At 67.2% G+C, this 45,543-nt stretch carries 41 protein-coding genes; 11 read left to right on the top strand and 30 right to left on the bottom strand.

The genetic code is table 11. The features are described 5' to 3' along the window. Positions 1-89: 89 nt before the first annotated feature. From VF329_15740 to istA, 3 genes are read right to left on the bottom strand one after another with little or no spacing between them, the layout of a single operon-like run. Positions 90-617: a DUF429 domain-containing protein gene (locus VF329_15740; protein ID HEX7082461.1), complete on the bottom strand. Its 528-nt coding sequence runs from the start codon at positions 615-617 to the stop codon at positions 90-92. Positions 618-658: 41 nt separating this feature from the next. Then, the gene (gene istB, locus VF329_15735; GenBank protein ID HEX7082460.1) at positions 659-1,435 is read right to left on the bottom strand and encodes an IS21-like element helper ATPase IstB; all 777 of its coding nucleotides are present in this window, start codon (positions 1,433-1,435) and stop codon (positions 659-661) included. Further along, positions 1,432-2,448 carry an IS21 family transposase gene (istA, locus tag VF329_15730; protein HEX7082459.1) on the bottom strand — a complete coding sequence of 339 codons (1,017 nt, stop codon included), beginning with the start codon at positions 2,446-2,448 and terminating at the stop codon, positions 1,432-1,434. The genes istB and istA overlap by 4 nt, the downstream gene beginning before the upstream one ends. A 485-nt stretch (positions 2,449-2,933) precedes the next feature. Between istA and VF329_15725 the strand changes: the two genes are divergently transcribed. Both VF329_15725 and VF329_15720 read left to right on the top strand, forming a co-directional pair. Then, complete coding sequence (locus VF329_15725; protein HEX7082458.1) at positions 2,934-3,635, top strand: hypothetical protein; 702 nt, start codon at positions 2,934-2,936, stop codon at positions 3,633-3,635. Positions 3,636-3,977: 342 nt separating this feature from the next. Continuing rightward, entirely contained in the window at positions 3,978-4,328 is a 351-nt protein-coding gene (locus tag VF329_15720) for a hypothetical protein (protein ID HEX7082457.1), read from the top strand. A 539-nt stretch (positions 4,329-4,867) separates the two neighbouring features. On the opposite strand, the gene VF329_15715 is transcribed toward VF329_15720, so the two are convergent. After that, entirely contained in the window at positions 4,868-6,157 is a 1,290-nt protein-coding gene (locus VF329_15715) for an integrase arm-type DNA-binding domain-containing protein (protein HEX7082456.1), read from the bottom strand. 241 nt (positions 6,158-6,398) lie between these two features. Continuing rightward, positions 6,399-7,448 carry a hypothetical protein gene (locus VF329_15710; GenBank protein HEX7082455.1) on the bottom strand — a complete coding sequence of 350 codons (1,050 nt, stop codon included), beginning with the start codon at positions 7,446-7,448 and terminating at the stop codon, positions 6,399-6,401. Between the two features lie 248 nt (positions 7,449-7,696). On the opposite strand from VF329_15710, the gene VF329_15705 reads away from it, so the two are divergent. Continuing rightward, a complete protein-coding gene (locus VF329_15705; GenBank protein ID HEX7082454.1) occupies positions 7,697-8,596 on the top strand; it encodes an oxygenase MpaB family protein in 900 nt (299 codons plus the stop codon). 15 nt (positions 8,597-8,611) lie between these two features. On the opposite strand, the gene VF329_15700 is transcribed toward VF329_15705, so the two are convergent. The 7 genes from VF329_15700 to VF329_15670 form a co-directional block, all read right to left on the bottom strand. Beyond that, on the bottom strand, positions 8,612-9,049 hold the full coding sequence (locus VF329_15700; GenBank protein ID HEX7082453.1) for a GFA family protein: 438 nt from the start codon (positions 9,047-9,049) through the stop codon (positions 8,612-8,614). A gap of 163 nt (positions 9,050-9,212) precedes the next feature. Then, the gene (locus VF329_15695) at positions 9,213-10,364 is read right to left on the bottom strand and encodes a hypothetical protein (GenBank protein HEX7082452.1); all 1,152 of its coding nucleotides are present in this window, start codon (positions 10,362-10,364) and stop codon (positions 9,213-9,215) included. Continuing rightward, positions 10,361-14,344, bottom strand: a complete 3,984-nt coding sequence (locus tag VF329_15690; GenBank protein HEX7082451.1) for a cobaltochelatase subunit CobN — start codon at positions 14,342-14,344, stop codon at positions 10,361-10,363. Before VF329_15690 ends, VF329_15695 begins: the two co-directional genes overlap by 4 nt. A gap of 6 nt (positions 14,345-14,350) precedes the next feature. After that, positions 14,351-14,698, bottom strand: a complete 348-nt coding sequence (locus tag VF329_15685; GenBank protein ID HEX7082450.1) for a DUF2149 domain-containing protein — start codon at positions 14,696-14,698, stop codon at positions 14,351-14,353. Positions 14,699-14,701: 3 nt separating this feature from the next. Continuing rightward, positions 14,702-15,337, bottom strand: coding sequence for a MotA/TolQ/ExbB proton channel family protein (locus tag VF329_15680; GenBank protein ID HEX7082449.1), 636 nt, complete (start codon positions 15,335-15,337; stop codon positions 14,702-14,704). Further along, positions 15,322-15,903 (bottom strand): hypothetical protein, encoded by a 582-nt coding sequence (locus VF329_15675; protein ID HEX7082448.1) that lies wholly within the window; start codon positions 15,901-15,903, stop codon positions 15,322-15,324. The genes VF329_15680 and VF329_15675 overlap by 16 nt, the downstream gene beginning before the upstream one ends. Before the next feature lie 6 nt (positions 15,904-15,909). After that, the gene (locus VF329_15670) at positions 15,910-17,910 is read right to left on the bottom strand and encodes a TonB-dependent receptor (GenBank protein HEX7082447.1); all 2,001 of its coding nucleotides are present in this window, start codon (positions 17,908-17,910) and stop codon (positions 15,910-15,912) included. A gap of 200 nt (positions 17,911-18,110) precedes the next feature. Between VF329_15670 and hemW the strand changes: the two genes are divergently transcribed. Beyond that, positions 18,111-19,259, top strand: coding sequence for a radical SAM family heme chaperone HemW (hemW, locus tag VF329_15665; GenBank protein ID HEX7082446.1), 1,149 nt, complete (start codon positions 18,111-18,113; stop codon positions 19,257-19,259). A gap of 8 nt (positions 19,260-19,267) precedes the next feature. On the opposite strand, the gene VF329_15660 is transcribed toward hemW, so the two are convergent. Further along, positions 19,268-19,876, bottom strand: coding sequence for a putative 2OG-Fe(II) oxygenase (locus VF329_15660; GenBank protein ID HEX7082445.1), 609 nt, complete (start codon positions 19,874-19,876; stop codon positions 19,268-19,270). A 226-nt stretch (positions 19,877-20,102) separates the two neighbouring features. On the opposite strand from VF329_15660, the gene VF329_15655 reads away from it, so the two are divergent. After that, the gene (locus tag VF329_15655) at positions 20,103-20,462 is read left to right on the top strand and encodes a DUF6491 family protein (protein ID HEX7082444.1); all 360 of its coding nucleotides are present in this window, start codon (positions 20,103-20,105) and stop codon (positions 20,460-20,462) included. Positions 20,463-20,824: 362 nt separating this feature from the next. Continuing rightward, positions 20,825-21,463 carry a hypothetical protein gene (locus VF329_15650; GenBank protein ID HEX7082443.1) on the top strand — a complete coding sequence of 213 codons (639 nt, stop codon included), beginning with the start codon at positions 20,825-20,827 and terminating at the stop codon, positions 21,461-21,463. A 138-nt stretch (positions 21,464-21,601) separates the two neighbouring features. Here VF329_15650 and VF329_15645 read toward each other — a convergent pair whose 3' ends face one another. From VF329_15645 to VF329_15610, 8 genes are all read right to left on the bottom strand, one after another. Then, positions 21,602-23,503, bottom strand: coding sequence for an ABC transporter ATP-binding protein (locus VF329_15645; GenBank protein HEX7082442.1), 1,902 nt, complete (start codon positions 23,501-23,503; stop codon positions 21,602-21,604). Positions 23,504-23,513: 10 nt separating this feature from the next. After that, on the bottom strand, positions 23,514-25,349 hold the full coding sequence (locus tag VF329_15640) for an ABC transporter ATP-binding protein (protein ID HEX7082441.1): 1,836 nt from the start codon (positions 25,347-25,349) through the stop codon (positions 23,514-23,516). A 309-nt stretch (positions 25,350-25,658) separates the two neighbouring features. Then, positions 25,659-27,455: a glutaminyl-peptide cyclotransferase gene (locus VF329_15635; GenBank protein HEX7082440.1), complete on the bottom strand. Its 1,797-nt coding sequence runs from the start codon at positions 27,453-27,455 to the stop codon at positions 25,659-25,661. Further along, positions 27,452-28,075, bottom strand: coding sequence for a cytochrome c (locus tag VF329_15630; GenBank protein ID HEX7082439.1), 624 nt, complete (start codon positions 28,073-28,075; stop codon positions 27,452-27,454). The genes VF329_15635 and VF329_15630 overlap by 4 nt, the downstream gene beginning before the upstream one ends. Before the next feature lie 2 nt (positions 28,076-28,077). Further along, positions 28,078-29,886: a methanol/ethanol family PQQ-dependent dehydrogenase gene (locus VF329_15625; protein ID HEX7082438.1), complete on the bottom strand. Its 1,809-nt coding sequence runs from the start codon at positions 29,884-29,886 to the stop codon at positions 28,078-28,080. A gap of 157 nt (positions 29,887-30,043) precedes the next feature. Further along, positions 30,044-30,364 (bottom strand): hypothetical protein, encoded by a 321-nt coding sequence (locus tag VF329_15620; protein HEX7082437.1) that lies wholly within the window; start codon positions 30,362-30,364, stop codon positions 30,044-30,046. 149 nt (positions 30,365-30,513) lie between these two features. Then, positions 30,514-31,761 carry a porin gene (locus VF329_15615; GenBank protein HEX7082436.1) on the bottom strand — a complete coding sequence of 416 codons (1,248 nt, stop codon included), beginning with the start codon at positions 31,759-31,761 and terminating at the stop codon, positions 30,514-30,516. Positions 31,762-32,026: 265 nt separating this feature from the next. Continuing rightward, positions 32,027-32,485, bottom strand: coding sequence for a carboxymuconolactone decarboxylase family protein (locus tag VF329_15610; GenBank protein ID HEX7082435.1), 459 nt, complete (start codon positions 32,483-32,485; stop codon positions 32,027-32,029). A 286-nt stretch (positions 32,486-32,771) separates the two neighbouring features. Here VF329_15610 and sigJ point away from each other — a divergent pair, with 286 nt between their 5' ends. From sigJ to VF329_15595, 3 genes are all read left to right on the top strand, one after another. After that, positions 32,772-33,665, top strand: a complete 894-nt coding sequence (gene sigJ, locus VF329_15605) for an RNA polymerase sigma factor SigJ (protein ID HEX7082434.1) — start codon at positions 32,772-32,774, stop codon at positions 33,663-33,665. Between the two features lie 43 nt (positions 33,666-33,708). Beyond that, positions 33,709-34,182 carry a cupin domain-containing protein gene (locus VF329_15600; protein HEX7082433.1) on the top strand — a complete coding sequence of 158 codons (474 nt, stop codon included), beginning with the start codon at positions 33,709-33,711 and terminating at the stop codon, positions 34,180-34,182. Between the two features lie 138 nt (positions 34,183-34,320). Further along, positions 34,321-36,279 carry an oligopeptide transporter, OPT family gene (locus tag VF329_15595; GenBank protein HEX7082432.1) on the top strand — a complete coding sequence of 653 codons (1,959 nt, stop codon included), beginning with the start codon at positions 34,321-34,323 and terminating at the stop codon, positions 36,277-36,279. Positions 36,280-36,325: 46 nt separating this feature from the next. Here VF329_15595 and VF329_15590 read toward each other — a convergent pair whose 3' ends face one another. The 8 genes from VF329_15590 to VF329_15555 all read right to left on the bottom strand — a co-directional run bounded on the left by VF329_15590 (position 36,326) and on the right by VF329_15555 (position 42,707). Further along, positions 36,326-36,865, bottom strand: coding sequence for a macro domain-containing protein (locus VF329_15590; GenBank protein ID HEX7082431.1), 540 nt, complete (start codon positions 36,863-36,865; stop codon positions 36,326-36,328). Between the two features lie 20 nt (positions 36,866-36,885). Continuing rightward, entirely contained in the window at positions 36,886-37,662 is a 777-nt protein-coding gene (djlA, locus tag VF329_15585) for a co-chaperone DjlA (GenBank protein ID HEX7082430.1), read from the bottom strand. A gap of 188 nt (positions 37,663-37,850) precedes the next feature. Continuing rightward, on the bottom strand, positions 37,851-38,207 hold the full coding sequence (locus tag VF329_15580) for a YciI family protein (GenBank protein HEX7082429.1): 357 nt from the start codon (positions 38,205-38,207) through the stop codon (positions 37,851-37,853). A 16-nt stretch (positions 38,208-38,223) separates the two neighbouring features. Continuing rightward, a complete protein-coding gene (locus tag VF329_15575) occupies positions 38,224-39,471 on the bottom strand; it encodes an RNA polymerase sigma factor (protein ID HEX7082428.1) in 1,248 nt (415 codons plus the stop codon). Between the two features lie 73 nt (positions 39,472-39,544). After that, positions 39,545-40,396 (bottom strand): aldo/keto reductase, encoded by an 852-nt coding sequence (locus VF329_15570; protein HEX7082427.1) that lies wholly within the window; start codon positions 40,394-40,396, stop codon positions 39,545-39,547. Beyond that, positions 40,389-41,405, bottom strand: a complete 1,017-nt coding sequence (locus VF329_15565) for an LLM class flavin-dependent oxidoreductase (protein HEX7082426.1) — start codon at positions 41,403-41,405, stop codon at positions 40,389-40,391. The genes VF329_15570 and VF329_15565 overlap by 8 nt, the downstream gene beginning before the upstream one ends. Before the next feature lie 102 nt (positions 41,406-41,507). Then, positions 41,508-42,266, bottom strand: a complete 759-nt coding sequence (locus tag VF329_15560; GenBank protein HEX7082425.1) for a hypothetical protein — start codon at positions 42,264-42,266, stop codon at positions 41,508-41,510. A 33-nt stretch (positions 42,267-42,299) separates the two neighbouring features. Beyond that, positions 42,300-42,707: a DUF6152 family protein gene (locus VF329_15555; GenBank protein ID HEX7082424.1), complete on the bottom strand. Its 408-nt coding sequence runs from the start codon at positions 42,705-42,707 to the stop codon at positions 42,300-42,302. Between the two features lie 114 nt (positions 42,708-42,821). Here VF329_15555 and VF329_15550 point away from each other — a divergent pair, with 114 nt between their 5' ends. Next, positions 42,822-44,066: a PQQ-dependent sugar dehydrogenase gene (locus tag VF329_15550; protein ID HEX7082423.1), complete on the top strand. Its 1,245-nt coding sequence runs from the start codon at positions 42,822-42,824 to the stop codon at positions 44,064-44,066. Positions 44,067-44,092: 26 nt separating this feature from the next. On the opposite strand, the gene alkB is transcribed toward VF329_15550, so the two are convergent. Beyond that, positions 44,093-44,755 (bottom strand): DNA oxidative demethylase AlkB, encoded by a 663-nt coding sequence (gene alkB / locus VF329_15545; protein ID HEX7082422.1) that lies wholly within the window; start codon positions 44,753-44,755, stop codon positions 44,093-44,095. A 104-nt stretch (positions 44,756-44,859) separates the two neighbouring features. On the opposite strand from alkB, the gene VF329_15540 reads away from it, so the two are divergent. Then, complete coding sequence (locus VF329_15540) at positions 44,860-45,456, top strand: PDZ domain-containing protein (GenBank protein HEX7082421.1); 597 nt, start codon at positions 44,860-44,862, stop codon at positions 45,454-45,456. Positions 45,457-45,543: the final 87 nt, after the last annotated feature.

The following is a 45,543-nucleotide window of genomic DNA, read 5'->3' as shown; positions in this document are numbered from 1 at the left end:
TATTGATGCCCCTCGTCTGAATCACGTTTAGTTGCGCCCTCTGGCTTGTCTACGGTAGCCATTTTGCCGAAGACTCCCGATATGGGTTGTTATTGGGAAAGGTTAATTGCTGGGCATTGTATGCGAAGCGCTAGGGCACCTGAACCAAATCCACCCTTCCCGCGCCGTGCGACCTCAGCATCAGCCGGACCGTCACAGGCGCCGTTTAAGAAGTCGGCGCCGGCCAGAAGACAGATGATCGCATCAAGAACGTGATCATTTGCGATGGCCACCTCCTTGATCACGTCCGGAATCATGATCCAGCTCATGAGCCGATCCAGGATGGTAGCGCGACGTTCCTGGTTCGCGAGGTCGCCGCCCTTATAGCCTCTGGAGGGCACTTCATGAGCCACCAACGTGGCGGCTGGATCGACCTCGATGCATGCTGGCTCCGTAAGTCTGTTGTGCCACGCCAGCTGGATGCGCTGGCCCGATTGTTCGCGGACCTTGTGTAGAAGGCTCAAAGCTGCCCAGGCAGCGCGTGCGATGCGATCTGCGCCAACGTCGAGCGGCTGTTTGCCGGTCACCTGACGAACGAATCGATCCGTGTTGTCAACGGACAAAAATAATTGACCCACCTGGCGGACAATATTCTTGACCCACCCCCTGGGTGTTGTCGTCAGTGTGCTTCGCTGTTGACCGTTCCTCCTATCAGTCCACTTTGCCTAGCCTGCCGAAGGCGGTAGCTGTCGCCCCGGATCTGGATGACATGAGCGTGATGCAGCAGCCGATCGAGCATGGCACTCGTGAGCGCTGCGTTGCCGTCGAAGGTCTGCTCCCAGTCGCCGAACGACAGATTCGAGGTCAGGACGACCGAGCCCTGCTCATAGCGCTTGGCGACGACCTGGAAGAAGAGGTCCGACTGATCCTTCTTCAGCGGGAGATAGCCGATCTCGTCGACGATCAGAAGGCGAGGTCCGAGGATCGCGCGCCGGAGGTACTGATCGAAGCGCCCCTCGCGTCGCGCCTTCTCGAGCTGCAGCACGAGATCGGCGGCAGTGACGAAGCGAACTTTGTAGCCGCGCTCGGCCTCTCTGACGCCGAGCGCGATCGCCAGGTGCGTCTTTCCGGTGCCGCTCGGTCCTAACAGGATCACGTTCTCGCGCCGCTCGATGAAGGCGAGGCCGGCCAGCTCCTGCAGCCGCGCCTTCGGCGCTCCCGGCGCAGCTTCGAAGTCGAACTGCTCGAGCGTCTTCACCGACGGGAACGTCGCCAGTCGGATCAGCATCTGCCGGCTCCTCTCGCCTCGCAGCGACGCCTCGGCGCCGAGCACCTGCTCCAGATACTCAACGAAGGAGCGCTTCTTCTTCGCCGCCTCGTCGGCAAGGTTCGCATACTGGCGTGCCACCGCGACGAGCGAGAGCTCCATGCACAGTTTTTCGACCTTCTCGCTCATCGCATCACCTCCTGCAGCACGACGTCGTAGTCCTTCGGGGAGCGCTGCAGCGGATAGCGCGGCCAGCAGGCGGCGGCTGGTGACTCCGGCGCGGCTCGCGGTCCGACGTACGGCTGCATCGCCCGCCGCTCCTCGACGAGACGATCGACCGGACGAGCTTTGGTCGTTGCGTGAACGCGCACGTTTGCGACGGTGGCGCACCAGAGCCTCGCCTCGGCGTTGAGCTCATCGAGCTCGGGGATGCGGCCCTCGAGCGCCAGCCGCGTGACGTACGGGTGGAAGAAGGTCTGGGCGATGTAGTCGATCGCCCGCTCGACCTTGCCCTTCGTCTGCGGTCGTGCCGGCCGACACAGCTTCGGCCGATAGCCGCAGTCGCCCGCCAGGCCCCAGGTCGCATCGTGGAACCGGTGCCGACCCCGGCCATAGGCGTCACGGTGCGTGACGACCGTCTTCATGTTGTCGTAAAGGATCTCCCGCGGCACGCCGCCGAAGTCACCCAGCATCCGCCGGTGACACTCGACCAGCACGTCGGCGCGCATCGACTCCACGTACTCCAGATACAGCCAACGGCTGTAGCCGAGCACGCCGACGAACGCATACACCTTCCGCGGACCCAGCCGATACTCGCCCCAGTCCATCTGCGCCTGCCGCCCGGGAGGCGTCTCGAGCCGCACGATCGGCTCGGGCTGCGGCGCCGGCCGCAAGCTCGCCACAAACCGCCGTACACTGCGCTCCGTACCGTCGTACCCCATCGCCGCGATCTCCCGGTGCAGAACGGTCGCCGGCAAACGGATCGGGGCTGCGCCCTCCACCCGGCGCCGGAGCCAATCCTCGTACGGCTCGAGCTTACTCGGCCGGCCCGGACCGCGATCCTCGACCGGCTTGACCGCTTCGCCGCGCAGGTACTTGCGCACCGTATTCCGCGAAATCTGAAGCTCCCGAGCGATCGACCGGATACTCATCCCTCGACGGGACAAAATCTTGATCTCCATAACCGCTTCCTTTGTCAGCATCCGGGGCTCGTCCTCCTTCCAAGACGGCCCCGATTTTCAACAAAGGTGGGTCAACAGTTTTGTCCGAAAAGGGTCAGCTTCCGATGTCCGCTCACACCGTGTCCCTTCGAAAGAGCTGATTCGGGACGGTGAACATCGGCTGCCCCGCTCGATGCGCGCAAAGTTCGTGGCCCAGCCCGACGGGCCACCCAAGTGGAGCGTCCAGTGCTAGGAGTGCTACGGCGCCTCCGTCGAGCTCGCGCACTACGCTCTCAATTACAGCAGATGATCCGGCACCGGCATGCACTACGCTGAGCCTCCCGTCTATGAGAGACCCGACGGCGATTCCGGTATTCTGCGACTGCACAGCACAGTCGATGCCGATCAGCTTCAAACTGGACACCCTTTTGTGAGGCCGCCTAGTGGCGTTCAGAAGAAACCTCCCTGAGGCGCCCCGCCCGTCTAGACTGTTGCTCGGGACAGGCACTGCGCAAGAAGGAAATCTTATGTCTGCGGAGAACGATCTGGCCACAATGCTTCAAGAGGGTCCAGTCGCTGACCTTCTCCGCGCCGAAGAGGCGCTCCAAGTCGCAACAACTATCGGCTCGCATGCTGATGCGGTTAACGCTTCAAACTTCAGAGCGATCTTAATCTCTTTGCAGAGCTATAGCGTAGAGCAGTTTGTACTTGCGGTCACTCGCCTCTATGACCGCCCGCACCCTCACTACTCCCTCAGAAGCTTGCCTGCCGTCCTGGAATTTGTCAGGACGAACGCAGGGGCGTTACAGATCAGGCAGCCTACCTGGGTTGAACGAGGCGTCGCTCGCCTTGGCATTACTATCTCGGCCAATGGAGACCAGGAGCACACAACGATCGCCGTTGCGGACGAGCTAATCAAGGTGTTGCCCACTCCGAAGAACAATGCGGCGCTTAACGCGCTAAAGGCCCTGCGCGACAAGAGGCTCGCACATCCTGAGAACATTGAAGCAGAGCAGATTCCCAGAACAACGTGGGAACCAGCCGAGGCGCTCTTGGAACCGCCGAAACAGATCGTCGGTATCCTCGGGTCATACACAAGTACCGCATATGTCGACGATGAGGGAGCGTATCTGTTGAGCTTAGACGCTCAGCGAGCGAGCACGTCCCTTAGGCGATTACTTAGGGAAATCCGTGTCGCCCCGCCCGCGTTCCCGCCGATAGGCGAATGATGCTTCTTTCCCATAAACGCTTTCCGGGAACGCGTATGGATTAAAGCGCTCGTTTCCTCCGTGCAGCGCCCGAAAGCTTGCGGCTCGAAATCGGCGTAGGCGTGATTGGGTCGATCGCCGGCACCTCGGCGAATTCTGGAAGTCGATTTCGGACCTCAGCTCCATATCGCCGCGGTGGCGCTCTAATCGCCGACACCGCCGAATGGGCTTGGCGCGGAGGAAGCCTACTTCGGCGGATCGCTAGCTATCGCACGCCGCGAATGGTATACACAGAAGCGGCGCCCGCTAGTGCCGCTAACACCAGCGGACGCCTAACCACAGTCAGCCCCAAGGAGGCTAACCATGGCTAAGCGCGATGTTACCCCGTCTGATCGAAACCTCTCTCGCCGTCCTTCCTCCGAGGCAACCGCTCTACACGATGATTCAAAGCCGGACTCCGCGCTCGAGGCTCTCGAGCGCACCGTCGAAGATGAACGGTTGCGCCTGCTCAAGGCTCATTCCATTCTCAGTTGCGCCACCCTCGCGATGGAGGTGAATGCCGAGAGCCAGAACAAGCGGTCTCCGTATTATCCGGCGGTCATCGATCTGGCGGCCGATCTCTTGAATGAAGCCATCGAGCGGCTCGACTCGGTCAACCTGCAGCCGCCCCTGAGCGACATGCAGTTATTCGGACGGCGACGCGGAAGCGCTTAGTCTGCGGCATCGCCCCAGATGACACTGATCGCTCATGAGACGAGACGCTTCGTCGTTGTGCCACGGTGCCTGAATCAACTGAAGAGCGCTACAGACGGCGTACGATAAAGCAACCACGAGTCGATCCCCTGCACACGCTCCAATACCGCACGAGTGAACCTTTACCCGATGGGATCGAGTTGCCAGTCTGAAAATACGATGTCCCCGATTGCCCAAGGTGAGCGAGAACAAACGGCGGCTCTTGATCTCTCGGTTGATCTGATAGCGCGACTTCCCTGGGAGCTTAGCGAACACCGGCACCGGCAGATTCTGCAGTGGCTCGAACGTCGCCACCATCATGGCGCGCTCGCATTGGATGCTGGTGAGAATAGGTTGATCTCGGCGTGAATCGACCCGCACTAGTGAATTCGGCACTCTCGGGTTACGTCGTGTAAGCCGCAGTCACTATGCGAGCGCGAGACAGCGTCGCTTCTGGCGTACTAGCTAGCGCAGCGACGCGCACCCCATGCACAGCCACAGGACTTCCCGGCGCCGAAGTGTTACCGCGCTTTCTTGCGGTTCAACCGAATGACCTTGCCCGATTCATCCCTCCTTACGCTACAGTAGCTCGCCCATTTCTCCATCAACTTCGCGCGCTTTATGAGTAACGTGCCGCGTTGGTACGCGGCTTCAGCCTTGTCCTTCAACTTGTGCGCGAGAGCGTGCTCGATCACCTCGCTCGGGAAGTAAGCAACTTCCGCAGCCCAGTCGCGGAATGACGAGCGGAATCCGTGTGGAGTGGCGGTCTTGTCTTGGGAAGGGTCGAGGTAGCCAATGCCGCCGCGTTTCAGATCGACTTCGTGCATGCCATCGATGACTGCCCCCAGTGCGGCATCGGAGAGCTTTCCTCCACTCGGGGCGGGGAAAACGATATCGGACGTTCCCTTGCTCGGCAGGCTTTTCAGGAGCGCCACCGCGGCAGTGGAGAGTGGCACGACATGCTCCTTTTCCCGCTTCATGCGAGACGCGGGAATCGTCCATCGCAGTGCCTTCAGGTCAATTTCGCTCCAGGTGGCGCCGCGGACTTCGCCGCTGCGAGCGGCGGTCAAGATGGCAAACTCCAGCGCACGAGGCGAGATGCCCTCATGTTTGCGTAGCTCCGCCATGAACGTGCCGACGCGCCCGTAGGGTAGGGCCGCATGGTGCTCAGTTTTCTGTACCTTGCTCGGAGCGGGCAGTTGGTGGCGAAGATTGTTTTTCCACCGCGCCGGGTTCTCGCCTTGGCGATAACCTCGAACCTTCGCCCAGTCCAAAATGGACTCCATGCGGCCTCGCAGGCGGCTCGCTGTTTCCGTCTTGGTGGTCCAGATCGGAGTCAGCACTTGGAGTACTTTTGCGGTATCGATGGCGGTGACCGGCAGCTTGCCGAGAATCGGGAAGGCGTAAGTTTCGAGCGTCGCTGTCCACTGGGCAGCGTGTTTCACGGATTTCCAACCTGCAGCGTGGGCCTCGATGTATGCACGGGCGCATTCCGCGAAAGTCTTGGTATTAGCGATGTTCGCCGCTTGCCGCGCTCGCTGCGCCCTACGTTCCTCAATCGGGTCCCGACCTTCGGCGACAGCCTTGCGCTGTTCCAGAGCCTTCTGGCGAGCCTCAGCGAGCGACAGTTCGGGGAAAGCACCGAGTCCCATGTCTCGGCGCTTGCCGGCGACCTTAATGCGTAAGACCCACGTTCGAGAGTTGCCGGCGACACGAAGATGCAAACCTGCAGCGCCCCCTACTGCGTAACGGCCTTCGGCCTTAAGCTTCGAGACGGCGAGTGCGGTCAATTCGCGAGCGCGTTTGGGCATGGGAGTTTTGTCCTTTTTCTGCCCACATATTGTCCCACATAAATTTGTAGATTTACACAGCTTTCGTTGGAATTCAAAGGATCTCTATTCCAGTAAAGCCTTTTGATACCAAAAACTTAGTGGAACACTCTAGAAAATGACAGAACCTATTCGGGCAGACACCCTCTCCGCCAATCACTCGACTACGGCAACTTTCAGCCAAAAAACGCTTGGCCAACGACCACTCACACCAAGTGGTGCCTTATTCGGCTGGACGCTTCCCGCACTGACTGCATCTCAGCCGGGAGCGGAGCTGGCCGAGAGTCGTCTTCGTACCGAACCTCTCGATCAGTTCGCGAACATCAAGCGCGACCACTCGGCGACACTCGCCGCAGGCCGCGTAGAGCTGAGATCTGCACGCGATCTCATCAAGGGTTTGCTCCAGATGGTCGTACAGCTCACCTTCGGTTGGCGCTTGGTGCCCCATCAGAGAAACAGCCAGCAAGCCCCGAGGTTTGGGATGCCGAGGCCTGCGCTTCGCCGCGTCGATGCCCTCAGTCGCAGCCATCGTGGCCGCGGTGGCTTGGTGCGCCTCGTGAGGGGCCACCGTCGGGAAATCGGCGTAGGCGCCGCCGCCATCGATGGTCGCGTCGATGCCAAGATGGTATGCAAGCCCAACACTGACGCCGGCGGTGAGCATGTGCAGCTCCTCGGAGCCTGCGCGAATCGAATCCCACAGTTGATCATGAGGGTTCGGAAGTTTGCCGTGAATGATCTTCACGAGGTCGACAACGCCTGCCACAACAACCTCAGCCAGGATGCCCGGCAGGATAGAGTGCGTCAGCAGCGACCGGTGCTCCTCGAGCAGCTCCCAATCTAGATCCGGGAGGCCGCCGTCGCCGTCCAATCCTCCCGAGGCGTAGCCGAACCCGAAGCAGAACATACCAGCCCGAATGGCTGCTTCCTTCGGATTCGCCTCTGCGTATTTCCGTAATGCCTTCCAAACCACACGACTGTTAGCAACCGCACTGCGAGCAGCCGACAGCAACTCGGCGGGCCGCTGCTTTGCGTAGCAGGCGGCCGAGTCGCTAGCGCGCAACCTGTCCATCTCGAACTTGGCTGCGCGACGTACGCCGATAGCAAGGTTCTTCAGGTTGACTCCTCGCCTTACCGTCGAAGCCGCCGCGACGCGACCGCAGCGACCCGCCCAATCAATCAGCTCCTGCGAGGTTGTCTGGTCGAGTGCACTCTTTAGCTCACCTTGAAGACTGCTCAGGCGTGATTTGGAGATTGTCAGGACAGTCTCCGCCATCACGCGACGGTACGACAAGAGAGCCTGGACTTGCGAAGACGTTCGTCGCACTCCGAGGCATTCCCTCACAGGCGCGAATGGGGATCGCTAAACTGCGGAATCCGCCGGCGGCGGAGTCGCCGTGACTCCCGTCGCCTCGCCGGCCGCCGAGACGCCCGAAACGGCTACCGCCCGGTGCGGCGGCAAACAGCCGCATCGGCTAAGATCTACGAAGGCTCTACGCCACTCAAGGACGACTGGGGCGCGACATGTCCGCGACACACGACCCGGCACGGCCACACTCGAGCCGCGATCGGAACGAGCTCCCTCTCGCCGGCGGCCTTGCGCAAAAGGCGTTCACCGTCTCCCACCGCGTCAACGCGGAGCGCCTCGTGCTGCTCGGCTGGTCGCGTGCCATCCTTCTACAGTTCGCCCATCCGCTGATCGCGGCCGGCATCGACGAGCACAGCGGCTTCCGCACGAAACCTTCCGCGGCCGTGCAGCGGCTGCGGCACACGGTGCACGCGATGCTTGCGCTCACCTTCGGGACCGAAGCGGATCACGACCGCGCGATCAAGGCGATTCTCGCGATTCACTGCCGCGTCAACGGCAAGCTGCCGGCCGACGTCGGCCCGTTCCCGGCCGGCACGCCCTACTCCGCGGAGGATCCGGATCTCGTCCTGTGGGTGCACGCCACGCTGATCGAATCGGTGCCGATGTTCTACGAGATGCTCGTCGCGCCGCTGACGCCGCGCGAGCGCGACGTCTACTGCGAGCAGGCGGCGGCCGTCGCGATCGCGCTGCATGCCCGCGAGCGCGACGTGCCGCGCTCGTGGGCGGCGCTCCAAGCGTATTTGGACGAGATGTACGCCTCCGGCCGCATCACGGTGAGCGAGCAGGCGCGCGTGCTCGCGGCCGCGATCCTGTCGCCGCCGTTCGGTCTGCTCGGCGCGCCCGGCACGGCGATGAACAGGCTGCTGACGCTCGGGACGCTACCCGAGCACGTGCGCCGGGAATACGGCTTCGAGTGGACGCCGAGGGACGAACGCGCGCTCGCGCTCGTCGTCCGCGCGCTGCGCCGGCTGCGCCGCTCGCTTCCGGACCGCGCCGCGAAGTGGAAAGCCGCCCGGCAGCTGGAGCACCGCGCGCGGTCCGCGCAAGCCGCTTGAACGAAGATTGCCCGCTCAGTCGGCCGGCATCGTCTCTCCGGAGCCGCCGAACTCGGCCGGCAGGTCTTTCATCTTCGTCAAGCCGTCCTTCATCGGCAGCACGGTCTCGCGATAGAACACGTGCAACGCCGGCTTGAACTCGAGATCGGGCAGCACGGCCGCATACACGTCCGTGACGCCGAGCGTCGGATGCTCCGTCAGCACGTGACCGCCGCACGTCTTGCACCACTTGCGGATGCTCTGCGGCGTCTTGCTGTAGCTTCCGAGCTTATCGGCGCCGCGTGTGACGGCGACGGCCTCGGGCTTCCACAAGCTGAAGGCGTTGACCGGCCCCGCGGACCAGTGCCGGCACGATTCGCAATGACAGTAGCCCATCGCCACCGGATCGCCGGTGACGGTGACTTCCACGTCGCCGCAGAAGCAGCTGCCTTTCCGAGTAGTCTGCGCGTTCATGTTGCTCCCCTTCGGGTTGCGGGCGTCACGCTCCGGTGACGATCACGACGGACGGTCGGACGCGGACGCGGACGCGCCCAGAATAGCCCGGCAATCCGTGCCGGGCCAAACGGAGAATCCAACGCGCTTCTCGGGCACGAGCCGCAGGTTCGCAAGCCTAAGCTCACGGCACGACGGCGAGCAGCACCTCCGAGCGCTGCGCGGCGCCGTGGCCCAGGCTCGCCGCCTCGATCTCGTTCCACGCGACCGCGAACCGCTCGCCGAGCGCGCCGATCGACGGAATCAGCGACTGGGCGGCGGTGCTCGATACCCGCCTGATCGAGCTCAGCGGAACGCCGGCCGCGTCGAACGCCTGGAAGAACACGTCGTAGGCGCCGGCCGTGTCGTCCGACCAGACGAGGCCGTATGTCGATCCGTTGCTCGCGACGTAGGCGCCGATCGAATCGCCCGTGGTCTGCGTCACGCGCCGCGCGGCGCGCTCGATCGCAGGGTCGGGCCCGAGCGCGCCGGCGTAGAAATACACCTCGGTGTTGCCGTCCCGCTCGTCGAACCACGTGATCGCCGCCGTGCCGTCCGCGCCGAACGCGATATCCGGGTACTTCGAGCGGTAACCGTCATCGGCCGTGAGCCGCATCAACGACGCGCCGCCGTCGTCGACGACCCGCGCGAGAAGGATCTCCTCGGCGCGAGTGCCGGCCTGCGCGTCGTAGACGACGAACGCCCGCCCCTCGGCGTCGACGGCAGCATTGAGGTTCCACGTGGTCGCGCTCGCGGGCCCGACGCGAATCGGCTCGCCGAGACGCTCGCCGGAGCGGCTCCACCACGCGGCCCAGACGGCTTCCCCGCCCTGCCCGTCGGCTTCGATCCACGCGGAGAACATGGCGTCGCCGCGCACCGCGAGGACCGGGTTGCGGCTCGGCGCGGACGAGATCGGCCGCGCCCACAGGCCGACGCCCGCATCGCTCCAGAGCCCGAGGCGCGCACCTCGCGTGCCGTCCTCCGCGGACTTCTCGTACCACGCGACCGCGAACGCGTCCCCGATGGCCGCGACGTCGGCTTCATAGGAGGCGTCCGCCGTGCGCGTCAGCCTGAGCTCGGCCGCTTCCTTCAACGTCCGGGCGTCGACGATCCGCAGGTAGATCTCGGCGTTGCCGTCGCGCGTGTCGTACCACGCGATGCCGAGGCGGCGCGGCCCGACGGCGAGGCTCGCCTCGAACGCGCCGAAACCGCTGTCGCTGATTTGTTGCGGGCCGCGTTCCGTGCAGGCGCCGGCGAGGACGGCGACGCATGCCGCGGCCGCGGCCGCGCGCGTCATGCCGATCGATGCCGCAGGCGCCACGCGAGGAGAACCGCGAGGATCGCGAACGCGGCCGCGAGCCTCGCGGCGTCGAGGCCGGCGGGCGATTCGGACGTCGCGGGCGAAGCCGGCTGCGGCTCCACCGGAGCCCTCTCGACGTTGCGCATCAGATAGCCTTCGAGCTCGGCCGTCTCGACGCTCGGCTCGGGCACCGCCTCGGGCCCGGGCACCGCCCGCGTCGCGATCTGCGCCTCGTTCCGCCGGATGAACTCGGTCATCTCGGCCGCAAGCTCGGCGATCGGAGCACCGACGGCCTCCTCGACCGCGTCGACGAAGGCTTCGACGTCGGGCGCCGGCACGCCCGCGTCGAGGGCCTGCTCCACGACGTACTCGAGGAGCAGCGGATTGCCGCACGTGAGCTCGGAGCAGCCGACGCCGTGCTCGTTGACACTCTCGACGTACTCGCGGAGGAGCGTCGCGAGCGTCTCGTCGTCCGCTTGCCAATAGCCCTTGCGGACCGTCTCGATCATCCGCGCGGTGATGTCCTGATACGCGAACGGCGACTCGGACTCGAAGAACTCCTTCATGCCGAGATCGTGCTTGTCCTCGACGTAGACCGAGAACGTCTCCTGCCACATCGCGTCGTCCACGGCGTCGGTGACCGTCGCGTCCCACCCCCACAAGTACTCGACGAACGCCCGCATCTCGCCCGCGCCCGCGTAGCCCTCCTTCTGCATGCCCCGAATCCAGTTCGGATTCACATAGCGGGAACGGAACTCGCTGCCGATGAACTCGTCGATCGAGGTCATCTCCGGATTCGCCGGGTCTCGTGTGTTCGTGATGACGATCTCCGGGTCCTCGCCGTCCAGATTGCGAATCGCGCTCGCGAGGCCGCCCGTGTACATGTAGAAGTCGTCGTTGTCGAGCGTGCCGTAGAGCATCGTGGAGCTCGAGTGCACGACCTTCTCCGTGCCGGAGAGCGCCATGCGGAACACGTCCTCCATCGGCTCGCCCCAGAAGCCGTTGCCGAAGCCGTGCCCCATCTTCTGGAGGTAGTCATCGCCGATGCCCCGGTCCGATTCCCACGTGCCGCTCGCGCCGACGATGTTCGAGGTGTTCAGGTTGTAGACGCCGGGCGGCTCGTCGAAGATGCGCACGCCGGCCCGCCGGTCGGCATCCTCCTCGCTGTAGCCTCGCTCGATCAGCGCCGCGCGCGTGGCGAGATAGTGGCGGCGCACGTAGTTGTCGGCTTCCTCGATGGCCTTGACCTTCTGCACGGCCTCGTCCATCAGCAGCGTGACGTTGTTGAACATGCCTTCCGCCGCGCTCGCGATCACGATGTCGACGCGCGGTCGCCCGAGCTCGGCGCGAGGCACGACCTCGACGTCGACCACCTTGCCGCGCTCGTCCCACACGGGCCGCGTGCCGAGCAGATGGAAGATCTGCGACTCGACGATGCCTTCGTGGCGCATCGTCTCGTCGCCCCAGATCACGAACGACACCTTCTCCGGGTAGCGGCCGTGCTTCTCGAGATGCTCGGCCAGCATCTCGTCCGCGAGCTTCACGCCGAGCTCCCAGGCCGCGGGCTTCGGAACTTTCTCGGGATCGATGCCGTAGAAGTTCTTGCCGGTGGGATACGCGTCCGGGTTGCGGATCGGCTCGCCGCCGCTCCCGACCGGGACGAACCCGCCGTCGAGCGCCGCCATGAGGTTGTCGAGCTCTCGGGACGCCGAAGCCACGATGCGCCGGTCCATGTCCTCCGCGAGCACCTTCGCGTCGTTCGGCAGGAGGCTGCGGTCGGCGCTCACGATCGCCTCAACCGTGCTCTCCCGAGCGGCCTTCTCGGGCAGCCGGCCGAATGCGTGCAGACCGTAAGGAATGTTCTGCCGCTCGAGGTCGAGCATGTAGGACTGAATGCGATGCACGGTATCGTGATCGAGGCTTCCGGGCGCCTCGAGATCGAGGCTCAAATCCTTCGCGATACCGAGCTCGATCACCTGCTCGCGAACCTGCTCCGCGTAGGCCTCGGCGAGCTGCGGGTTCTTGTGCAGGTTCGCATCGTAGTCGTTGATGCGCTCGCTGAGCACGGCGAGATCCGCGTACAGCCCGCCCTTCGTGAACGGCGGGACCATGTGGTCGATCAGCGCCGCGAGGCCGCGCCGCCGCGCGACGAGCCCTTCGCCGACGACGTCGACGTTGTAGATGTAGAGATCCGGCAAATCGCCGATCAGCGCGTCCGAGGCATCGGCGCTCGTCTGGCCCACGTCCTTGCCGTCCAGCCACTCGAGCGTGCCGTGCGTGCCGACGTGCACCACAGCGTCGGCCCCGAGCTCGCGCTTCAGCCATTCGTAAGCGGCGACGTATTGATGATGCGGCGCGAGGTCGTCGGCGTGGTAGAGCTTCTCCAGATCCTCGCCCCACCCGCGCGCCGGCTGCGGGAGCAGCACGACGTTGCCGTAGCGCACGCGCGGAATCACGAGGCTCTTGCCGCCGGGCCCGTCCACCGCCATCAGCTTCGCGTCCTCGGGCTCGCCCCAGTCCGCGACGATCTTCTCCCTGAGCTCCGGAGCCATCTCGCCGAGCCATTGCTCGTACTCGGCGATCGGGACGAGCACCGCGTCACCCGCGGCGACCATCTCCTCGAGCTCTCCCGGCGCATAGCCGCCGACGTTGCGGGCCTTCTCGAGAATGTCCTCGAGCACCGCCTCGGCCGAGAGATCCGCGCCGCCGAGGTCGTAGCCTTCGGCTGCGAGCCGCTTCAGGATGTTCGCGAGCGACTCCTCGACGTTCAGGTAGCTCGCGCCGATGTTCGCCTTGCCCGGCGGGTAGTTGTAGTAGAGCAGCGCCACGCGCTTCTCGGCATTCGGCTTGTCGCGCAGCGCCGCGTAGCGCAGCCCGCGGCGCACGGCCATGGCGATGCGCGCCACGATCGGGCGGCTCTGCACGATCGAGAGCCCCGACTCGATGTCGAGGATCTTCTCGCGGCTGCCGACGACCGTTGGCGCGATCAGCCCCGCGAGCTCGGGCACCGCCACCTGAAACGTCCCCTCGAACATCGACAGCCCCGTCTTCGACTCCCGCCACTGCTGCTCGCTCCGCCCGTACAGCGTGACGAGGTTCAGGAACGGGATGTCGAGCCGCTCGAGCGACTTGGCCGACTCGAAGTCGGCGAAGCGGAACAGGAACGTGAGCGAGACGTCGGCGCGCGGCCGGCCGGCTTCGTCGAGCAGCAGGCGCTCCGACGCGACGCTCCCGGGATACCCGAAGTACGGAACCGCTTGCCCGCCCTGGCGCTCGATCTCGGCGACGAGCGCGTCGACGACGGCCATGTCGCCCGAGTAAAAGTTCGACTTGAAGAAGCCGATCGCGACGGTCGGCGCGCCCGGACGCACTTTGCCGGCGCTGCGGCGCCACGCGTCGAATTCCTCCCACGTCGCGAATACGCGGCCGCCCTCCTCGTCGCCCGTCGGGTAGTAGTAGCCGAATTCGAGGCTCGGCTGCGGGTCGGGGATCCGCAGGCCTTCCATGCCGGCGACAGACAGCGCGTACTTCAGCAGGCCGAGCTGGTTACCGGCGCCGGAATGCTCCCAGAACGCGCGTGCGCGCTCGTCCCATACGAGCCCCTGGGCGACGTAGTTCTCCTTCGGCAGCAGGCCCTCGCCGACGGCGATCACTTCGCCGCCGTCCTGGACCTCGGCCAGCAGGTTCATGCCGTGCTCGGTATCGAAGCGGTCCAGCATCTGCTGATTCATCACGTCGAAAACGAGCACGTCGGCATCGGCGAGCTCGCGCGGATCGACGTCGTCGAATACGGATTCCGTCAGGAACGTGAGATCGATCGCACCGCGCAGGTCCGGCCGTTCCTCGAGCAGATCCTTGTACGCCCTGAGCGTCGCGGGCATCTGCCCGTCCGAGAAGAGATACGCGACGTGCACGCTCTGCGCGTGCGCTGCCGCGGACAGCGCGCAGCCCAGCACGGCCAGCATGCGGCGCGGCATCGAGAATCACTCCTCGGGGGCCGCGTCGTCGGGCACGTAGATGATCTGCCCGTTCGCGAGCCGGTAAGCCGTGCCGAGCCGCTCGCCGTTCCCGGAGAGCTTCTCGCCGGTCATCTCGTACGCCTCGATCTCGGTGCCCTTCTTCACGACGATCTCGCTTTGGCCCTGCGCGTTCGTCATGACCATCGTGACCTCCGTCTCCGGATTCATCAGGTCGTTCATCCGGTAGACGGAAAAGAGGCTGATCATGAGGCCGACGATGAAGACGACCGACACATCGAAGAGATTCGCCACGCCCGCGAGCGGATCCTCCTCGGGCTCCTCCGGCCGCGGCATTTCGAGAAAACGCGCCATGTCCTACGCCCTCGCCGCCAGCTCGGCCGCCGCTCGCTCCGCGAGGAAGCGCTGCTCCCGGATGGCCTCGTTCATCCAGTTCGTCCGCAGCATCAGGATCACGTAGGCGATCGTGCCGCAGGCGAGCCCGATGATCGTCGTCGTGAACGCCACGACCATTTGGCCGGCCATCGCCTGGAGATTTCCGGACGCAAGCGCCGCGAGCGCCGTGCCCATCGGGATCAGCGTGCCGATGAGGCCGAGGCTCGGCCCGACCTTGACCAGCATCCTGGAGCCGCTGAGCGACGCCCGCACGCGCTCCTCCTGCTCGAGGACGAGGTGCTCGAGACCGCCGTTCTCGAGGCGGGAGTCGGACAAGCCCTGCTGAATCGCGACGAGCAGGCGCCGCAGCGACGGCGGCAGCGCGCGGCGGCGATCCTCGCCGGCGCCGAGCACGTCCCCTGCGTTGAGCCAGGATTCCACGTCGAACCCCCTGCGGTCGCGGCGGCGCGCGAGAAAGTCGACGAGCGTCGAGCCGGCCATGAACAGCGCCGCGGCAACGCACACCCACAACATCGCCATGACGGGAAAGCGAAGCACCTGCCCCAGCGCGAACAGGCCGTTCTCGAGCAGGCCGAGCAAGCTCATCTGCGCTTCCATAGCGAGTAGACCCCTCCTAAGAACAAGAATGCAGCGGCCAAGAGTAGCACCGGCGCGGCGGCGCGGCCGCCGGCGCCGGCTTCGAGCGGCACGGCCTTCAGCGCCGCCGCGGACTGCCAGCCGGTGAGGATCGGCCCGGCCGCGGCGACGCAGAGGCCGAGCACCGCGATCAGTGCGAGGGCTTCGTCACGCAGGCTCGGCGGCGCGAACTGCGGCCTCCGGGCCGCGAGGAACGCGGCGACGAGGGGCGGCAGCGCCGCCACGAGGAGCGCCGCAGCGAGCGGCAGGCCTTGCGCGCGGAGCACGCTCGCCCACAGGCCCGCGCACGCGCCCCCGGCGGCGACGAGCGCGACGGACCACGACGGCCGGATGAGCGCCGCGAGCGCGACGATCGCAATCGCCGTGCCGATCCAGCCGGCGCCCGGCACTCGGTCCGGCCCGAGCAGCGCCGCGGCGGCGATGAAGCCGCCGCCGAGCAGCACGTAGCGGCTCGGATGATGCGGCACCAGGCTCGCGAGCGCGGCGGCGCCGAGAGCGCAAAGAATGCCCGGTACGAGAAACTGCAAAACGGACTAGAACCTGACTCGCACGCCGGCGGAGCCCGAAGACCCCGGCGTGTTGAAGCCGGTAACCTCCTGGTACTCCTCGTCGGTGACGTTCTGCAAGCGCGCGTACACGTCGATCCGCTCGCCGATCGTATACGCGGCGCTCAGATCGAGCACCTCGTAGTCGTCGAGCGGAACGCGGCCGATGCCGAACAGCTCGTCGACCGCGTCGCGCGACATGCGGTAATTGGCGATGAAGCGGAATCGCTCGTCCGGCGACGAGAAGCGCGCGCCGAGGTTCGCGAGCCTCTCGGGCCGGCGAACCCGCTGCTCGCCGTCGGCATCCTCCGTATCGTTGTAGGTGAAGTTCGCGAGCAGCTGCCAGCGCATACCGATCGGCACCTCGGCGGCGAGCTCGAGCCCCTGCGACCGGCTCGTCCCGAGCGATTGCAGGTAGCCGGAGAAGCCCGCGAGGTCGAAGAAGATTTCGTCCTCGATGCGCTGATCGAACCACGTCGCCTCGAGGTAAAGCCCGCTGTCCGTCGTGTACTCGACGCCGATGTCGAAGCCCTTGCTCGACTCCTCTTGGAGCGATAGGCCGGCCGCCGGCGGTAACGCGAAAGGCCCGGCATTGTACGCGAGCTCGGACGGGCTAGGCGCCCGGAAACCGGTGCCGTAGCTCGCCCGGTACTTCAGCGCGCCGGGGCCGACGTCCGTCACGTAGGCGGCCGTGGCGCGCACGCTCGTGTGCGTCCCGAAGTCGTCGTTGTCGTCGTGCCGGGCGCCCGCGGTGACGAAGACCCGGTCGTCGATCGCCTTCTGATACTCGAAATAGTAGCCGGTCTGGCGCTGATCGAGCTCGCTGCCGTCGCTCGCGACGACGTCCTCGTGCTCGAGGTCGAGGCCGTAGACGAGGGTCGTGCTCTCGGAGGGCCGGAAGCTTCCGGTGTACTCGGCACGGTCGAGCTCGCCCTCGGTAGCGAACGAGATGACGCCGGCCGCGAGATTGTCGCGGTCGACCTCCGTGCCCGAGTACGCGACGAGGTGCGTGAAGGCGCCCGCCTGATAGTCGCCGGAGAGGCGGAACGTGGTTTGATCCGTGCGGCCGATGCAATCGGCCGTCGTCGGAAATCCGCAGGTATCGAACTCGGTGGCGGCGTCGATGTCGCGCCCGACGAGCTGCAGCCGCAGCGCTTCGGTCGGCGTCCACCCGATCTTGCCGTGCAGCGTCGTGTTCTCGTAGCCGTCGTCGTCGGCGAGCACCGTATCGGATGCCTTCGTGTTGAAGCCGTCGGAGTCGAGATCCGTCATGGAGAGGAAGTAGTCGGCGGAGCCGCCGCCGCCCGACACGCTCGCCTCGGTCCGGCGCGTGTCGAAGTCGCCGAGCTCGACGGCGACCTGCCCTGCCGGCGGCCCTTCGCCTCTGCGGGTCAAGATGTTGACGACGCCGCCGGCGTCCGCACCGTAAACGAAGCCCTGCGGCCCGCGGAGGATCTCGACGCGCTCGATGTCGCTCGTCGTCAGCAGGTTGTCGAAGCTCGGGCCGACCTGCGTGCCGGTCGGATCGGACACGTCGACCCCGTCGATCATGACCAGCGTCCGGTAGCCTTCCTCTCCCCGGATCCGCAGGGACGTGGTTTTTCCCGGCCCGCCGGTGTTGCTGACGCCGATGCCCGGCTGCGTGCGCAGCACGTCGGCCATCGAGTGATAGCCGCGAATGCGTATCTCGTCGGCATCGATCACCGACACCGCGGTCCCGATCTGCCGCAACGGCGTCGGAATCCGGCTCGAGGTCACGACGACCTCGTCGATATCGTCCGGCGGCTCCGGAGCCTGCGCGAGCAGCGTCCCGGGCCCGAGCAAGCCCGCGGCGACCGCGGCCCGGAGCAGCGCCGCGCCCGGCCCTGCCGGCCCACGAGGCTCCGCCCGGCGGAGCGCGGAAATCGGCGGAACCGGCGCAGGCGCGGGCCGGGGAAGAGCGCGAGGGGTGTCGGAATCGATGAGTTTCATGAAGTCGATGAGTTCCATAAGGTCCTTCGCCTGTGCGCGGCGGCGGTGGGCCGCCGGCTGCAGGTGCGCGATCCTAGCGCCGACCAAGGCTTTTACGAAGGTTAATTACTGTTGGGGCGGGCGTTGGATTAACGGTTAAACGGCGTCGTCGCCCCCGGGCCGCCCGCCCCGGGGCCGATTCGGTAAAATCGGCCGCCCTCGTCGAGCGCGCCGTCCCGATGCCATACGACTCGCTGCCGCCGCTGTCGCTCTACGTCCACTTGCCCTGGTGCGTGCGCAAGTGCCCGTATTGCGACTTCAACTCCTATCGCGCGCCGACGGACGTTCCGGAGGAGGCCTACGTCGACGCGCTGCTGCGCGATCTCGACGCGGAGCTCCCGCTCGCGGCCGATCGGCCGATCGAGAGCATCTTCATCGGCGGCGGCACCCCGAGCCTGTTCTCCAGCCGTGCCATCGCGCGGCTGCTGCGCGAAGTGCGGGCGCGCATCGACGTTGCGCCGGGCGCCGAGATCACGCTCGAGGCCAATCCCGGCGCGGCGGACGCCGAACGCTTCGCGGCGTTTCGCGAGGCGGGCGTGAACCGGCTCTCGATCGGGGTGCAGAGCTTCCGGGACCCGCAGCTTCGCGCGCTCGGACGGGTGCACGGCGGCGCCGAAGCGATCCGGGCCGCACGAGCGGCGCGCGCCGCCGGCTTCGACAACGTGAACCTCGACCTGATGTACGGGCTTCCCGGCGACGACCCGGCCGCGGCGCTCGCGGACCTCGAGGCGGCGGTCGATCTCGAGCCCGCGCATCTTTCCTGGTACCAGCTCTCGATCGAGCCCGGCACGGCGTTCTACCGGCACCCGCCCCGTCTTCCGGACGAGGACGCCGTCGTCGCGATCGAGGAGCGGGGACGTGCGTTCCTCGCCCGCCGAGGCTACGAGCGCTACGAGATTTCGGCGCATGCGCGTCCCGGCTTTCGATGCGCGCACAATCTCGCGTATTGGCGCTTCGACGACTATCTCGGCATCGGCGCCGGCGCGCACGGCAAGCTCACGCTGCCGGCCGAAGGCGCCGTCGAGCGGCGCGCGAAGACGCGCAATCCGCGCACGTACATCGAGACGGCGGGCACCGCCGCCGCGGTCTCGACGGAGCGGGTCGAAGCACCGCGGCAGCTCGTGCTCGAATTCATGATGAACGCGCTGCGCCTGGTCGGCGGCGTCGACGTCGCGCGCTTCGAGACCCGCACGGGCCGGAGCGCTCGCGAGATCGAGCCCGCCCGCGCGGAGGCGGTGCGACGCGGCTGGTTGGTCGCGGACAGCAGCCGACTCGAGGCCACCGCCGCGGGGCTCGCGGTGCTCAATCGCGTGCTCGCGCTTTTTTGAGAGCGCGGTCAGCGCACCCTGATGTCGAGCTGACTCGTCGGCCGGCCGATCGGCCCGACCGGCACCGCGTTGAAGGCGATCGAATAGCGCTTGCCCGCGTCGCGCGACGGCGAAACGTTGTGATAGAGGCCCGACGGGAACAAGACGATACCGCCGGGCTCGGGCTTGATGCAGAACGATTCCCACGAGCGGTAGTTGCCGGGCTTCACCTTGGGCATGAAGCCGAAAAGGTCGTGGAACTCCGAGTTCGTGATGTTCAGGCTCGAGCCGCCGGTCAGGTAGAAAGAGCCGCTGATGTAGCTGTTGTTGTGCCTGTGATTGCGGATCGACTGACCGTAAGCGAGCACGTTGCCCCACGAGTTGCTGATCGCGATGTCCTCGACCACGTGCGAGTAGCTCGCGCTGAACTCCTTGCAGAGCCCGATGATCTCGCGCTTGACGTCGGTGAAAAGCTCATGGTCGAGCAGGTTCTGGTCGACGGTATAGGCGCCGTCCGAGCCGAGGTCGACCTTCTCCGCCGCCTCGACGAGGTCGATCGCGCGGCGGATCAGCTCCGGCGTGAGCGTCTGCAGCGTGGCGGCCCCGATCGTCCTCGGGAACAGATCGATCAGATTCATCGAACGCCGCTCTCTCGACTGCCCTCAAGCTTTCGCGCGTAAGCATAGCACCGGGGCGCGCGCGTTCGGCGGAGTGCCGGACGTGCATTCCGTGCGTTCGGTGCCCGGTACCGGCTCGATTGCATTTCGTGCATTCGGTGCGACACGACTCCGTAACTGCGCCGCTTGATGCCGGTACCGGCGCGCGCGACGATGACCCCATGGTGCTCATCTCGCGGAGGTGACCATGAAGCGGGCGATATCGCTTGCCGGCGGAGTCACGCTCGCGCTCGCGGCCGGCGGGCTGCTCGCGCAGGAAGGGCGCGCGGTGATCCATTTCGCGGACATCGGCAACATCCGCGACTGGCAAGCCGACGGCGCCGAGGCGCTCTACGTCCAAAGCGCGAATCGTGACTGGTACCGCGCGACGTTCTGGTCCCCGTGCCCCGCCCTTCGGTTCGCGACGGCGATCGCGTTCGTGACGGAGCCGAACGGCAGCTTGGACCGCTACGGCTCGATCCTCGTCGATGGCGAGCAGTGCTGGTTCCGCACGTTCGAGCGGGCGTCGCCGCCGGAAGGCGAAGCGCCGCAGGACGACGAGGAGTAAGCGTTCGGGGCGGTGCTCGCAGCGCTCGGCACGCTTGACCGGGGGCCCCGGCCGCCGTGGTCGGTGAAAGACGTGTCGGAGACGCGCCCAATCGGGATCGGCGCGGGCGTGAGGCCGTCGACGAGGTTCGTACGGCGCCGTAATGTTTTTATCACAATAATTTAGAGAATATTTTTCATATTTCTTCTCGAATTTTTTCCAAGGAAGCGACCCGCCCGCCTAACGGGCACGGCATCGCCCGCCATCCGCGTCGGGCCGCTTTCGAGCCGACGCGCGAGATGGCAGGCTGGTGTCCTCGTCTCGGTGACACCATCCATACGGCTCGCCGGCAGGCAGAGGCGCAAGGGCTGCGGGAGAACGACGTGGGGAATGGACGAACGCAGCGAACCGCGATCGTGGGTGTCGCCGAGCACGGTAACTCGGCCGTGCTCGTCACGGTCGCGACCGGTGGCGAGCTTCTCGATCGACGTCGCGTCGACCTCACCGATCCCGGTCTTCCGACGCACCCGCACCACCACCAAGGGTCTTGGGCGGTGGGCCGCTACCTGAACAGCCCATGGGCGCGGCCGATCTCGCTCGCCGACGCCGTGGCGCTGGTCGAGCGCGTGCGCGCGTCGGCCGCGCGCGGCGCTCGCGAGAGCCTCGATACGCTCGCCGCGGCGGTGCCCGTGCCGATCGCCGGAATCGCGATCCGCGTGTGCCCGAAGCTTCCGCCGACGATCGAGGAGCGGATCGCCGACAACCGCGCGCAGACAGTCGCAGACACCGTCATGTATCGCGAGGCCCTCGCGGAGGCCGCCGAGACGCGCGGCTGGGCCGTGCACTGGTACGACCGCGAGCGCGTGTTCCGCGATGCGGCGGCGGCGCTCGGCGGCGACGACGTCGATGCGTTCCTGCGTGCGATGGGTCGATCGATCGGGCCGCCTTGGCAGGCCAAGCACAAGCTCGCCGCAGCCGCGGCGATCGCGGCCGCAGGGCGCCGCGTGCCGCCGCTAGAGTGAGACTCCACGCGCTCCCTTGCCGCGCGGCGCGCCGCTGGCGCTGGACCGCACGCACCGCGCCGCTGGCGCTAGACCGCAGGCACTGCATTGCCGCCGCGCCGGGCGAAATCGATTCGCCCGACGCGTGCCGTCGCTCGGTCAAGCCCCCGCCGCCGGGCTCTGCTCGGGAAAAAGCGGCCGCGCCGCGGCGGTGCCGATGAGCCGCGCCCGCTCGCGCAGGCTTTGTTGCCGATACAGCTCGAAGTAGTGGCCGCGGCGGGCCATGAGCTCGGCGTGCGTGCCGCTCTCGGTGATGCGCCCATCCTCGACGACGACGATCCGCGTCGCGTTGCGAATCGTCGAAAGCCGGTGCGCGATCACGAACGCGATGCGCCCCGCGAGCACGCGCGCGAGCCCCTGCTGGATGCGCCGCTCGGTCTCGGTATCGACGGACGAGGTCGCCTCGTCCATGACGAGGATCTGCGGATCGGCCAGGATCGCGCGCGCGAACGAGATGAGCTGCTTCTGTCCGGCGGAGAGACGGCTCCCGCCCTCGCCCGCTTCGGCGCCGTAGCCTTGCTCCAATTCGACGATGAGATCGTGCGCGCCGGCGAGCTTCGCGGCCGCGATGACTTCTTCGTCCGTGGCGTCGAGCCGGCCGTAGCGAATGTTCTCGAGAATCGATCCGCTGAACACGTGAGCATTCTGCAGAACCATGCCGATGTTCGACTGAAGCCACGCGAGGCTGAGCCGCCGGTAATCGATGCCGTCGATCAGCACCTCGCCCGATGTCGGCTCGTAGAAGCGGCAGATTAGATTCACGAGCGTGCTCTTGCCGCCGCCGGTCGGGCCGACGATCGCGATCGTCTCGCCGCGCGCGGCGCTGAGCGTGACGCCCCGGAGCACGAGGCGCCGCCGGTCGTAAGCGAACGTGACGTCACGCAGCTCGATGCGCTCGATGCGGGCGCGACCGGTGTCCGCGGCGCTGCTCGCGCGTCCAGTCGCGCGTCTCCCGATCGCCTCGAGAACGTCGTCCGAGTCCTTGATCGTCGGCACCGCGTCGATCAGGCCCAAGATCCGTTCGGCCGACGCCTGCGCCATCTGAATCTCGGCGAACCATTTGCCGAGCTGCTCCACGGGATCGAAGAACGTGCGCGCATATGCCATGAACGCGACCAGTGTGCCCGCGCTCATCGCGCCGGCGACCAGATCGATGCCCCCGACCGCGAGCGTCAAGCCGGTCGCGAGGCTCGCGAGCGTGAGCACGATCGGCACGTAGACGGCCGCTTGCGTGAGGTTCAGCACCGAGCTGTCGTACATGCGGCCCGTGAGCTCGCGGAACTCGGCGATGTTCTGCTCCTCGCGCACGAACGCCTTGCTCGTGAGCACGCCCATGATGCCCTCGTTGTAGGCCGCCGTGATGCGCGAGTTCGTGCGCCGCACGTCGCGCGCGCTCTTCAGGATCCGCTTCTGAAACTTGCCGCTGACCCACGCGAGCACGGGCATGATCGCGAGCACGATGAGCGCGAGCTTGACGTTCATCACGAGCATCGCGACGGCGATACCGAGCATCATCGTGACGCCCCAGACGGTGTCGAGGAATGCCCAGGTCAAGATGTTCGCGAGGCGATCGCAGTCGGAGGTCATGCGCGCCATCAGCCAGCCGACGGGTCGATGATCGAAGAAATCGAACGACAGCCTCTGCACGTTCTCGAACGCGCTTTGCCGGATGTCGTGGCTCACATGGGTGCGGATCTTGCCGCCGGCCCAGATGAACGCCCCGACCGAGCCTGCGAGGATCAGCGTGCAGCCGACGTAGGCGGCCGCGTACGGCAGGAAGCGCGCGTTTCCGCCCTGCGCCGCGACCTCGTCGACGACCGCCTTCGTGATGAGCGGAAACGCGACCTCCATGCACGCCGTGAAGATCGCGAAGAAGCTGAGCCGCCACAGGTCCGCCCGGTATCGCAGCGCGTAGCGAAAGAGCTTGCGCCAAAGGCCGAAGCGAGCGTGCGCCTCGAGCTCGAGCTCGTTGAGCCCGTCGTCGTAGTGATCCTCGTACATGGTTCCAGTCTCAGTTCCGCTCCTCCGCGAAGGCGCCGACGCCGAGCTCGTCGCGAATCTCCGCATCGAGATCGCTTTGAATCTCGCAGAGCCGCTTGTAGGGCCCGGCGACGCGCGACAGCGTTGCGTGGTCGCCGAGCTGCACGCAGCGCCCGCGCTCGAGGACCATGATCCGGTCCGCGTGCATGACGGAGGACAAGCGATGCGCGATCAAGATCGTCGTGTGGCGGCCCTTCCGGCGGCGCAGCGCCCCGAGGATGCGGCTTTCGGTGCCGGTGTCGACGGCGGACAGCGAATCGTCGAGGATCAGCACGGCCGGGTCCTTCAAGAGCGCGCGCGCGAGCGCAAGTCGCTGGCGCTGGCCGCCCGACAGCGTCGCGCCGCGCTCGCCGACGAGCGTTCGATAGCCTTCCGCGAAGGCCACGATCGAATCGTGAATGGAAGCGTCGCGCGCCGCCCGCTCGAGCTGATCGTGCCGGGCGTCCGAGCGGCCGACGCGGAGATTCGCCTCGACGGTCCGCGAGTAAAGAAAGGGATCTTGCGGCACGACGCCGATCTGGCGGCGCAGCCATTGCCGGCTCGCGGTCCGGATGTCGCGCCCGTCGATCGAGATGCGGCCGCGCTGCGGCTCGTAGAGCCGCAGCAGCAGGCGGATCAGGGTCGACTTGCCGGCCCCCGGAGCGCCGACGATCGCGAGCGTCTCGCCGGCCCGTATGTGCACGCTCAGATCCTCGATGACGGGCCGCGAAGCGTCGTAGCCGAAGGTGACGTGCTCGAAGCGGATCTCGCCGTCGGCGCGCTCGCCTTCGCGGGCGGGATCGCGCGTCTCCTCGGGAGCCGTCAGGATCTCGTTGACGCGCTTCAGGGACACGACGGCTTTCCCGGCGTCGGTCAGCACGCGGCCGAGCTGCCGCACCGGCCAGATGATCATCGCCTCGTAGGTCAGGAACGCGAACAGCGTGCCGACGGTGATGCGTCCGTCGGCGATCCAGAAGGCGCCGGCGAACAGCACGAGCCCGACCTGGGTCAGCGCGAAGAGCTCGGCCGCCGCCCAGTAGATGCCCATCAGCTCGATGAGCCGCCGGTTGTGATCGCGGAACGCGGCGTTTTTGCGCGCGAACTTCTCGATCTCGAAGTCCTGGCGCGCGAAGGCGCGCACGACGCGGATGCCCGTGAGGTTCTCCTGCAGGACCGCGGTCATCTCGCCTTCCGCCGCGTCCGTGACCTCGAAGGCGCGCTTCACCTTGTTGAAGAAGACGAACGCGGACACCGTCAGCAGCGGCATCAGCGCAAGCGATACCGCGGCGAGGCCCGGATCGAGCCACAACAGAATCGGCGCCACGCTCAGCACGAGCAGCACTGCCCGGCCGATCTCGACGACGTCGACCGAGAGAAAGACGCGCAGCGTCTCGACGTCCGAGCTGCAGCGCTGCACGAGGTCGCCCGTGTCCGCTTCGTCGTAGAAATCCGCCCGGAGGTGGTGCAGCCGCGCGTACAGCGCTTCGCGCAGCGTCCGGGCGATCGACTCCGATGCGGTCGCCGAGAGCCGCCCGCGCAGGTAGTGAAAGGCACCGCCGGCAGCCGTGAGCAGCAGAATCGCGAGCGCCGAAAGCCAGAGATACGCGGTGAACGGATCTTCGCCGCCGAGCGCGCGCAGCGCCGGAGCCGCCCAAGTCTCCGCCGCGCGGAGATCGCGCTCGACGACGACGTCGATCGCGTATTTCGCCGCGAGCGGGGCGCCGAACATGAAGACGTTCGAAAGCGCCATCGCGACGATCGCGCCCAAGTAGCGCGCGCGCCGGCCGCGCGTCACGGACCAAAGGCTATCGTGTCGTATCGACGTCATCGCTTCCATTCCCGGCTCCGAAGGCAGAGCGGTCCCGGAATCACGATGTCGCCTCGGACGGAAACCGCTCGCGTCGCTCGGCGAGCGGGCGCCCGGCTCAAGACGGAATCAGGACGCGCTCACCGCTGTTCTGGCTTTATGAGGGTGATGCCGTGCATCGCCGACTCCGTGGGAGTACGTGGGAAAGGGGCGGAGATTCTACTCCTTCGCGGAGGAAAGGCAATCGGCCGCGAGCCTCCGCGCGCTTTGCCGCGCTGCGGAAGCTCGAGCGACGCGTGGAACGGCCGGAGGACCGTTCGCCTTCGGAAGCTACTCCAACCGCCTCGGCGCCGGAGCGACGGCGATCCCCCACGGCGTGTCGCCTACCCGAATCGTCGCGACGACGTTCAACGATTCGGTGTCGATGACGGAAACGTCGTTCGAGGGGCCGTTGGCCGTGTAAAGCAGCTTGCCGTCCGAGGTGAGGCCGATGCCCCAGGGACGAGCCCCCACTTGCACTTGAGTCACGACTTCGGACGTCTCGAGGTCGACGACCGAGACCGTCCCCGCCCTGCCGTTGGCGACGTAGAGACGGCGCTCGTCGGGAGAAAGCGCAAGGCCCATCGGCAGCGAGCCCGGCGGGAGCGCGATCGTCTCGAGCACCCGGCTCGTCGCGACATCCACGACGGCCACGCTGCTGCCGTGCTCCGACGAGACGTACGCCCGGGTGCCGTCGGCGGTGAAGATCGAGTCTCGCGGGCGCCAGCCCACCGGAATGGAGGCTCGCACCTCTCCGGTGGCCGTGTCGACGACCGTCACCGCGTGGTCGCTTTCGCTCGTCACGTAGACGGCGTTGCCGTCGGGGCTCAAGCGAACGCCTTCCGGCTCGGCGCCCACTTCGACCGTGCGCACGACGTTGCCGGTTTCGAGATCCACGACCGACAACCGCCCCGCGTCCTCGTTGGACACGTAGAGCCGGCTCTCGGCGGCGTCGACGTCGAATTCCTCGGGATCGGAGCCGCCCGGCAGCACGCGGATCAGCTCCTGGGTGCGCGCATCGACGACGCCGATGCCGTCCTTGGTCTTGTCCGCCTCGAGCTGCTCGCATTGCTCCTCGGGCATCGTCGGCGGACACTTCGGCGAGCCCGACAGGGCGACGTAGACGCGGTCGCCGGCAGCATTGACCTCCACGCCCCGCGGCCGCGTCCCTACCTCCACTTCGCCGACGACCCTTTGCGACGCGGTCGAGATGATGCTAATCGTGCCCGCGTCCTCGTTCGTGACGTAGACCAGCTCGTCCGGCATCCCCTCGACCCGCGGGATGTGATATTCGGCAAGAAGCGCCTCCGTCTCGTCCGCCGTGCGCGCCATCACGCTCTCGAGCAGAGCGCGAGAGTCACGCTCGCCGAAGCGCACTCCGGCCGAGATCGGAAAATCGAACTGCACACCGGGCTCCGAGTGCAGCGGAACAACGGTCACGGCGCGGGGCGCGGCGCGCGCGGCGAAATAGCCTGCAACCGGCCCCCACAGAATCGCGGCATCGAGGTTGCCCGAGAGCAGCTCGTTCTCGATGATCAGCCCCGGATACACGTCCGGGTCGCCTTGGAGCGAGGGATACGCGACCATCTGCCGGTACATGCCGTGCAAGGCAAGCCACTTGGCCGCGGGCCCGGGCGTGAACACGCCGATTCGCAACGCATCCCGCGTCGCCGGCGGGAGATTCAAGAGCTCTTCGCCGCTAGTGACGTCGAGCCCCTGATCGGCCACATAGACGAGCGCATAGGTGGAGCGATAGTACGGCCGCGTCGTCATCGCCAGGTCGTACCCCTGCGGCACGCCGATGATCACGTCGCACGCGTACTCGCCGGTGATCGGGTCCTGCGCCGTCAGCGTGTGACGCTCGAAGCCTCGTCGATGAGGAAACCAAGTATATTCGACCTCGAGCCCGAGCTCGCGCGCCCAGATCTCCGCCAGCCGGTTCTCGAAGCCTTCTCGAGCTCGGTTCGAGAACGGAAGGTTGTTCGGGTCGGCGCAGACCGCGAGCTTGTCCCAAACGGGCTGGGCATTGACGGGACTCGCCGCGACGAACGCCACCGCGATCACCGCCGCGGCGCAAAGCCCTTTCACTGAGAGCCGCGCATTCGCTTGGGGCGGCCCGGCGGCAACGCGCCGTCCGCTCGTGCACGTAAGTATGACCATAGCTCTTCGTAATATTTGTTGACGTTCGGGTTCGCGCCCCACGCCGGCATGACGCCTACTTGACCCGTGAAGCCTTGATCCAGCGCTTTCAGAAACTCGGCCTTGTCGATCACTCGCATCCGTTCCAGCAGATTCGGCGCGAACGAGCTGCCGACCGCGTCCTGTGCATGGCAGGTGTGACAGACGGAGTGAAAAGTCCGCCACCCGACGTAGGTGTTGCGATCGACGAAGCAAACGTTGCCGCCTTCCTCCGGATCCGGGCCGCACTCGACGGTGTAGGGCCGGTCGGCCTCGGGCTCGGCAGCCTGCGCGCCGGCGGGGGGAGACTGCTGTTCGGGAGGGGATTCCCGCGCGTCCGGAGGCGCTTCCGCGCCGGGATCGGGCTGTGCGCCGGGAGCAGGCGCCGGTTGGCCGGGAGCAGGCTCTGGCACGCCGGGAGCGGTTTCCTGCGCAAGGCCGCCGCTCGTCGCCGCGAGCATTGCCGCGGCGACGAGCCGCGCGGTCGGGCCTCCGCGGAGGCGCGCAGTCGAGCCTCCGTGAACGCGCACGGCTACCGATCCCCCTGCTCGTCCGGGAGCGCGAAGACGGTGAGCACGCCGCCGAGCTGCGTATAACGGGAGAGGCCTTTATAGGCACCCACGGCGCCCAAGCCTTCCGTGGCGCCTTCGAGCCCGGCGGCCATGCCGATCCCCGCCCAGCCGCCGATACCCGACAGCACGCCGATGTACTGCTTGCCGTCGTGCACCCACGTGTTGACGTTGCCGATGATTCCGGACGGCGTCTTGAAGCGATAGAGCTCCTCACCCGTCATCGCATCCACCGCTTTCAGATACCCTTCCAGCGTGCCGTAGAACACCACGTCGCCGGCCGTGGCCAGAGCCCCGCTCCACACCGAGAACGGCTCCGGAATGGACCAAACGATCTCGCCCTCGGTCGCGTCCCAGGCGATGAAATTGCCGAGGTTCGTGCTGCCGTCGCCGGTCACGTTCCCCGCCGGGTACATCGTCAGCACGGCGCCCACGTACGGCTGGCCGGCCACGTACTCGACCTCGTAGGGCTCGTAGTCCATGCACACGTGGTTGGTCGGCACGTAGAACAGATTGGTGCGCGGCGAGAACGCCGCCGGTTGCTGGTCCTTCGTGCCGAGCGCCGCCGGGCAGATGTTCTCAGTGTTGAAGTCCTCCCCGCCTTGATGGGTGCTGTACTCCGGCACCACCTGCGGGCGGCCCGACTCCATATCCACGTGCGTCGCCCAGTTCACCACCGGGTCGTATTTCTCTGCGACCAGCAGCTCACCGGTCTCGCGGTCGAGCGTGTAAGCGAACCCGTTGCGATCGAAGTGCACGAGCACCCTGCGCATCTCGCCGTCCATCTCGAGGTCTGCCAGGATGTTCTCGTTGACGCCGTCGTAGTCCCACTCGTCATGCGGCGTCATCTGGTAGACCCAGCGGGCCATCCCCGTATCCGGGTCGCGCGCAAAAATCGTCATGCTCCAACGGTTATCGCCGGGGCGCGCCACCGGATTCCACGTGCCCGGGTTGCCCGAGCCGTAGTAGAGCAGATCGAGCTCCGGGTCATAGGTGAACCAGCCCCACGTCGTGCCGCCGCCGAGCTGCCACTGATCACCTTCCCAGGTGCTCAGGCTCGAGTTCTCCCCGATCGGCTCGCCGAGATGGGTCGTGCGCTCCGGGTCGACCAGCAGCTCTTCGTCGGGGCCGACGCTATAGGCCTTCCAGACTTCCTCCCCGGTCTCGATGTCGTAGGCGACGACGAAGCCGCGCACCCCGTACTCGCCGCCGCTGATCCCCGTGATCACCTTGTCCTTCACGACCAGCGGCGCGTTCGTATTCGTCTCACCTCGCGCCGGATCGCCGTTGCGCGCGCGCCAGATCACTTCGCCGCTCTCGGCATCGAGCGCGACCAGCCACGTGTCGGCCTGCTGCAGGAAAATCTTGCCTTCGGCGTACGCGAGACCGCGATTCACCGTGTCGCAGCACATCACCGGGATCGTGTCTTCGCTTTGCGTCGGCGAATAGGCCCAATTGATCGAGTGATCCGCCAAGTTGATCGAATACACCTTGTTCGGAAAAGGCGTGTGTATATAGAGCGTGTCGCCGACGACCAGCGGGCCGCCTTCGTGGCCCCGCAGCACCCCGGTCGAGAACGTCCACGCCACCTGAAGATCCCCGACGTTCTCGCGATTGATCTGATCGAGAGTGCTGTATCGCGTACCGGCGTAATCGCCGCCCCAAATCGCCCAGTTGTTGTCATCCTCGATCAGATCCTGGACGTCATCGTTGGCCGCCGCGCACCACGGAAACACCACTGCCAGCGACAACAAAAAGCGCTTAGTGGTCATGCCCCTCTCCTCAACCTGATATTTGTCGATCGTCTGCTTCTGCTTCTCGGATCCTTACGTCTTCATCGGGAGGTTCAACGACAAATCAAAGCTCTCACCCGAAGCCGGCACGTTCGTTCGCTCGTGCCGGCAAGGAAGCGGGACATCGACACGCGGCCTACGGGCCCTGTGTCGACGGCGCCGACTCCCCCTCGCCCACGAAGCAAGCGGCTTCGCCCTGCTCCGTGGCCGCTTCGAGCTTTTCCGTCAGCACCTGCGCTTGCTCGGGGTCACGGAATACGCCGCCCCGCTCGCCCGCGGTCGAACGAAGTTGCGCGAACACCTGCGCCTCGGCGAACTCCTCGTAGCTCATCGCGGCGGCGATCCGATCGATCAGGCAGACGCAGGGATAAAGCGTGTCGTAGCTCTGCCCGCCCTGCTCGTTCATGCAGCCGAGCACGAACTCCACTCGGGCCTGGGTGGGAAAGTCATTGGCCAAAGCAAGACTCGGCAGCATCGCAAACAGCGCCCCGCAGAGTGCTTTTGACATAATCATTTTATCAGCTTCCCGGGGCGTAACAGAAGCACAAGCGGCAGGCCGCCCCCCGCGGCGCGCCCCTTTTCGCCGCGGTCCCGCCGGGCGTATCGTCAAAACGACAAAAACGCCCCGATATTGAAATTCGTGCTCTCGTTTTCGACTCCGTTATGCGCCTCGGACTGCACGCGCGTCAGCTCGGCGAGCAGCGTGAGGTTGGCCGTCAGCGAGTGATAGGCTCCGAGGGTGAATTTCTCGTTCCGCTTGACGAGGGCCGACGGCAGCTCGCCCGCGGCGAGATCGAGGTCGCTCCGCCCGTAATTCACGCCGAGCTTGGTGTCGCCCAGCGTGTACGTGAGCTGCGCGAGGAATCCGTCGGAGTCGCGCTCGCCTCCCGCCCCCGTATCCCCGAGCAGAAACAGCGCGGTCGTCCCTATTCCTTCGCCGGTGTAGTACCACAAGAGAAACTCGGCGTCGCCGAAGGTCACCTTTCCGCCCACGTCGAAGCCCAGGCTGTCGAAATCGGCAACATCCGTCGCCCCTTCGTGCTCCTGCCTGATGAACGTCGCGGAGAAATAGAAGGGTTCCCGCGTATAGGAAACCTTTCCTTGGAAACCGGGACTGCCTTCAGGCGTCGGAGCCCCCTCGACGATCGGCTCGAGAGGATCGAATATGCCGATAGTCAGGCTCAGGCCGTTGAAGTCACGGGTCGTGTAGCTGATCTGCCCGATCCAGTCCGCGTAGATGTACCCCAAGCCGATCGAGCCGAGCGCCGTGTTCGCCGGTGCCGCGTTGTTGCCGTTAATGCCGCCGACGCCCGGTATCGTCATGTCGTTGAGAATCGCATCCGCGCCGAAGAGGCCGATATCGCGGCCCAGCTTGAAAGTGCCGATCCTGTCGTTACCGAAGGTCATGAACACTTGCCGGATGTCGAGCGCGGTCGTCCCGAGCGCCGTGTTCAGCAGGTCCGCTCCTTGCTGCAGGTTCGGGCTGCCGTCGTTCGTGCTGATGCCGGGGAAGAGCCCGAAGGTAAAGCTCAGGTCGTAATCGTCCTGCGTCGTCGACGCGCCGATCGCGAGCGCCGCCGGCAACAGGCCGTTGCTGATCGAGGACGTACGCTCCTCGCCGGCGCTGCCCCGGCATGCGAGCCCGCCGTCAACTCCCGGCGTGGTCTCCTCCTCGCAGTCCGCGAGGATGTAATGGACGTTGACGTTACCGCTGACGGTGAGATTCCAATCTCCGGCCGCCACGTCGAACCCGGCGGCCGGCCCGCTGAAACCGATCGCGGTAATCGCCGCGGCAAGTGCACCTTCCGTTGCGCACCGAGACCCTGATCCCTTCTTCCGCTGTACAGGCGCCATTGGCGGCCCCCCTCGTTAAGCGGCGGAACGGCAATCCCCCGGGCACGCGCCCAAGCGGCGCGAAGAACTCGGTACAGCAACGAAAGATGCAAGGCCTATGCCAGTCGGACCGCATCCGCGCAGGGCCGGCGCGGTGCCGTCTACGAGTGTCTCCGGATTCGGAATCACTCGAACATATTGGAAATCGAGAACGAAAAACAAATTTCGCATGACGGGCGGGCCGCGCGAGCCGCGGCACCTGTCCGCGGGGCGGCCCCCGGCGCACTCACCGCGGCGGCGGCTGATAAGTACCCGGCACCGCGCGGAAGCCGATGGCCAGCCGGTTCCAGCCGTTGATCGCAACGATCGCGAGCGTCAGATCCATGAGCTCTCGCTCGGAGAACTGTGCCCGCGCCGCTTCGTACACGTCGTCGGGAGCATGCGTCTCTGCGATCAGCGTCAGCGCCTCGGTCCACGCGAGCGCCGCGCGCTCGCGCTCCGAGTAGAACGGCGTCTCACGCCAGGCATCGAGCGCGTAGAGCCGCTGCTCCGTCTCGCCTTCGGCGCGCGCGTCCTTGGAATGCATGTCGAGGCAGTAGGCGCAGCCGTTGATCTGTGACGCCCGCATCTTGATCAGATGAAGGAGGGAATGCTCCAAGCCGCATTTCCGAAGATAAGCTTCGATATCGGTCATGGTCTTGATCGCGGCGGGCGATGCGCTCTGCAAGTCGAGGCGTGCTTTCATGTCCTGGCTCCATATAAGAAGGTTCACGATTGCGCTGCCGGAGATCCGGCGAGCCTTCAATTCGCAAGACGCGTCTGTTGCCCTTTCCGTGACAGCGCGCCGCGGCGGACGGCCCGGCGCCCGACCGGCGGCGCGTTCGAGCCGGCAGCAGCCTCCGAAACACGAGCCTCGTGCTTCGAACTTCGAGCTCGCCCTCGCCTCTAATTCCCGACGCTTTGTCGCGCGAGCCCACGGGTGTCACAAACGGAGCGGATGATCCGTCTTCGTGGGGGACAAGGAGACGAGAGTGGACGAACGAACCCGGATCTTCGCTGACGAGCGCGCGCGGCTGTTCGGTCTCGCCTATCGTATGCTGAGCAGCAAGGCCGACGCCGAGGACGTCCTGCAGGATGCGTATCTGCGCTGGCGCTCGAGCGACACCGCCGAGGTGAGGTCCCCGCACGCGTGGCTCACCACCGTCGTCACCCGGCTGTCGATCGACCGCTTGCGCCACGCGCGCGTCGAGCGCGAGGCCTACTTCGGCCCGTGGCTTCCGGAGCCGCTTTCCGAAGCCGACGAGCGCTCGCCGGAGGAGGCAGCCGAGCTCGAAAGCGATGTCTCGATTGCGTTCCTCGTGATGCTCGAAGCGTTATCGGAGCAGGAGCGCGCGGCATTCGTGCTGCACGACATCCTCGACGAGGACTACGCCGACATCGCCGAGGTGCTCGGCAAGTCGGAAGCGGCATGCCGGCAAATGGTGCGGCGCGCCCGCGAGCGGATCACCGCGCGGCGCCGGCGCTTCGTCGTCGACGACGAGACGCGCATCCGCATGCTCGAGAGGTTCATCGCCGCCGCGAACAGCGGCAACCGCGAGGCGATCATGAACGTGCTGGCGCCCGATGCGAGGATGATCTCCGACGGCGGAGGCAAGGCCGTGGCCCTGATACGACCGGTGCAAGGCGCCGAGCGCATCTCGTGGCTGTGGTTCGCCGTGGCGCGGCGCCGCGGCGCGCGGAATACCACCCGCCGAATCGTCCGCGTCAACGGAGAGCCCGCCCTCGCGCTGCTGCTGGACGGCCGGTTGCACTCGGTGTCGACGATCGAGACCGACGGCGAGCGCATCCATACCTATTACACGATCGCGAATCCCGACAAGCTGAAGTCTTTCGTCACGCTCTCGGCGCTGTCGTCGCTCGCATGACTTGCGGCGGCGCAGCGAGACCCATCGGACGAGGAGGAGCATCATGTCACCGCTGCCATCGTATCGTTCGGGCGCTCTCGTCGCGGCACTCGCGTCGAGCTTGCTCTTCACCACCGGCGCCGACGCGCAGTCGCCGGGCCGGAGCTCCGAAACCGCGGCGGACCCGGCCGCCCCGTCGACGCAGGCGCCCGAGGCCGCGGTGACGCCGCTGCTCACGAAGCCCTTGGGCGGCATCGACGGTAAGGAGGGCTTGATGTTGACGGTCGAATATGCGCCGGGTGTCTCGTCGCCCCCTCATCGCCACAACGCCAACACTTTCGTCTACGTTCTGGAGGGCTCGGTCGTCATGCAAGTGGCCGGCGGCGAGGAGGTCACGCTCACTGAGGGGCAAACCTTCTACGAGTCGCCGACGGACATTCACACCGTCTCGCGGAATGCGAGCGACACCGCGCCGGCGAAGATATTGGTGTTTCTCGTGAAGGACCGGGGCGCGCCGGTCACGCTGCCCGCGCAGTAGCGCTGCCGCATCGGCCGCCCGGCGCGCCGCGGCCGAACATTGGACAAAGGGTCCCCGCCTTCGCCAAACTCGTTGCCGGCTGCCTCGCCGCGGTCGCTCTCCCGGTGGGCGAAGCAGAACAACAATCGGGGACCATCGATGAGCGATACCGCCATGAGGCAAATGTCGGCGCGCGCCGTGATCCTGGCGATCGTGCTCGCCGTCGTCCTGGCCGCCGCGAACGCGTATCTGGGGCTCTTCGCCGGGCTGACCGTCGCCACCGCGATACCGGCCGCGGTCGTCTCGATGGGCGTGCTCCGGGTGCTCGGCGGCGGCACCATACTCGAGAACAACATCGTGCAGACGGGGGCGTCCGCGGGCTCGTCGATCGCGGCCGGCGTCATCTTCACGATGCCGGCGCTCGTGATCCTCGGGTACTGGGACGACTTCCGCTATTCATGGGTGCTCGCGATCGCAGGGCTCGGCGGTCTGCTCGGAGTCCTGTTCTCCGTGCCGCTCCGGCGCACGATGATCGTCGAGAATCCGTTGCCGTTTCCGGAAGGCAAGGCCGCGGCCGAGGTGCTGAGGGCGGGTGACAATCCCGGGCCGGGGCTGCGCATTCTCGCGCTGGCAGGCGCGATCGGAGCGGTCGTCAAGCTGGGCGCGGCGAGCGGCCTGCGGATGATTCCCGACAGCTGGGCTTTGTCGAGCTACTTTGCCGGTGGCCGCGGCATCGCCTACCTCGGCACGAACCTGTCGCCCGCGCTGCTCGGCGTCGGCTACATCGTCGGCATCAACGTCGGCATCGTCGTGGTGTCGGGCTCGATCCTGTCATGGCACGTCGCGATTCCCCTCTTCAACGCGTTCTTTCTCGACACCGATCCGGCCCTCGCTGCCCAGATCGCCGGGCAAACCGCCACCGACGCGGCGTTCGCGATCTGGAGCGCGAAGATCCGCTATCTCGGCGTCGGCGCAATGCTGATCGGCGGCGTGTGGACGCTGATATCGCTGCGCAAGTCGCTGGTATCCGGCATCAAAAGCGGGCTCGCTGCGGCGCGCAGGGGCGCGGCGCACTCTATCGCGGCGACGGAGCGCGACTTGCCGATGAAGTGGATGCTCGTGGCGCTCGTGCTGTTCGTGCTGCCGCTCGGCGGGCTCTACCAGGCGATCGTCGGACAGTGGACGGTGAGCCTCCCGATGACGGTGATCATGATCCTCGCAGGCTTCCTCTTCGTGTCGGTGTCGGCGTATCTGGCCGGCCTCGTCGGCTCGTCGAACAATCCGGTTTCCGGCATCACGATCGCGACGATACTCTTCGCATCGCTCGTGCTCGTGCTCCTGCTCGGGCGCGACTCGTCGATCGGCGCCGTCGCGGCGATCATGATCGGCGCCGTCGTGTGCTGCGCGGCGGCGGTCGGCGGCGACAACCTCCAGGATCTCAAGGCGGGCTACCTCGTCGGCGCGACGCCGTGGAAGCAACAGCTGATGCTCGGCATCGGTGCGCTCTCCTGCGCGTTCATCATGGCGCCGATGCTGAATCTGCTGGATGCGGCATACGGCATCGGCCCGCCGACGCCGGAGAAGCCGAACTCGCTCGCCGCACCGCAGGCCACGCTGATGGCGTCGGTGGCGAACGGCCTGTTCGGCGGGGAGTTGCCCTGGGTCATGATCGCCATCGGAGTCGGTGTCGGGCTCGCCGTCATCGTGCTCGACGAGGTGCTCAAGGCGCGCGGGGCGAGCTTCCGCGTGCCGGTGCTGGCAGCCGCGATCGGCATCTACCTGCCGCTCGAGCTGATGGTGCCGATCTTCCTCGGCGGGCTGCTGTCCTGGCTCGTCGAGCGCCGGCACGATGTCTCGGGCGACGGCGCGGAGCGCGACCGGATTCATCGGCCGGGCACACTGTTCTCCGCCGGGCTCATCACCGGGGAGGCGCTGATGGGCATCGCGATCGCGGTGCCGATCGTGCTCAGTCAGCGCGGCGACGTCCTCGCCCTACCGGAACCGTGGCGGCTCGGGCAGTGGGTCGGGCTCGCCGTGCTTGCGGCGATCGCGTGGCTGCTCTATCGAACCGGCACGCGTGCCGATGCCGTCAACGACGTGAAGGGCGCGCCGCGCTGAGCCGCGCCCCGAGCGCGTGCCCGTGCCTCGCGTGGATCGCACGGCGTCAGCTCGGGAACGCGGCGTCAGCCGCGCGATCGTACGCGCGCAGATCCTCCTCGCTGAACAGCACGAAGCGGATGTGAGTGACGTTGCGCAGCCGCGGCAGACTCTCGCGCACGGTCTCGAGGGCGATCCGCGTCGCGGGCTCGAGCGGATAGCCGAATGCGCCGGTCGAGATCGCCGGGAACGCGATCGACGCGAGCCCGTGCTGCTCGGCAAGTGCCAAAGCATTGCGATAGCACGACGCGAGCAGCTCGTCGGCCGGCTCGTCACGGCCGTACACGGGGCCGAGGCAATGGATGACGTGGCGGTTCGGCAGCGCGTGTGCGCCGGTGATCACGGCCTCGCCGGGGCGGATCGGCGCGAGCGGCCGGCACTCCTTGTCTAGCCCGGGCCCCGCAGCGCGGTGAATCGCGCCGGCGACGCCGCCGCCGGGGCGCAGCTGCGCATTCGCCGCGTTCACGATCGCCGCCATGTCCGGCTGGGCCGCGATGTTGCCGCGCACCCATTCCACCTTCACGCCTTCGATCGAGCGCTCGCCCATTCTCGATCTCCGTTCGCGGCTCAGACGAAGCCGCGCGCCTCCTTGATCAAATCGTACGCCGCGTTGATCTCGCGCGTCTTCTCCTCCGCCAGTACGCGCATGCTCTCGGGCAGCCCTCTTCCGGCGAGCTTGTCCGGATGGTTCTGGCTCACCAGCCGGCGATAGGCCCGCTTGATCTCGGCGACGCTCGCGCTCGGGGTCAAGCCGAGCGCCGCATAGGCGTCGTCGAGCCGCGCCCGAGGCGGCGGCGCGCCGGGGCCCGCGGACGGTCCGCCGGCGGCGGCCCTGAGCAGCGCCTCGAGCTGCGCGACGTCCCTTTCGGTCATGCCGAGGCCGCGGGCGACGCGCACGAGCATGCGGTGCTCGTCCGGATGCAACGCGCCGTCCGCGGCGACGGCCATCAACTGCACCTGCAGGAACAGTCGGAGCAGGTACGGCCGCCCGCGCGCGGCTGCGCGGACGCCTGCGACCTCGGCGTCGAGGTCGAAGCCCGGAGCCTTGCCCCGGTTGAACGCGGCCTTTGCGGCCTCGCGCTGCTCGGGCGACAGCCGCAGGCGGACGAAAAGGCTCTCCGCCGCCCGGATCTCGTCGCGCGTGACGACCCGGTCCGCCTTGCTGAGGGCGCCCATCACGGCGAACGTGGCGTCGAGAAAGCGGGCCTGGTCGACGGTGAGGCCCTGCTGCAGCGCGTGGCGGGTAACCGAGCTGATCAGCCAGCCGATCACCGCGCCGATCACGAGGCCGCGAAAGCCTCCGACGAGCAGACCGATGACGGCGCAAATCAGGATCGGCGACATGGTGAAATGCAGGCGGGGTAAGCGTCAGGCGAGAAACAAGGCCGTGACATCCTGCCCGGCGCCGCGAGCGGGATCAAGCCGGGGGAGCGAGCTCGACGACGCGGTCGGGCAGGCAGCGGCCGCGAGGGCGGCTGCGCGCCCGCCGCCTCGTCACGCGTTTCGCGACGGGCATGAGCGACGCAGGACGCTTACGTCGGGACGAGCTCCCTGATCGGCCGGATCTCGATGCTCCCGAATCGCGCAGGCGGGATCTCGGCTGCGGATCTGATCGCTTCGTCGAGATCCTCCGCCTGGATCAGATAGAACCCGGCCAGCTGCTCCTTCGTCTCGGCGAACGGACCGTCGGTGATCAATGCCTTGCCGCCGCGGACGCGGACGGTCGTCGCGGTATGGACCGGCTGCAGCGCCTCGCCGGCGATCAGGCGTCCGCTTTGCCGCAAGCCCTCGGCGCAGTCGAGACATTCTCCGACGAGCGAGTGCCATTCGCTCTGCGTCATCGCGTCCGCCTCGGACTCCGCGTAGTAGACGAGGCACAGGTACTTCATGGCTTCCTCCGGAGAGTCATTCGTCGAGCGCCGCGAGCCGCCGCTCGAGGAAGCGCCGCTCGGGCTCGAGGCGCGTGAGCTCAAGGGCACGCCGGTACGCCCGGCGCGCCTCGTCGATTCGCCCGAGCCGGCGGCAGAAATCGGCCCGCGCCGAGTGCGCGAGGTGGTAGTCCTCGAGCGCGCCGCGGGCGAGAAGCTCGTCGACGAGCCGGAGGCCGGCCTCGGGCCCGTCGCGCATCGCAACGGCCACGGCGCGGTTCAGCTCGACGACGGGCGACGGCTCGACGCTCAGCAGCACTTCGTAGAGCCCGACGATCTCCGCCCAGTCGGTCGACGCGGAATCGGGCGCATTCGCATGCACGGCGGCGATCGCCGCCTGGAGCGTGTACGGCCCGAACCGCCGCGACGCGAGCGCGCGTTTCACCAAGGCCAGGCCTTCGTCGATGAGCTGCCGGTCCCACAACGAGCGGTCCTGCTCGTCGAGAAGGATCAGCTCGCCGCTCTCGGTCGTGCGTGCCGTGCGGCGCGATTCCTGGAGCAGCATCAGCGCGAGCAAGCCGACGGCTTCGGGCTCGGGAAGAAGCTCGACCAGCAGGCGGCCGAGCCGAATCGCTTCGGCGGAAAGATCGTGCCGCGTCAGCGACGCGCCGGCGGACGCCGCGTACCCTTCGTTGAATACGAGATAGACGACGCGCAGCACGCTGTCGAGCCGCTCCGGGAGCGACTCGCGCGCCGGCACCTCGTACGGGATGCGCGCCGTACGGATCTTGTTCTTTGCCCGGACGATGCGTTGAGCGAGCGTGGCGGGCGACGTCAGGAACGCGTGTGCGATCTCCTCCGTCGTGAGATCGCAGACCTCGCGCAGCGTCAGCGCGACCTGTGCCTCCGCGGGCAACGCCGGATGGCAGCAGGTAAAGATCAACCGCAGGCGGTCGTCCTCGAGGCCCTCGGTCTCGGGCATCGAGATTTCCTCCGTGCCGCCGTGAAGGCGCTCCGCGATTTCGATCTGGGACGCGTCGAACCGCGCGCGCCGCCGCAGCCCGTCGATCGCCTTGAACCGGCCCGCGGAAACGAGCCATGCGCGGGGATTCTCCGGCACGCCTTCGCGCGGCCACTGCTCGATCGCGGCCCGAAACGCGTCGTGCAAAGCCTCCTCGGCGAGATCGAAATCGCCGAGCACGCGGATCAGCGTCGCGAGCACGCGCCGCGACTCGGACCGGTAGACCTCCTCCACGACCCGACGTGCCGCTTCGCCTTCCCGCATGCTCATGCCCCTGGTCGAACGAGACCCGCGGAAATCGACAACGCTCCGCCGCGCACGGCGCGAACGCCGGCCGTCACGGCTCGATCCGTGCGCGGATCGCATCGCGCTCGCCGTCGGACAGCGCGAACTCGAAGATCTCGAGGTCCTCCCGCATGTGCCGCTCGCTCGTCGTTCCGGTGAGCGGGACCACGCCCTCCTGCGTCAGGAAACGAAACAGAACCTGAGCCGGAGTGCGCCGATGCCGGACCGCGGCGCTCCGGATCTCCGGAGCCGCGAGGAGGTCCGGGTTCGCCGTCAGCGTCCAGAAGCTCTGGTAGACGATGCCGTGCGCGTTGCAGAACCGGCGGATCGCGCCGTCGTAACGCGTGGCGGCGTAGAAGCGGTTCTGCACGATCGCGGGCTTCACTCGCGCCGCGCGATGGAGGCGTGTCAGATACTCGACGGCGTAGCAATTGCTGATGCCGATCTGGCGGGCGCCGCCCGCGTCGACGATCCGCTCCATCGCGTCCCAGACCTCCGCGAGCTCGCGTGGGTCGGCGATGGGCGAGTGAAGGATCAAGCCGTCGACGACGCTCGTGCCGAGGTTGCGCAACGACGACTCGAAGGACTGCCGCACCTGCTCCGCGGCCGGCGCGGCAGGATCGTACGGAATGCGTGCGGGGTCGTGGCCCGGCAGCGGGGTGAACTTCGTCTGCACGTAGAGCTCGTCCCGGGCGAGGCCCGCGGCGAAGGCGGCCGCGAGAGCGCGCCCGACGGCCGCCTCGTCGTAGTGCTTCGGCTGGCCGGCGGTATCGACGCCGCGGAAGCCGAGCGCGAGCGCCTGCTCGACGAGCTGCTGCGTCCGCTCCTTCTTCCAAGCGGTGCCGTAGAGGATTCGCGGGCTGCGCACGCCCGCCGCGGACGTGACGAAACGCGTGTCATCCATCGGCGCGTCCGCCGTCGGCGCCGCGGAGATCGGCCTGGACCTCGGCCAGGATCTCGTACGATCGCAAGCGCGCGGTGTGATCGTAGATCGCGGCCGCAACGATGACCTCGTCCGCGCCGGTCTCGTCGATGAATCGGCGCAACCCGTCGCGCACGGTCGCGCGGGAACCGACGAAGGAGCACGCGAGCATCCGCGAGGCCTGCGCCCTCTCGAGCGGCGTCCAGTAGGCCTCGATGTCGTCGATCGGCGGAGGGAGCTGCCCGCGAGTGCCGCGGAGCAGGTTCGCGAAGCTCTGCTGCGCCGACGTGAAAAGCTTGCGCGCGGCCGCGTCCGTCTCGGCCGCGATCACGTTCGCCCCGACCATCACGTACGGGCGGTCGAGCCGAGCGGAAGGCGTGAAGCGCGCACGATAGAGCGCCAGCGCCTCCATCAGCGCGTCGGGAGCGAAATGCGACGCGAATGCATACGGCAGCCCGAGCGCCGCCGCGAGCTGCGCGCCGAAAAGGCTCGACCCGAGGATCCAGATCGGCACGTCGAGCCCGGCGCCCGGCACGGCCTGCACCGCCTGCCCCGGCTGCGGCTTGTCGAAGAGCCTCATCAGCTCGACGACGTCCTCGGGAAACGTGTCGGCGCTCGACGGGTCGCGGCGCAGCGCCCGCACGGTTCGCTGATCCGTCCCCGGCGCCCGGCCGAGGCCGAGATCGATGCGCCCGGGGTAGAGCGACTCGAGCGTGCCGAACTGCTCGGCGATCACGAGCGGCGCGTGATTCGGCAACATGATCCCGCCGGCGCCGACGCGGATCGACTCGGTGCCGCCCGCGACGTATCCGATCACGACGGCGGTGGCCGCGCTCGCGATGCCGACCATGTTGTGATGCTCCGCGAGCCAGAAGCGGCGATACCCCCACCGCTCGACATGGCGCGCGAGATCGAGCGTGTTGCGCAACGCATCGGCGGGCGTCGCACCCGCCGGCACGAATGCGAGGTCGAGCACCGAGAGGTCCGCCATTCCGTTGCTCGCCCGAAGCTTCACCTTCGCCGCCGTACGGGTCGACTCACCGCGGCCGCGAACGGCCGCGACGGGAGCGCGGCCGGATGCGGCGGAGAGCGCCTACGGCTCCGGACCGGCGGCGGCCGGATCGCGGATGCGCTCGTTGAAGATCTGCTCGTCGATCGGCGCGAAGATGACCTCCAAGAGCTCGCCGTTCGGCGATCCTTTCGGCTGAAGCCGGTATGTCTGCGGATCGCTCGTCCACGGCTCGCTGTACGAGTCCGGATCGTGCACAGTGATGGTCAGCTCGAGGGCGTCCTCGTCCACGCGGCGCCACCGCTCCTCGATCCGAGCATTGTCGCTGAACGGCGTGCCCCACTCGTCGAGCCACGCCCTGCCGTCGAGGCCGACCGTCTGCACGACCAGAGTATCGCCCTCCCACTTCCCGACCGAGTAGCCGTACCAATAAGGCCCCGCGGCCACGTCCTCCGGCACTTCGCGGCCGTCGGTCCAGATGACCCGCCACACCTTCGCCCACTCGAAAAGCTGCACGATCTTCTGCGGCGTCTGAATGAACTCGAACGGGCGGTTGTAGACGAGCGTTCGATAGAGCCCCGGCGGATTCGCACCGCCGATCGGATCGTTGCCGAGTGCCGGCGGACCTTGCCGCGGCCCCTTGCCCGGCTTGTTCGAATCGAAGCGCTCCTGCCCAGCCGGCGAGAACGGCAGCTCATCGGCGCTCCACTGGGTCACGGGGTTGCCGCGGCTGTCCGAGCGGTGGAGCCAGACGCCGCTCAGATCCCCGTCGGCAGAAGCCGGAATCGGGAGGAGCATGGCGAGGCCGGCGGCGGCGACGAGCGGGCTGATGCATCTCGGCATCGGTGATTCCTCCGGAGGCAGGCCTGGGACGTGCTACTCGGCCGCGTCCTCGAGCGTGGGCGCTTTCTCGCCGTTGATCAGGACCTCGCAGCCGAAGAGACACTCCCCGACCGGCGCGCCGGTTCTCGACGGATGCACCTTGAACACGACCTCGTCGCCCGGTTCGAAGGTGTCGCGCCTCCATCCGTTGCGGCGCACCATCAGTCCGGGGCTCGCGAGCTCGATCGCATAGCTCACGACCTTGCCGGACTCGTCGGTGACGTCGAGGAAGAGCGAGCAGTGGGGATTGCGCCAGCGGAACTCGGTCACCACTCCGCTGACCGTGATCCATCGGTCCTGAACATAGGACGCGGCCGTGCCGTGATGCGCGAAAGCCGGCGCCGCAGCGAGGACGGCGAGTGCGAGCCCTCCAGGCAGGGCGCGGCGGATGATGTGCGACATGGGTGCGAAACCGGAAGCAGGAACGACTTCGTCAAGCTAGCCCGCCGCGATTGACGTGTCAATTCCGCCTGCCGTTAAATGCCTGACTTCGATCGGCGTTTTCCGGGGGGCTGCATGATCTTCCACGCGATACGAGCGATCCGACGCCCGTGCCTCGTCCTGCCCGCGTTGCTCGCCGTCATGGCGCCGGCCGGAGCGCAGCAGGCGGATGTAGGGATCGCAGCGGTTCCGCTCGGCGACGGGCCGTACGTCTTCGATACGGCCGAGCAGCATGAGATTCGTGTCGACGTCGTCGTTCGCGGGCTCGCACACCCGTTCGCTCTCGCATTCCTGCCGAACGGCGATGCGCTCGTCTCGGAGCGCGGCCGGGCGCTGCGACTCGTCAAGAATGCGACGGAGGCCCGCGGCGAGGCGGTGCTCGAGCCCGCGCCGATCGCGGGCGCGCCCGAGCCTTCCGACGTGCGCGGCGCCGGCCTGCAAGACGTGGCCGTGCATCCCGACTTCGCAGCCAATCGGCTCGTCTACTTCACGTACAACCGGCCGGGGCCTGCCGGCGCGAGCGGCGGCCCGCCGGCGAGACCGGCGACGGCGATCGTGCTTGCCCGCGCGCGATTCGACGGCGAGCGGCTCGGCGAGGTCGAGGAGATCTTCGTCGGCGGCTACCACGAAGGCGGCGGCGGCTCGCGCATCGCGTTCGGGCCGAACGACACCGTCTTCGTCACGACCGGTGCACCGTTCGACGACGCTGCGCAGCGGCTCGACAACGTGTACGGGAAGGTGCTGAGGCTGCGCTCCGACGGCGGCATTCCGGAGGACAACCCGTTCGTCGGCCGCGACGGCGCGCGGCCCGAAATCTACTCCTACGGTCACCGCGACCAGCTCGGTCTGACCGTGCACGAGTCGGGGGCGGTGTTCGCCGCCGAGCACGGGCCGAACGGCGGCGACGAGGTGAATCGGATCCTGCCCGGAAGAAACTACGGGTGGCCGAGCTACAGCTTCGGCCGCAATTACGACGGCCCGCGAATCTCGGCGCTGCCGGTCGTCGACGGCATCGAGCAGCCGACGCTCCTTTGGATTCCGTCAGTCGCGCCGACGGGCCTCGCGTTCTACACCGGCGACCGCTTTCCCGCGTGGAAAGGCAATCTCTTCGTCGGCAGCGCCCGGCGCGGAGAGATCCCGCGCACCGGCGGCCTCGAGCGCGTCGTGCTCAACGAGCGCTTCGAGGAGCTGCGCCGCGAATCGCTGCTCACGCCGCTTCATCAGCGGATTCGCGACGTGCGCCAGGGACCGGACGGGCTGCTTTACGTGATCACCGACGAGGACGACGGCGCGCTGCTCAGGATCTCGCCGAGCGATTAGGTTAGCGGCCTGGATCCGTAGCCCGCTCAGCCGCCGGCCCTGCGCAGCGTCAGATTGATGCGGCGCGCGCCGGCGAACGGGTGACGCGACTCCTCGAGCGGCGCGACGCCGTGATACCGCAGCCGGGCGGGCCCGCCCCACACGACGACGTCGCCGTGCGCGAGCGGCACGCGCACAGGCCGGTCTTTGCGCTTCGAGCCTCCGAACAGGAAGGTTGCGGGGACGCCGAGCGACACGGACACTATCGGGTGCGCGAAGTCCTGCTCGTCCTTGTCCTGGTGCAGCGAGAGCTTCGTGCCCGGCTCGTAACGGTTGATCAGGCACGCGTCCGGCTCGAAGCCGGCGAACCCGGCGCGGGCTGCAGCGTCCGCGCCGAGGCGCGAGATCACGGGCGGCATCGGCGGCCAGCGTGCGCCCGTTTGCGGATCACGTGCGTCGTATCGGTAGCCGCTGGGATCGGAAACCCAGCCGAGGTCGCCGCAATTGGTCATCGCGACGGACATCCGATACCCCCCGGGCGTCGTCATATGCCGAAACGGCGCGGCCTCCTCGACACGTGCAATCGCCGCGCCGAGCGCGGCCGCGAGCGGCACCGCGAAGCCGCGGAGCACCACGGCGCCGGGAGACAAGGTTTCCACCTCGCCCGCGAGCATCGACGAAACCATGTCGGCGAATTCCGGCGAGTTCATGTTTGGCACCGAATGCATCGGAATACACGTGCGGCACTGAGCGCGGCACCGAATGCACGGAATGCCTGTCCGGCATCGAACGCAACAGTATAGAGGAGAGGGTCATGGCGAAACGGTCGGCAGACGGCCAACGGGCCCGACGTGCGAAGCGGGCGGCCGCATGCGTCGGTGCGCTTGCGCTCGCGGCGAGCGCGGCCGCGCAGCAGGAGCCGCCGGACGACGACCGCGAGCTCGAGCGAATCCAGACGGAGCTCGAGGAGGCGGCCGAGAGCCTCGAGGCCGCCGCACGCGAGCTCGCGCGGATCTCGGCCGAAGCGATGGAGCCGATCGTCGAAGGCATGAGGCGGCAATTGCGCGAGCTCGAGAGGCGGCAGAGCGCCGAACCGTGGGCCTCGCTCGAGCTCGCGCCGCTGAGCCCCGAGCTCGGCCGATACTTCGGCACGGACGAAGGCGTGCTCGTCGTCCGGGCGGACGACGACGTGCTGGGGCTGCGCGATGGCGACGTGATTCTCGACATCGGCGGCCGCACGCCGACCTCCCCGGAGCACGCGAAGAAGATTCTCGCGAGCTACGCGCCCGGCGAGACGCTGCGCCTGACGATCATGCGCGACCGGCAGCGGCAGATGCTCGAGTCGCGCCTCCCGCCGGAGCCGGCAGGGGAAGACGGGCCGGAGGATCGAGAACGGCTCGGCCGCCCGTGACGGGATCGACCGAACGCGCTCGCCGGACCGCTCCGTCGCCTTCGCTCGGGTCTTTCTATATTTCTAGAGAATCGGTGGCGGGGCGGC

The sequence above is a fragment of the Gammaproteobacteria bacterium genome, assembly GCA_036381015.1.
GTDB lineage: Bacteria > Pseudomonadota > Gammaproteobacteria > Steroidobacterales > Rariloculaceae > ZC4RG20.
This window is presented reverse-complemented; position numbering and strand designations above follow the sequence as displayed.

Coding starts and splice junctions, on each gene's coding strand:
- istA (HEX7082459.1), bottom strand. CDS start 2,448: ATGCTGACAAAGGAAGCGGTTATGGAGATCAAGATTTTGTCCCGTCGA.
- VF329_15565 (HEX7082426.1), bottom strand. CDS start 41,405: ATGGCGGACCTCTCGGTGCTCGACCTCGCATTCGTGCCGGCGGGTGCG.
- VF329_15550 (HEX7082423.1), top strand. CDS start 42,822: ATGATCTTCCACGCGATACGAGCGATCCGACGCCCGTGCCTCGTCCTG.
- VF329_15575 (HEX7082428.1), bottom strand. CDS start 39,471: ATGCGGGAAGGCGAAGCGGCACGTCGGGTCGTGGAGGAGGTCTACCGG.
- VF329_15590 (HEX7082431.1), bottom strand. CDS start 36,865: ATGGGCGAGCGCTCGATCGAAGGCGTGAAGGTGGAATGGGTGCGCGGC.
- VF329_15615 (HEX7082436.1), bottom strand. CDS start 31,761: ATGGCGCCTGTACAGCGGAAGAAGGGATCAGGGTCTCGGTGCGCAACG.
- hemW (HEX7082446.1), top strand. CDS start 18,111: ATGCCATACGACTCGCTGCCGCCGCTGTCGCTCTACGTCCACTTGCCC.
- VF329_15600 (HEX7082433.1), top strand. CDS start 33,709: ATGTCACCGCTGCCATCGTATCGTTCGGGCGCTCTCGTCGCGGCACTC.
- VF329_15560 (HEX7082425.1), bottom strand. CDS start 42,266: ATGCCGAGATGCATCAGCCCGCTCGTCGCCGCCGCCGGCCTCGCCATG.
- VF329_15670 (HEX7082447.1), bottom strand. CDS start 17,910: ATGGAACTCATCGACTTCATGAAACTCATCGATTCCGACACCCCTCGC.
- VF329_15680 (HEX7082449.1), bottom strand. CDS start 15,337: ATGGAAGCGCAGATGAGCTTGCTCGGCCTGCTCGAGAACGGCCTGTTC.
- VF329_15690 (HEX7082451.1), bottom strand. CDS start 14,344: ATGCCGCGCCGCATGCTGGCCGTGCTGGGCTGCGCGCTGTCCGCGGCA.
- VF329_15595 (HEX7082432.1), top strand. CDS start 34,321: ATGAGCGATACCGCCATGAGGCAAATGTCGGCGCGCGCCGTGATCCTG.
- VF329_15580 (HEX7082429.1), bottom strand. CDS start 38,207: ATGAAGTACCTGTGCCTCGTCTACTACGCGGAGTCCGAGGCGGACGCG.
- VF329_15655 (HEX7082444.1), top strand. CDS start 20,103: ATGAAGCGGGCGATATCGCTTGCCGGCGGAGTCACGCTCGCGCTCGCG.
- VF329_15610 (HEX7082435.1), bottom strand. CDS start 32,485: ATGAAAGCACGCCTCGACTTGCAGAGCGCATCGCCCGCCGCGATCAAG.
- VF329_15725 (HEX7082458.1), top strand. CDS start 2,934: ATGTCTGCGGAGAACGATCTGGCCACAATGCTTCAAGAGGGTCCAGTC.
- VF329_15625 (HEX7082438.1), bottom strand. CDS start 29,886: ATGACCACTAAGCGCTTTTTGTTGTCGCTGGCAGTGGTGTTTCCGTGG.
- djlA (HEX7082430.1), bottom strand. CDS start 37,662: ATGTCGCCGATCCTGATTTGCGCCGTCATCGGTCTGCTCGTCGGAGGC.
- VF329_15640 (HEX7082441.1), bottom strand. CDS start 25,349: ATGACGTCGATACGACACGATAGCCTTTGGTCCGTGACGCGCGGCCGG.
- VF329_15700 (HEX7082453.1), bottom strand. CDS start 9,049: ATGAACGCGCAGACTACTCGGAAAGGCAGCTGCTTCTGCGGCGACGTG.
- alkB (HEX7082422.1), bottom strand. CDS start 44,755: ATGAACTCGCCGGAATTCGCCGACATGGTTTCGTCGATGCTCGCGGGC.
- VF329_15715 (HEX7082456.1), bottom strand. CDS start 6,157: ATGCCCAAACGCGCTCGCGAATTGACCGCACTCGCCGTCTCGAAGCTT.
- VF329_15660 (HEX7082445.1), bottom strand. CDS start 19,876: ATGAATCTGATCGATCTGTTCCCGAGGACGATCGGGGCCGCCACGCTG.
- VF329_15695 (HEX7082452.1), bottom strand. CDS start 10,364: ATGACGCGCGCGGCCGCGGCCGCGGCATGCGTCGCCGTCCTCGCCGGC.
- VF329_15570 (HEX7082427.1), bottom strand. CDS start 40,396: ATGGATGACACGCGTTTCGTCACGTCCGCGGCGGGCGTGCGCAGCCCG.
- VF329_15540 (HEX7082421.1), top strand. CDS start 44,860: ATGGCGAAACGGTCGGCAGACGGCCAACGGGCCCGACGTGCGAAGCGG.
- VF329_15685 (HEX7082450.1), bottom strand. CDS start 14,698: ATGGCGCGTTTTCTCGAAATGCCGCGGCCGGAGGAGCCCGAGGAGGAT.
- istB (HEX7082460.1), bottom strand. CDS start 1,435: ATGAGCGAGAAGGTCGAAAAACTGTGCATGGAGCTCTCGCTCGTCGCG.
- VF329_15645 (HEX7082442.1), bottom strand. CDS start 23,503: ATGTACGAGGATCACTACGACGACGGGCTCAACGAGCTCGAGCTCGAG.
- VF329_15705 (HEX7082454.1), top strand. CDS start 7,697: ATGTCCGCGACACACGACCCGGCACGGCCACACTCGAGCCGCGATCGG.
- VF329_15710 (HEX7082455.1), bottom strand. CDS start 7,448: ATGGCGGAGACTGTCCTGACAATCTCCAAATCACGCCTGAGCAGTCTT.
- VF329_15720 (HEX7082457.1), top strand. CDS start 3,978: ATGGCTAAGCGCGATGTTACCCCGTCTGATCGAAACCTCTCTCGCCGT.
- VF329_15555 (HEX7082424.1), bottom strand. CDS start 42,707: ATGTCGCACATCATCCGCCGCGCCCTGCCTGGAGGGCTCGCACTCGCC.